At 44.9% G+C, this 57,671-nt stretch carries 56 protein-coding genes and 1 other annotated feature (2 of these 57 only partly in view); of the genes, 42 read left to right on the forward strand and 14 right to left on the reverse strand.

Annotation, left to right across the window (positions count from 1 at the left end; genetic code table 11):
* The 16 genes from ACX9NY_RS05565 to ACX9NY_RS05640 all read left to right on the forward strand — a co-directional run.
* Nucleotides 1-376 carry the final stretch of a P-loop NTPase gene (locus ACX9NY_RS05565; protein WP_472477470.1) on the forward strand. It extends 386 nt beyond the left edge of the window, so 376 of the gene's 762 nt are visible here — the last part of the coding sequence; its start codon lies beyond the left edge, outside the window; the stop codon is at nt 374-376.
* Nucleotides 377-407: 31 nt separating this feature from the next.
* Nucleotides 408-1,487, forward strand: a complete 1,080-nt coding sequence (locus ACX9NY_RS05570; RefSeq protein WP_472477473.1) for a phosphotransferase enzyme family protein — start codon at nt 408-410, stop codon at nt 1,485-1,487.
* A 25-nt stretch (nt 1,488-1,512) separates the two neighbouring features.
* The gene (locus ACX9NY_RS05575; protein ID WP_472477475.1) at nt 1,513-2,469 is read left to right on the forward strand and encodes an aldo/keto reductase; all 957 of its coding nucleotides are present in this window, start codon (nt 1,513-1,515) and stop codon (nt 2,467-2,469) included.
* A 30-nt stretch (nt 2,470-2,499) separates the two neighbouring features.
* Entirely contained in the window at nt 2,500-3,345 is an 846-nt protein-coding gene (locus ACX9NY_RS05580) for a phytanoyl-CoA dioxygenase family protein (RefSeq protein WP_472477477.1), read from the forward strand.
* Between the two features lie 41 nt (nt 3,346-3,386).
* Nucleotides 3,387-4,520 (forward strand): amino acid--tRNA ligase-related protein, encoded by a 1,134-nt coding sequence (locus ACX9NY_RS05585; protein WP_472477479.1) that lies wholly within the window; start codon nt 3,387-3,389, stop codon nt 4,518-4,520.
* A 15-nt stretch (nt 4,521-4,535) separates the two neighbouring features.
* Nucleotides 4,536-5,753, forward strand: a complete 1,218-nt coding sequence (locus tag ACX9NY_RS05590) for a phenylacetate--CoA ligase family protein (RefSeq protein ID WP_472477481.1) — start codon at nt 4,536-4,538, stop codon at nt 5,751-5,753.
* Nucleotides 5,754-5,797: 44 nt separating this feature from the next.
* Nucleotides 5,798-6,046 carry a phosphopantetheine-binding protein gene (locus ACX9NY_RS05595; protein WP_253438113.1) on the forward strand — a complete coding sequence of 83 codons (249 nt, stop codon included), beginning with the start codon at nt 5,798-5,800 and terminating at the stop codon, nt 6,044-6,046.
* Between the two features lie 13 nt (nt 6,047-6,059).
* Nucleotides 6,060-6,791, forward strand: coding sequence for an SDR family oxidoreductase (locus tag ACX9NY_RS05600; protein ID WP_472477484.1), 732 nt, complete (start codon nt 6,060-6,062; stop codon nt 6,789-6,791).
* Nucleotides 6,792-6,819: 28 nt separating this feature from the next.
* Nucleotides 6,820-8,286 carry a class I adenylate-forming enzyme family protein gene (locus ACX9NY_RS05605; protein ID WP_472477486.1) on the forward strand — a complete coding sequence of 489 codons (1,467 nt, stop codon included), beginning with the start codon at nt 6,820-6,822 and terminating at the stop codon, nt 8,284-8,286.
* A gap of 46 nt (nt 8,287-8,332) precedes the next feature.
* Nucleotides 8,333-9,202: a hypothetical protein gene (locus tag ACX9NY_RS05610; protein WP_472477488.1), complete on the forward strand. Its 870-nt coding sequence runs from the start codon at nt 8,333-8,335 to the stop codon at nt 9,200-9,202.
* Nucleotides 9,192-9,704, forward strand: a complete 513-nt coding sequence (locus ACX9NY_RS05615; protein ID WP_472477490.1) for an NUDIX hydrolase — start codon at nt 9,192-9,194, stop codon at nt 9,702-9,704. The genes ACX9NY_RS05610 and ACX9NY_RS05615 overlap by 11 nt, the downstream gene beginning before the upstream one ends.
* Nucleotides 9,701-10,534, forward strand: coding sequence for a class I SAM-dependent methyltransferase (locus ACX9NY_RS05620; protein WP_472477492.1), 834 nt, complete (start codon nt 9,701-9,703; stop codon nt 10,532-10,534). The genes ACX9NY_RS05615 and ACX9NY_RS05620 overlap by 4 nt, the downstream gene beginning before the upstream one ends.
* A 31-nt stretch (nt 10,535-10,565) precedes the next feature.
* On the forward strand, nt 10,566-11,720 hold the full coding sequence (locus tag ACX9NY_RS05625; protein ID WP_472477494.1) for a nucleotidyltransferase domain-containing protein: 1,155 nt from the start codon (nt 10,566-10,568) through the stop codon (nt 11,718-11,720).
* Nucleotides 11,721-11,762: 42 nt separating this feature from the next.
* Nucleotides 11,763-12,956 (forward strand): acyl-CoA dehydrogenase family protein, encoded by a 1,194-nt coding sequence (locus ACX9NY_RS05630; RefSeq protein ID WP_472477496.1) that lies wholly within the window; start codon nt 11,763-11,765, stop codon nt 12,954-12,956.
* A 119-nt stretch (nt 12,957-13,075) separates the two neighbouring features.
* Entirely contained in the window at nt 13,076-14,764 is a 1,689-nt protein-coding gene (locus ACX9NY_RS05635; RefSeq protein ID WP_472477498.1) for an ABC transporter ATP-binding protein, read from the forward strand.
* Nucleotides 14,765-14,766: 2 nt separating this feature from the next.
* Nucleotides 14,767-16,557 carry an ABC transporter ATP-binding protein gene (locus tag ACX9NY_RS05640; RefSeq protein WP_339234769.1) on the forward strand — a complete coding sequence of 597 codons (1,791 nt, stop codon included), beginning with the start codon at nt 14,767-14,769 and terminating at the stop codon, nt 16,555-16,557.
* Here ACX9NY_RS05640 and ACX9NY_RS05645 read toward each other — a convergent pair.
* Entirely contained in the window at nt 16,543-17,604 is a 1,062-nt protein-coding gene (locus ACX9NY_RS05645) for a cysteine peptidase family C39 domain-containing protein (protein WP_472477501.1), read from the reverse strand. The two genes, ACX9NY_RS05640 and ACX9NY_RS05645, sit on opposite strands and share 15 nt — an antisense overlap.
* A gap of 358 nt (nt 17,605-17,962) precedes the next feature.
* On the opposite strand from ACX9NY_RS05645, the gene ACX9NY_RS05650 reads away from it, so the two are divergent.
* The 6 genes from ACX9NY_RS05650 to ACX9NY_RS05675 all read left to right on the forward strand — a co-directional run bounded on the left by ACX9NY_RS05650 (nt 17,963) and on the right by ACX9NY_RS05675 (nt 26,409).
* Nucleotides 17,963-18,940 carry a hypothetical protein gene (locus ACX9NY_RS05650; protein ID WP_339255930.1) on the forward strand — a complete coding sequence of 326 codons (978 nt, stop codon included), beginning with the start codon at nt 17,963-17,965 and terminating at the stop codon, nt 18,938-18,940.
* Between the two features lie 94 nt (nt 18,941-19,034).
* Nucleotides 19,035-19,340, forward strand: a complete 306-nt coding sequence (locus ACX9NY_RS05655; protein ID WP_339255928.1) for a hypothetical protein — start codon at nt 19,035-19,037, stop codon at nt 19,338-19,340.
* A gap of 224 nt (nt 19,341-19,564) precedes the next feature.
* Nucleotides 19,565-20,407, forward strand: a complete 843-nt coding sequence (gene licT / locus ACX9NY_RS05660) for a BglG family transcription antiterminator LicT (RefSeq protein WP_253438078.1) — start codon at nt 19,565-19,567, stop codon at nt 20,405-20,407.
* A 168-nt stretch (nt 20,408-20,575) separates the two neighbouring features.
* Nucleotides 20,576-22,516 carry a beta-glucoside-specific PTS transporter subunit IIABC gene (locus ACX9NY_RS05665; protein ID WP_472477503.1) on the forward strand — a complete coding sequence of 647 codons (1,941 nt, stop codon included), beginning with the start codon at nt 20,576-20,578 and terminating at the stop codon, nt 22,514-22,516.
* Nucleotides 22,517-23,018: 502 nt separating this feature from the next.
* Complete coding sequence (locus ACX9NY_RS05670; protein WP_339255925.1) at nt 23,019-24,932, forward strand: beta-glucoside-specific PTS transporter subunit IIABC; 1,914 nt, start codon at nt 23,019-23,021, stop codon at nt 24,930-24,932.
* A 34-nt stretch (nt 24,933-24,966) separates the two neighbouring features.
* The gene (locus ACX9NY_RS05675; protein ID WP_472477505.1) at nt 24,967-26,409 is read left to right on the forward strand and encodes a 6-phospho-beta-glucosidase; all 1,443 of its coding nucleotides are present in this window, start codon (nt 24,967-24,969) and stop codon (nt 26,407-26,409) included.
* Nucleotides 26,410-26,636: 227 nt separating this feature from the next.
* Here ACX9NY_RS05675 and ACX9NY_RS05680 read toward each other — a convergent pair whose 3' ends face one another.
* On the reverse strand, nt 26,637-27,797 hold the full coding sequence (locus ACX9NY_RS05680; RefSeq protein WP_091020575.1) for a S8 family peptidase: 1,161 nt from the start codon (nt 27,795-27,797) through the stop codon (nt 26,637-26,639).
* 216 nt (nt 27,798-28,013) lie between these two features.
* Here ACX9NY_RS05680 and ACX9NY_RS05685 point away from each other — a divergent pair, with 216 nt between their 5' ends.
* The 4 genes from ACX9NY_RS05685 to ACX9NY_RS05700 all read left to right on the forward strand — a co-directional run bounded on the left by ACX9NY_RS05685 (nt 28,014) and on the right by ACX9NY_RS05700 (nt 30,365).
* Complete coding sequence (locus ACX9NY_RS05685) at nt 28,014-28,538, forward strand: GNAT family N-acetyltransferase (RefSeq protein WP_472477507.1); 525 nt, start codon at nt 28,014-28,016, stop codon at nt 28,536-28,538.
* 50 nt (nt 28,539-28,588) lie between these two features.
* A complete protein-coding gene (locus tag ACX9NY_RS05690) occupies nt 28,589-29,047 on the forward strand; it encodes an SMI1/KNR4 family protein (protein ID WP_249912364.1) in 459 nt (152 codons plus the stop codon).
* A 76-nt stretch (nt 29,048-29,123) separates the two neighbouring features.
* Nucleotides 29,124-29,984 carry a Cof-type HAD-IIB family hydrolase gene (locus ACX9NY_RS05695; protein WP_339234745.1) on the forward strand — a complete coding sequence of 287 codons (861 nt, stop codon included), beginning with the start codon at nt 29,124-29,126 and terminating at the stop codon, nt 29,982-29,984.
* Nucleotides 29,985-30,182: 198 nt separating this feature from the next.
* A complete protein-coding gene (locus ACX9NY_RS05700) occupies nt 30,183-30,365 on the forward strand; it encodes a YjfB family protein (RefSeq protein WP_105599263.1) in 183 nt (60 codons plus the stop codon).
* A 141-nt stretch (nt 30,366-30,506) separates the two neighbouring features.
* On the opposite strand, the gene ACX9NY_RS05705 is transcribed toward ACX9NY_RS05700, so the two are convergent.
* The 5 genes from ACX9NY_RS05705 to ACX9NY_RS05725 all read right to left on the reverse strand — a co-directional run bounded on the left by ACX9NY_RS05705 (nt 30,507) and on the right by ACX9NY_RS05725 (nt 36,112).
* Nucleotides 30,507-31,244: an HAD family hydrolase gene (locus tag ACX9NY_RS05705; protein ID WP_472477510.1), complete on the reverse strand. Its 738-nt coding sequence runs from the start codon at nt 31,242-31,244 to the stop codon at nt 30,507-30,509.
* Between the two features lie 75 nt (nt 31,245-31,319).
* Nucleotides 31,320-32,369 carry a zinc-dependent alcohol dehydrogenase gene (locus ACX9NY_RS05710; RefSeq protein WP_253438041.1) on the reverse strand — a complete coding sequence of 350 codons (1,050 nt, stop codon included), beginning with the start codon at nt 32,367-32,369 and terminating at the stop codon, nt 31,320-31,322.
* Between the two features lie 238 nt (nt 32,370-32,607).
* Entirely contained in the window at nt 32,608-33,846 is a 1,239-nt protein-coding gene (locus tag ACX9NY_RS05715) for an aspartate aminotransferase family protein (RefSeq protein WP_339234737.1), read from the reverse strand.
* Nucleotides 33,847-33,939: 93 nt separating this feature from the next.
* The gene (locus ACX9NY_RS05720) at nt 33,940-35,148 is read right to left on the reverse strand and encodes an MFS transporter (RefSeq protein ID WP_339234734.1); all 1,209 of its coding nucleotides are present in this window, start codon (nt 35,146-35,148) and stop codon (nt 33,940-33,942) included.
* A 331-nt stretch (nt 35,149-35,479) separates the two neighbouring features.
* Entirely contained in the window at nt 35,480-36,112 is a 633-nt protein-coding gene (locus tag ACX9NY_RS05725) for a DUF1963 domain-containing protein (RefSeq protein WP_339234731.1), read from the reverse strand.
* A gap of 202 nt (nt 36,113-36,314) precedes the next feature.
* On the opposite strand from ACX9NY_RS05725, the gene ACX9NY_RS05730 reads away from it, so the two are divergent.
* Nucleotides 36,315-37,016, forward strand: coding sequence for a pseudouridine synthase (locus ACX9NY_RS05730; protein ID WP_472477513.1), 702 nt, complete (start codon nt 36,315-36,317; stop codon nt 37,014-37,016).
* A gap of 70 nt (nt 37,017-37,086) precedes the next feature.
* Here the strand turns inward: ACX9NY_RS05730 and ACX9NY_RS05735 are convergent, their stop codons facing one another.
* The 3 genes from ACX9NY_RS05735 to ACX9NY_RS05745 form a co-directional block, all read right to left on the reverse strand.
* Nucleotides 37,087-38,016: a DMT family transporter gene (locus tag ACX9NY_RS05735; RefSeq protein WP_472477515.1), complete on the reverse strand. Its 930-nt coding sequence runs from the start codon at nt 38,014-38,016 to the stop codon at nt 37,087-37,089.
* Nucleotides 38,013-38,864 carry an AraC family ligand binding domain-containing protein gene (locus tag ACX9NY_RS05740; protein ID WP_472477517.1) on the reverse strand — a complete coding sequence of 284 codons (852 nt, stop codon included), beginning with the start codon at nt 38,862-38,864 and terminating at the stop codon, nt 38,013-38,015. The genes ACX9NY_RS05735 and ACX9NY_RS05740 overlap by 4 nt, the downstream gene beginning before the upstream one ends.
* Before the next feature lie 240 nt (nt 38,865-39,104).
* The gene (locus ACX9NY_RS05745) at nt 39,105-40,223 is read right to left on the reverse strand and encodes an NADH:flavin oxidoreductase (protein WP_472477519.1); all 1,119 of its coding nucleotides are present in this window, start codon (nt 40,221-40,223) and stop codon (nt 39,105-39,107) included.
* A 193-nt stretch (nt 40,224-40,416) separates the two neighbouring features.
* Here ACX9NY_RS05745 and ACX9NY_RS05750 point away from each other — a divergent pair, with 193 nt between their 5' ends.
* From ACX9NY_RS05750 to tyrS, 8 genes are all read left to right on the forward strand, one after another.
* Entirely contained in the window at nt 40,417-41,025 is a 609-nt protein-coding gene (locus ACX9NY_RS05750; protein WP_472477521.1) for a TetR/AcrR family transcriptional regulator, read from the forward strand.
* Nucleotides 41,026-41,077: 52 nt separating this feature from the next.
* Nucleotides 41,078-41,377, forward strand: coding sequence for a Dabb family protein (locus tag ACX9NY_RS05755; RefSeq protein WP_339255904.1), 300 nt, complete (start codon nt 41,078-41,080; stop codon nt 41,375-41,377).
* A gap of 46 nt (nt 41,378-41,423) precedes the next feature.
* Entirely contained in the window at nt 41,424-42,200 is a 777-nt protein-coding gene (locus ACX9NY_RS05760; RefSeq protein ID WP_339255902.1) for an NRDE family protein, read from the forward strand.
* A gap of 322 nt (nt 42,201-42,522) precedes the next feature.
* A complete protein-coding gene (locus tag ACX9NY_RS05765; RefSeq protein ID WP_472477523.1) occupies nt 42,523-43,836 on the forward strand; it encodes a nucleobase:cation symporter-2 family protein in 1,314 nt (437 codons plus the stop codon).
* Nucleotides 43,837-44,174: 338 nt separating this feature from the next.
* Nucleotides 44,175-45,644 carry a protein adenylyltransferase SelO gene (locus tag ACX9NY_RS05770; protein ID WP_472477525.1) on the forward strand — a complete coding sequence of 490 codons (1,470 nt, stop codon included), beginning with the start codon at nt 44,175-44,177 and terminating at the stop codon, nt 45,642-45,644.
* A gap of 73 nt (nt 45,645-45,717) precedes the next feature.
* Nucleotides 45,718-46,161 carry a hypothetical protein gene (locus ACX9NY_RS05775; protein WP_472477527.1) on the forward strand — a complete coding sequence of 148 codons (444 nt, stop codon included), beginning with the start codon at nt 45,718-45,720 and terminating at the stop codon, nt 46,159-46,161.
* Between the two features lie 20 nt (nt 46,162-46,181).
* The gene (locus ACX9NY_RS05780; protein WP_472477529.1) at nt 46,182-46,646 is read left to right on the forward strand and encodes a DMP19 family protein; all 465 of its coding nucleotides are present in this window, start codon (nt 46,182-46,184) and stop codon (nt 46,644-46,646) included.
* An 84-nt stretch (nt 46,647-46,730) separates the two neighbouring features.
* Nucleotides 46,731-46,958, forward strand: a binding site (T-box leader).
* Between the two features lie 116 nt (nt 46,959-47,074).
* On the forward strand, nt 47,075-48,337 hold the full coding sequence (tyrS, locus tag ACX9NY_RS05785) for a tyrosine--tRNA ligase (protein WP_091011938.1): 1,263 nt from the start codon (nt 47,075-47,077) through the stop codon (nt 48,335-48,337).
* Between the two features lie 93 nt (nt 48,338-48,430).
* Here the strand turns inward: tyrS and ACX9NY_RS05790 are convergent, their stop codons facing one another.
* The 4 genes from ACX9NY_RS05790 to ACX9NY_RS05805 all read right to left on the reverse strand — a co-directional run bounded on the left by ACX9NY_RS05790 (nt 48,431) and on the right by ACX9NY_RS05805 (nt 50,632).
* Entirely contained in the window at nt 48,431-48,709 is a 279-nt protein-coding gene (locus tag ACX9NY_RS05790) for a YxcD family protein (protein WP_017687903.1), read from the reverse strand.
* 5 nt (nt 48,710-48,714) lie between these two features.
* Nucleotides 48,715-49,218, reverse strand: a complete 504-nt coding sequence (locus ACX9NY_RS05795; protein ID WP_339234702.1) for a hypothetical protein — start codon at nt 49,216-49,218, stop codon at nt 48,715-48,717.
* A gap of 99 nt (nt 49,219-49,317) precedes the next feature.
* Complete coding sequence (locus tag ACX9NY_RS05800) at nt 49,318-49,884, reverse strand: PadR family transcriptional regulator (RefSeq protein WP_253437997.1); 567 nt, start codon at nt 49,882-49,884, stop codon at nt 49,318-49,320.
* A gap of 172 nt (nt 49,885-50,056) precedes the next feature.
* Nucleotides 50,057-50,632 (reverse strand): beta-class carbonic anhydrase, encoded by a 576-nt coding sequence (locus ACX9NY_RS05805; protein WP_339234698.1) that lies wholly within the window; start codon nt 50,630-50,632, stop codon nt 50,057-50,059.
* Nucleotides 50,633-50,984: 352 nt separating this feature from the next.
* Between ACX9NY_RS05805 and ACX9NY_RS05810 the strand changes: the two genes are divergently transcribed.
* From ACX9NY_RS05810 to ACX9NY_RS05840, 7 genes are all read left to right on the forward strand, one after another.
* Nucleotides 50,985-52,499 (forward strand): carboxypeptidase M32, encoded by a 1,515-nt coding sequence (locus ACX9NY_RS05810; protein WP_339234696.1) that lies wholly within the window; start codon nt 50,985-50,987, stop codon nt 52,497-52,499.
* A gap of 160 nt (nt 52,500-52,659) precedes the next feature.
* Nucleotides 52,660-53,664 (forward strand): ABC transporter substrate-binding protein, encoded by a 1,005-nt coding sequence (locus tag ACX9NY_RS05815; RefSeq protein WP_339255888.1) that lies wholly within the window; start codon nt 52,660-52,662, stop codon nt 53,662-53,664.
* A 28-nt stretch (nt 53,665-53,692) separates the two neighbouring features.
* On the forward strand, nt 53,693-54,487 hold the full coding sequence (locus ACX9NY_RS05820) for an ABC transporter ATP-binding protein (RefSeq protein ID WP_472477533.1): 795 nt from the start codon (nt 53,693-53,695) through the stop codon (nt 54,485-54,487).
* A 38-nt stretch (nt 54,488-54,525) separates the two neighbouring features.
* Nucleotides 54,526-55,317, forward strand: a complete 792-nt coding sequence (locus tag ACX9NY_RS05825) for an ABC transporter permease (protein ID WP_278299201.1) — start codon at nt 54,526-54,528, stop codon at nt 55,315-55,317.
* A gap of 347 nt (nt 55,318-55,664) precedes the next feature.
* Nucleotides 55,665-56,642, forward strand: a complete 978-nt coding sequence (locus ACX9NY_RS05830) for an aromatic acid exporter family protein (RefSeq protein ID WP_124116373.1) — start codon at nt 55,665-55,667, stop codon at nt 56,640-56,642.
* Nucleotides 56,643-56,717: 75 nt separating this feature from the next.
* Nucleotides 56,718-57,278 (forward strand): outer spore coat protein CotE, encoded by a 561-nt coding sequence (locus ACX9NY_RS05835; protein ID WP_339234691.1) that lies wholly within the window; start codon nt 56,718-56,720, stop codon nt 57,276-57,278.
* A gap of 201 nt (nt 57,279-57,479) precedes the next feature.
* Nucleotides 57,480-57,671 carry the start of a putative amidoligase domain-containing protein gene (locus ACX9NY_RS05840; RefSeq protein WP_472477536.1) on the forward strand. It continues 1,059 nt past the right edge of the window, so the window shows 192 of its 1,251 coding nt (coding positions 1-192); the start codon lies at nt 57,480-57,482; the stop codon falls past the right edge of the window.

Here is a 57,671-nt window from a genome sequence, read left to right on the forward strand (position 1 = left end):
GAAAGGGCGATGTCTTCTGATTACAACGCCTCAGACGGTAAGTTTTGCAGATACTCAGAAAGGGATCGACTTGATGCGACGGATGGAGGTTCCGCTGCTTGGTATCGTCGAAAATATGTCTCAATTCCAATGCGAATGCTGCGGGCATTCCACTGCAATCTTTTCGGGGGATACCCAAGGCATGTTAGCTGTTCCGAACGGTCTGCAAGTGCTCGACACGTTTCCTATAATACCTGAACTTAGTGCAAAGGGGAACGCTGGCATTCCATTTGTACTTGCGAATCCGGAACATCCTGTTAGTGTGCGAATGGCCGGACTTGGACGTCAACTAGTTATTTTACTCACACAAAAGTTCAACACATGGAGTGTACATTAAGGGTCTTACTTTGGTAAAGGGGAGGATGCCGTTGCTAAAACCGTTAGAGCTGAGCAGAGGACTTATCCCGGAAGATATGCTATCGCAAGCGTTAGAGCAGTACGGCATCATTGAATACACAACGTACCCGTATCTCAATATGAATGGTACTGTCGTTCCGATCAACCGGGTTTCGGAGACATCCAGAAAAGCCCTTGTTGAAGACCGGGAGGGAAACCTCTACTTTTTGAAAGAAATTCCTTGGTATATCCGATCCATTGAGCACGCCGTGAGCATAATTAAGCTCCAGCATGAGCTGGCTCTGAAAGGGGTTCGTGTCCCTGCCGTTCAGTTAACTACATCCAGGGAGCTGATTGTACATGCAGGTAATCAAAGTACATTGTACCTACAATCGTATATACCAAACGGCTCGATGTATAATGCCCAGCCTCAACAGATACGTGCTGCCGGGGCGCTATTGGGTGAATTTCGGACTAAGGCTGCGTCCGCATATCCACTACAGAGACTGAGGTTGCCTGAGCAATCTCCTTATGTTTCTACAAAGGATGTACTTGTTCTTTTGCTTAAAAAGTACATGCAGAAACGCAATGAAATGAGCAAAGAGGATCAGGAGCATGTGCAACGTTTTGTCCAGGTTTGCAAGAAACTGGTAGACGAGTGGTGTGTTCAGCATGCTGACAGAGCAGAAGCGGTGACATCGATTGCGCACGGAGACTTGAATCCGATGAATTTCATTTTCTCATCCGACGGTTCGGTGTCGGCGCTGATTGATTTTGACAATGCATGTTTCACCGATTCCCTTGTGGATCTGGCTGAAGGATTGCTTACTTTTTCCGGCATAACCTACCGGTACGGCAGCTCGCGTTTTGAAGCCGTTCATGAATTGGAACCTCAGCCGTTCCAGCAGTTTCTTGAAGGCTATCAAGAACATCATACCCTGCTGGCCGATGAAATTACGGTACTTCCGCTGTTAATGGGCACAACGTGCATCAGGCTGGCAAGTCTTGGTCTCATTCGAGGGGATTGGCCTGTTTCCTCGGCGAGTATGCACATCGATAACATTCGGAATGTCGTGAAGAACTCTCAAGCGTATTTGAGTGAAAATTACTGAACCCACAAGGGGAGGGAGGTTGGACATGGAAAAGAGAACGCTGGGAAAGACAGATATGCATGTAGGCGTCATGGGGTTCGGCAGCTCCCAGATCGGTTATGAACAAACCAGTCAGGAAACAGTGAACCACCTACTGAATCTTGCACTGGATCATGGACTTAATGCTATCGATACTGCTGAGTGTTACCCGAACAGCGAGGAACGAATTGGTCAGGCCGTTTCGGGAAGGCGTGCAGACTTCTATCTATTCACCAAATGCGGCCACTCGGACGAGGACAAGTATCACGATTGGGACCCTGACTGGCTGGAACTGAGTGTAGACCGGAGCCTGAAGCGACTGGGAACAGATTATATTGATGTTTTGCAACTGCATGGCTGCTCTGAAGAGATTTTACAACGTGGTGAAGTCATTCAGACGCTAAAAAAGATTCAGGCAGCGGGAAAAGCGAGATATTTGGGTTACAGCGGGGACGGGGAACAAGCGAAATATGCGATCAAGATGCAATGTTTTGATACGCTGCAGGTGACCGTTAATATTGCTGATCAAATCGCCTTAGACGAGATCATTCCCTTAGCACAGCAGCAGCAGCTTGGGGTCATTGTAAAGCGTCCGCTTGCCAACGCCGCTTGGGTTAATTCAGGGGAGCATAAGAAACGTTATGAACGCCAGCTTGCTATGTGGAAAAGAATGGGCAAGACGCCGGAATCTATGGTCAAGCCAGCAAAAGTAACCTATGAGGAGCGTTTGCTCAAGCTGGGATATTCCTTTCAAGAGGATCCTTTGCTTACGACAGAACTGGCACTGAGGTTTGCGCTGTCGATTCCCGGTGTGCACACAGTCATGATTGGCACGACGAAACCAGATCGTTGGCGGGACAATTATGCATTGGCAAGCAAAGGAAACCTTGCTGAGGAACAATATAAGGCCATTCGAGAGCGCTGGAAGGAACGGATGGACAAGGAATGGTTCGCGGTTCCATAACACCAATAGCAAGAAAGGAGTTGCTTGATCATGGGTCTGAAATCGCGTTTTCTAGATGATGGTTATGCTGTCGTTACAGGAATTTTTGTATCGGATGAGGTGAATCAGCTAAAGATTGCGATGGAAAAATTGATCACCAAGGTGAAGCAGGAACCACTCCGGTATACGACGCGTTACACCTTGAAACAGGAGCCTGATTACGACACTTGGGGTGTAAATAATATTTTCAAATTGGACTTGTACGAGCCCGCCTTCGGAGACGTTTTTGGGAACGAACGTCTGATGGAAGTACTTCAAGAGATATTGGGCGAAGAATTGCGATTTTGGGGAGCCCATGCGCTGTGGTCGCCGGAGAAGATCAATTATCGATTGCGTTGGCACCGGGATTACGGGGATAACGAGTTATATCACCCAGAAGGTATTCCCAACCATGTGCAGTTCAATATTCCCTTGTACCCAGACTCTTGTTTTATCGCGATTCCCGGTTCGCACCGACGTTCACTTTCCGATCAGGAGAGATGGGAAGTGAACAATAACGGGGCTAATCCGTTACCTAACGAGGTTCGAATCACATGTCAACCCGGAGACGTTCTATTTATGAATGCGCATACACTTCATCGCGGAGCATGTACGTCTCATGACTACAGGAGAACGTTGCATTACAGCGTTCAAGGTAAAGAGGAAGCGTATGGAGGACATACTTCCTATCCGGAGATGAAGGAAAAGGCATATCTGGATCAGATGCACCCCACGGTTCAGCAACTGATGATTAATTCTGTCCTATGGGATGAATCTCACCCCCTGTCTCCATCGGAGTTGTTACGCAAGGTAAGAAGCAAGCACGAACGGGAAAAGTATATCGCCGGCCAGGTTTGATTTTAACTCAAAATAATATCCATATGAGGAGAGATGAGCTTATGTTAGGACCTTATTATACAAAAAAAGACAAGAAATTGGGATATCGCGGGAACAACATATACGATGCCTTGGATAACGTACTTGCAGGGCAATATACGCTGGCAGAAGCTGAAAATCGGGTCAAGAGCTTCAGCGAACAGAAGTATTGGGGCGCTATCGCCAGAATTAATCATCAGGTCAATATGTCAAGCAATCTGTTTTTTGGAGAAATGAATGCCCTGTTTACACTGCTGCCCTTGACTACTCGAATGATTTCTTCCCCAGGTGCCGTATACGGTCGCGAGGCCATCAGTTATACAACGGATGTATGCCCTATTTCATTGGAGTGGTTTGATCTGCCCAACAAGGCATTTTTATCAGAGTCCTCACAAATTTATTTGGAATTGTCGGTGCTCCAGCACCAGGTAGATCATGTATACTCCGTGTATAACTCATTCCGCAAGGAAAATGTGGATGCATCCCATCTGTCCGAGTTTCACCATATCGAATATGAAGGCGCGGTTGATCAAGTAGCAAATAAGGAGATAATCCGTCAATTGTTGTTTAGAGTCATTCAGGATTTGCTCAAACATAATGAAGCGGATCTGAGTGTGTTCCTTTCCCAAGATCGTCTGAATCAACTTGACGAAGTCAGTCGCAGTCAAAAAATAACGGAATTAACTTTTGAAGAAGCTTTAGCCGCACTTTACGAAGATACAAAAGATGAAATCTACAACAAATTCACACTTGAACACTTCGGTTCTTGGGAAGAAGTCCGACTCACCGAGATTTATGGCGGATTCCTGGCAATTAGTGAGTTTCCTTTGCTTGAAGTACCGTTCTACCACGCCGAAATGAAGGGTCGGGACAGACGCGTTGCAAACAACACGGATTATATCTGGCCAGGGTATCGGGAAACGATCGGGAGCGGTCAGCGTGTGGGTACCCTTGAGCAATTGAAAGAAAAAGCAGAAGTGTTTAACCTGCCTGAAGAAGATTACGCATGTTATCTCCAGTCCAGAACGCTCGATAACTACAGGGAGACATCGGGTTTTGGCGTCGGATGGGAGCGATTGATCCATGGTTTGCTGGAGATGCCATATATATGGAGTGCCGTTCAGTTCCCAAGAACCAATGTGACTTTGAAACCATAAGGTGGGAAACCATTGATGATAACCAAGTGGGACCATGTTCAGGACAAGCTACTAGGTTTAATCGAACACGCAACAGCAAAGTCTTCATTCTACAAACAAAGGTTACAAGGCGTTACCGATGCCGGCTGGAGCCAAGCCCGTTTTGAGCAGATACCCATATTGGAGAAATCTGAGCTGACCGGCAGAGAAGAATCGCTGCTGACGGACAATGAGGCCAAACTCTATGTCGAATATACCAGTGGTTCCACGGGACAACCGCTCAAATGTTATAAATCAGCTGAGGAAAAATGGAAAAAAGCACGCCTCTTATGGGGCCTTCGAAACACTAATGGAGGTATTGGACCTAAAGATCCGTATGCCATGTTTTATGCCTTCAATGAAGATGATCTGTCAACGGATCCCATATCCATCTACCATGAGGTCATGTATCTCTCCATGCTTGATCTGTCCCCGGAACGACTGGATGACTATTATGAAGCGTTGCTGAAGTATCGTCCGCAGTGGATGCTGTCCGTATCTACCGCACTCTATCTATTCGCGAACCATCTGCTGGAGCGAAAGCTGGATCGGAGCAAACTTCCGTTTAAATATATCGAAATTAACGGAGAGATGTTATTTGACTATCAGCGTAAGACGATTGAAGAGGCCTTTGGTCCCATTGTTTATAACCATTATGGTTCCCGCGAATTTTGGTGCATTGGCATGAGCTGCAGAAGCGGTAATCTGCACTTATCTAGTGATCAATTATATGTGGAAATTGCGAATTCGGACAAAGATGGCTATGGAAACGTAGTAATTACTGACTTGACCAATCGAATCTGGCCTTTGATCCGGTATGACACAGGAGATATTGGCAGGCTGTCTGAACAGAAATGTGACTGCGGATCGCGATATCCCGTTATCGAAGTGACCGGTGGGCGGGCAACCCAATATATTCGATCAGGTGATTGGATCGCCAATCCGATTCTGTTTCATTATGCTGTAACCAAGGTCAACCGGAATTTCCCGGATGCCGTTCGACAATTTCGTGTAATGCAGGTGCAGGAAAAACAATTTATGTTTTACCTTGTGCCTGGCAAGGGATTTCAGGAAGCATCCGAGTTCCTATTGCAGCAAGAACTGCTGCACAAACTGCCTGACGATGTTAACCTGACGATTGTTCATCAGGACAGACTGAGTATGGATGGTCCCAAGTTCGATTATTTTATTCCTTATCGCCAGGCGAATACATGATGTCAGCAATATTACCAAATCATTCTATATCTGAGGGTGAGCATATGTCGCATTATGAAACGGTGTGCAGGCTCGTAAAAGAAGAGCTTGAGGATCGAATTGAAGAGAATTATGTCTTTTCGGGAAAAGAAAATCTAGTTTCTGATCTGCAACTGGACTCCATCATGATTCTTCAGTTGATCATCAAGATGGAGGATGAGTTTCAAATCACGATTGAGGATGATGAACTTACACCGCAACTATTTGAGAATGTTGAAGTGTTAACGGCCTTCGTTGATACCAAGACAGCGTAAAGGATGAATATTCGTGCACATTTCTCTTCAAGGACTTCGATTGCTTCTTGTTGGGGGTTCGGGAACGCTTGGAGGGTGTCTTCTTGAAAAAATGCTGCAAGAAGGGGCGATTGTTGCTGCCACCTATAACCAAACCCCTATTCATAGTAATGATTATCATATGGGTATACAGGATCGTCTGCATGTCGGTCATCTGGATGTCACGAATACGGAACTACTGGATGAATCATTGCAAGTACTGATGGATCGACTGGAATGGGTGGATGGGCTGGTATATAATGCCGGAATTATCAACGATGCGTCTTTAGACGAGATGAGTTATGCTCAATGGCGCGATGTTATGCAGGTTAACCTGGATGGCGCATTTCTCGTCTCTCAGAAGGTCAGCAAGGTGATGAAGGAACGGGGCAGGGGTAAAATCATTCACGTGTCCTCTTACCGCGGTATTGTAGGAAGCGCACAGCAAAGTAATTATGCAGCTTCCAAGGCCGGACTTAATGCTCTGACCAAATCAATGGCACGTGAGTTGGGTTCATTCGGCATTGCCGTTAATGCAATCTGTCCGGGATTTATGCGAACCAATCTGAACCGGCATCATGCTGGAAAATATCAAAAGGCTCTCGATGAGAGTCTTTTGTCCCGCATTTCCACACCGGAGGAGACAGCGAATTTTATTCTCTACCTGTTGTCCGAACACGTTGCCAACGTCAGCGGGCAAATCTTTCAAATGGACAGCAGGGGCTAGACAAAATATACGCGAAGGAGGCGAGTGGATGAAGGATATGGAACCTCGGTGTATCGGTGAAATACTGTTACATCAGACAGAGCGGAGTCCGGATCGGATTGCCGTAACATTCGGCGAGGAGAAGTGCACGTATAAGCAGCTTTTGTCCACAACCGCGGCCTTGCAGTTAAAGATTGAGGACCGTGTTAGGGAAGGCGAAGTGGTGGTGATCTGCTTGCCCAACTCTCCTGCCTATATCCATGCTTACTTCGCGGTTACCTTACTGGGAGCGGTAATCATGCCGCTCTATTCCGGCAGTTCCGAGGCAGAAATCAGGCTGGCGTGCCGCACGGTAGACGCTGCTCTCTGTATCACTACTCACGAGATGAAATCCAAGCTACGTATTCAGAACTTGTCCGTCCTGAGCCAGGAAGATTGGCAGGCACCGGATGAGGAGACCAAGCCCATATACAGGCCTCGTCTTGCAGACGAGGTTGCCTTAATGCTGCAAACGTCGGGAACAACCGGGAATCCCAAAATCGTGCAGCACACTCACCATAGCTTAATTACCAATGTGAAGGCTCATTGCGAATCTCTGTCACTGACGGAGAAAGATACCGTGTTGATTACCCTTCCTATGCCTTTTGGCTATTGCAATACCTCCCAGTTCTTGAGCCACCTGTACCTGGGTGGAGAATTGGTCATTATGACTGGTCTATTTCTACCGTCTTCATTCATGAAAACGATGCAAGAGCAAGACATTACCGTAGTTACTGCAGTACCCACCATGCTGCAAGCGTTGAGCCTGCTGAAATCCGATTATAAAGCGCTGCCCCATCTGCGTTATATCTGCTTTGGGGGAGGACAAGTCACGCCTAACATACTGGAATCTGTTCGCAAGAAACTGCCTTCCCATGTGAAAATGGTGCAAACGTACGGCCAAACGGAGGCTGGTCCGCGTATTACAACCAGGATCATTTCGGGAGTATACGAACCATCTAATGTAGGGCAAGCCATACGCGGGGTTGAAATCTCCATAAGAGATGAAGAAGGGAATCGCTTAGGCGTTCATGAACCTGGTGATATATGGATTCACAGTCCCAGCATCATGAAGGGATATTACCTCAATGCAGCAGAGACGGATAAAGTTCTGCAAAACGGATGGCTTCGTACAGGAGATCGAGGTTACTTGGACGAACAAAATAATTTGTGGCTACTGGGAAGAACCAAACTGTTGATCAAAACAGGAGGAAAACAAGTACATCCTGAGGAAATTGAGCGACTGATCATGGAGCACTTTCCACTGGAGCAAGCCATTGTCAAAGGAGAGGCCGACCCCTGGCTCGGCGAAGCACTGGTGGCTTACATCATTCCTCGCAAGTCGGATACACTTGTTGAAGCTACAGACATTTTGCGTTTTTGCCGTTCCAAGTTATCCGCTTACAAGGTACCTAAAAGGGTGGAAATTGTGCAAACCCTTCCGAGAACCGCTACCGGAAAGATCCGAAGAGATTAAGGAAGGAGGAACTCTTCTGTATATTTATCGTTACGGTCCCTTTCATGTGCAGGTAGATTTTGCATCTCGTCTTCATGCGCTTGAGGAACGAACCAGACAATGGTACTCACACGTCTTGATAGATGATCAGCCGGAAAAGATGGATCATCACTGCAGGATCGAAGCTTGGGACACAAGCCCTTGGATTAACAACCCGGAACGAGACGAAGTAATTTGGGGCGAAGACCGGGTAGAAATTCGTTCCAGCCTTCAGTTCAATTATAACATCGACTGGGATTCTGCTTGGAACAGCAGACTGCATTTCGTTCAGCGGACGGGGTATGACGAATATGAAGATCGGTCATGGGAATTCTCTCAACGGATTTCTCTTTTTCCCAAATTGATGGACATGAACGCATTTCTCTTGCACTCGGTATGTGTTGTAGGTCAAGACGGAAAAGCGATTATTTTCCTAGGAACAAGCGGAGCCGGTAAATCGACGATTGCCCAGAAAGCAATCGATTCAGGGTACTCCGTCATTACTGATGACACGGCGTTGCTGATGTTTGTCGAGCATGAATTGAGAGTATATGCCACGCCGTATATTTCCCGATCTGGTCTTATTGGACAGCCTGGATTCTGGACGGTCGGTGCGTTTGTTCTGTTGGGGAAGGATGCTGTTAATACTGTCATACCGGCCAGCAGACAACCGTTTGTACAATCTCTGCAGGAACGAATTTTTGAAACACAGTATCTCACTCATATCTTCTCATTCTCCAGCGGCGGACTAGGTGGCGACATTGCCAAACGATTGCTGGGGTATACACGTAAAATTACGAGGCAGTACAAGGCTTATCATCTCCAATTCAATCTGCAGTTGAAGCTGGATGACGTGATGGGCGAATTCCTATCTGGGGAGGGGCAACATGTACGTTAACGTACGCGCTATGATCGAAAGAGTGGTGAACGGTGAGCTTCAACTTTATTTACAGATTCGGGACAAGCCCAATCAACCCAAAGCATGGGAATTGCCTGGAGGGCAACTCGAAGAGTATGAGTCCATGATCGATGGACTGAAACGGGAGGTCAGGGAAGAAACAGGCCTTGAACTGACTCGCATTGCAGGTAAGGATACGTATTTGCAGGTAAGAACCAACACAGGTTTACTGGAGGGCATTCAACCTTTTGCTGTCTACCAGACACTGGAGGGACCTATCGATTCAATGGGCGTGTATTTTCGCTGCGAAGCTGAAGGCATAGCCTTGCAGTCTGGCGATCAGGCTCGTGACGGACGTTGGATACCTGTCAAAGAATTAAGGCAAATGGCAGAGCAGGATTTGGAAGCCTTCAGCTGGATTGATTCTGTGGGTATCCAGTTGTATCTGCAATCGGAAGATAATAAATCATTTCAACCATTGGAGAAGGGGGATTTAAGATGAGCAAAACAACACACGACACCATTGCGTATTTCAAAAATAAAGCGGACAAGTACGACTTGGTAGAGGAACAGGCATATTGGCAGCTCTCCGACCAGCTGTTATGGAACGTTTTCAAAAAAGAGGTCTTGGATCGATTACCCGCCGGGTTCACGTTTTTTGACGCGGGTGGAGGGACTGGTCGCTGGTCGCTTAAAGTCCTTCAAGAATACCCGGAGAGCACCGGATATACGTATGATCTGTCGGAAGACATGCTGAGACAAGCGAAGGCCAAACGCGAAGCGAATGATCTTCAGGATAGATGGACGATCCGGCAAGGTGACCTTCATGCTATTGAAGGCGTACAGCCGGCATCCGTGGATGTCTGTTTTAACTTTCATAACGTATTGGGATTTGTGGAAGAGCCGCTTAAAATGCTGCATGAAGTCGTAAAGTTGCTTAAACCCAAGGGATACTTAGTATCGTTTACACCTAATCTGTACCATGCCCTGTACTTTAATATTTCCCTGGGCAGAATTGAAGAGGCACGGAAGTTAACGGGCGGCAAAGGGCGCTTCACGCTAGAAATGCCTGATATTTATATGTTTACTCCCAAGCAGCTTCAAGAATATTACCTTGAATGCGGGCTGAAGGTATTAAATCTTAAAGGCTTCCCTGCCTTCATTTATCCTGGATTTCTAGAGACACAGATTGAGGGTAACACCCAAACCTTGAGTGAGATTTTGTCTGATCCGGCTGTGTTCGAGAGCATTTTGGAGATTGAATCCCAGTATCTTGACGTAGAAGAACTTGTATCGCGTGGAAACAATATTTTTATTGTCGGGCAGAAGTAATTCTCTTCCAAGGCGAAAGGAGCTGTTTGCCATGTCATCAGATTCTACCCTAACCGATGAAGAAAGAGTGGTTTTATTGTGTTCAAAACCTGCTCTTCGGAATGCGGAGGTTGAAGATTTTCGTCAATTAATGGCTGCTCACATGGACTGGAGCCGAGTATTCGGCATGCTGCATACCCATGGTGTGATGGGAACCGCATGGCAGAATATCGAGCGTTACTTTTTGGTGAAAGGCACGGAGAAGGCAGTCTACGGGAAATTCGTTAGTTCGGTCAAGCAAATGTATCATATGCAAAAAATGCGGGGCGAACAACAGTGCAGATTCACCCTTGATATTTGCCATGAGTTGGACAAGCGAAGTATTCAATACAGTTTGCTGAAAGGGATCGTACTTTCCCAAGTCGCCTATGGGGATCTAGGAAGCCGGGATTTCAAAGATAATGATATGCTAATACATTCAAGTCAGATTGATGAAGCGATAGCGATTATGAAGGAAATGGGATACGTGCAGGGGATGATTAACTATAAAACGAATTCGGTTACCCCGCTACCTCGCAGGGAAATTATGATCCGATCGATGGTGTCCCATGAAGTCATCCCTTTGATCAAATATATCGAAAATAGTCCGTTTCTCGAATATCATGCGCTGGATTTGCAATTTTCGCTTGATCTCATGACCAGCCGCCGAACAGATACGGCAGTGCAGCAAATGCTGGAGAGAAGCCAGATTATTGATGTTGCAGGACATCCTGTTCGCACTTTGGAATGGGAAGATCTGCTGTTATTCATGCTTATCCATCTTACCCGCGAAGCAACAAGTGAATTGGATGTTATGGCCTACAAGGATATCCTGCTCTATAAATTCATGGACATTCACCGATTCCTGGACAGCCCTCAAGTGAATGTGGATTGGGATAAGGTACTGCAGCGGGCTCAGGATTTGAATTTCCAAAAGGAAGTATTCTATGCCCTGCATTATACGCAGATCCTTTATGGCGAGGCCGGACCGGAAGGATTCCTGGACAAGCTGAATATTGAAGATCGGGAATTCCTCGATCAGGTGTATCGGTACAACAGTGAAGATATTGCTATCCGTTGGCAGAATTCCTTTGAGGAACGTTTATTTGATACGAATCGACCGTTCAAACTTCAGAAGAGCAATCCAATCGTTCCAGGGAAAAGATGAAGCATTTCTGACCAAATCCATTTGAGTGAAAGGGATTTTGATATGCGATATTCGTATGAAGTATCCGAAGTCACGGACACATTGTCCGAGGTAAGAATGGCGGCAAAGCGATTTGCTGAAAGGGCCGGTGACCTTGACCGGGATGGGTCCTTCCCCAAAGAAAATATAGCTGACTTGAAGTCTGCAAGCCTGATGTCAGCATCAATCCCTAGCCGGTCAGGCGGTGAACGGCCTTCACTCCGTTCCTTGTCCTCTATGGCAGAACTTTTGGCAAGCGGGTGCTTATCCACGGGAATGATATGGGCCATGCACATACAGCAGGTGGAGGTATTAATCCGTCAAGAACAGAATGATTTTTCAGATCATCTTCTGTCCAGACTGCAGGAGGAACAGCCCTTAATCGCCTCAGTCACAACTGAAAAAGAAAAAGGGGGGCACTTGCTCTCGTCCCAAAGTCCGATGGTTACCAATGGAAGCTCGCTCTATATTGACCGAGATGCTCCAGTCGTAACCGGAGGTGAGTACGCTGATTGGTTTCTCATCACAATGAAACCTTCTGATGAAAGTCCCGACAGTGACGTTCAACTGGTTTTTGCCGAACGACATCAACTGGAACTGGAAAGTGTCTCCGATTGGCATGCCATGGGGATGAGAGGGACCGGCAGTGTGGGCATGCACATTCGTGGCTCAATTGAAGAAGAACAGCTGATCGGTGCAGCAATAGACTTCAAACCGTTAGCTGTACAGACGATGATTCCCATGGGACATATTTTATGGTCTGCCTGTTGGCTTGGAGCCGCTAAGGGAGTATACGAAGGGTTAATACAACTCATCCGTAATCCGCAAAATCGTTCCCGCTTCAATTTGCAGTCCGAGTTGCTCTATGCAAGGCTTGCAAGGATTCGACTGCAGTTGGACACAGTTAACATATACCTGAACGAGATGATCAAACAGTATGAAGATCATTCCAATCAGGGGAATATGAAGCTGCTTGAAGCGCCGCGGTTCAATATTCACATCAATAATCTTAAAATTTTGGCATCAGAGACTCTTTTTCAGGCAACGGATCAAATGATAGACATTGCAGGACTATCCTACGGATATACCGCTAATGACCAGCTTCCCTTGGAAAGGGCTTTCCGGGATTTGCGTTCTGCAAGTCTGATGTATCACAATGATCGGCTGTTACTGGCGAACGGAAAGCTGAATTTAATAGATCACAGGTTGCTGCCTTGAAAGGGCGCAAAGTTTGAGGGTGACATATGAAGGATAATGTCTCAGCAGCAATACAATCTAAACGATCGGTACCTCCCCAAGACTCACTATTTAAAACTTATCGATGGGTCCTGTCTTATGTGCAAAAATATTATGGCATGTTTTGGCTGCTGGTGTGTTGCGGTATTGGAGTCACGTTCATTCAGGTTTCCATTCCCAAGGGTGTTCAGTACTTCATCGATATCATCGTTCCATCCGCAGACGTGATCCGATTCCGATGGCTCATTATACTGTTGGTTGCCGGCATGTTTCTGATGTTTGGTCTGATGGCATGGCAAAATCTGTTGCAGAGGTCCATTCAGGAGAAGGCGGCACGAGATCTGCAATACGATATTTTTAGTCATATGAGGAAGCTGGGGTATTCTTATTTTCAACAACGCCCTGTTGGTGAAAGCTTGTCGTTTATGAACACGGAAGTGAGTATTCTGCAGGACTTCTATCGGTTTCTTCTTCCGCATACGATTCAAAACATTGTAGTCTCTATTGTATCTGTCACAGTGATGTGTGCCATTAGCATTCCTTTAACACTGATCATGGTGCCGTGCCTGCTTCTCTATTATCTGGTCGGACCATCCATCGAAAGAAAGGCTACCATCTTGGCCAAGCAGAATACGGAACAGCGCATAGCCTATAATCAAAAAGTATACGAGAGTGTGTCAGCTCTGACCGAAATGCGTGCTCACGGAGCCGAGGACTGGGATTGGAAACGGTTCAAGGGACACATGCAGCCTTTTTTGGATGGAAGGGTTCGCATGTTATGGATGGCTTTTTGGAGGGGAACGATACGCCGATTATCCTATTACGTCGGTGGGGTGGCAGTCATCCTGTACGGCATTCACTTGGTCAAGGAACAGGCGTTGAGCGTAGGAGAGATGTCTGCATATTTGCTTTACTATTTTCAGGTCATGCAAACGGTAACTCTGGTCATTACGGTTATTACGGAGCAGAAAGTTCTGATGCATCAAGCTTCCAAAATCCATCGCTTCATGCAAACAGAACCTCAGGTTGTCGAAGAGGCCGCACCTATCTGCTTGAAGGAAATCAGAGGAGAGATTCGGTTCGAACACGTCACATATCGATACAACAAGGGTCCGGAAGTGCTCGCGGATTTTAATCTGGTGATTAAGACCGGTCAACGAGTGGCCATCGTAGGTCCGAGTGGACACGGAAAATCTACCCTGCTTCAGCTTCTGGTTCGTTTTTATGATCCACAGCAGGGCGAAATTCTGTTGGACGGAGTACCTATACGAAAACTTTCATTTGCACAATTACGAGAAAGTATAGGATATGTGTCTCAGGAAACGTATCTTTTTGGCGATACCATTCGCAATAATATTCTTTTTGGTCATCCGGATGCGACAGAGGAAGACATGATCCAGGCGGCCAAGGCCGCATATGCTCATGATTTCATCTCTGCTCAGCCGGATGGATATGACACGCTGCTTGGGGAAAGAGGCGTTAACTTGTCCGGAGGTCAAAAGCAGCGTATATCCATTGCACGTATGTTTATCAAGAAACCTTCTATTCTATTGCTTGATGAGGCAACGTCCGCGCTTGATACAGCGAGTGAACAAGAAGTACAGCAAGCCCTGGAACGTCTCCTGCTAGGCCGGACGACCATTGCCGTTGCTCATCGGTTATCTACCATTAAGGATTATGATGTAATTGTTGTACTCGAACATGGACAAATTCGGGAAATGGGAAGCCACGAGGAATTGATGAGAAGACAGGGAGCGTATTATCAGCTGAATTCGGGAGAGGAGGGGTGAGCATGTCGCTGAAACAGCATATTCACTTTCTGAAAAAATATATCATGTCGCGTCCCTCATTGCTGCTCATCTCCATCATTCTGATGTCCCTGGAGTCATTGTCTTTCCTGAGTATCATCGGCCTCCAGCAGCGTCTCATTGACAATATTTTATTACAAGGCCAATATGAGCTTGTGCCAGAGATCGTCTGTCTTTTTGTGCTGGCTTTCCTTCTTTATGCCGTGCTGTTTACCTATGCTCCGCACATGATGCATCGAAATCAATCCGTTATTCAATCCCATATGGCCGATGATTTTATGTCCTATGTATACAGAATTCCAATACGTCAATTGCAAAAAGAACGCATAGCCACATATGTGCATTACATTACCCAGGATCTGGACAAGGTTGCCGATATGATCGGAAATCAGATTCCTCGCGGTATTCAGCAGCTATTTGTTGTTCTGTTTGTAGCTGTCATGATTGGCATGGTCAGTCCAGTCATGCTGATTGCCTGTTTTGTACTGGGTACGGCATACGTGATTCTTGGCAGATTCTTCGCAGTTAAACTGAAGAAGGCAGCCGGCCATGTTCAGAAGGCGAAATCCGATGTGCTCGTTCATATTGAGCAAGGGATCTCGTCCACCCGAGAAGTGCTGGCTTATCACAGACTGGACTGGGAGAAAGAGAGATATGACAAGCTGTACAATACGTATTATGAGAAAGTAATGCAGGAAGGCAAACAAGTGAATCTCAAAATGATTACTAGCGAACCCCTGAATTGGGGAGTAAGAGTGCTCATTCTTGGATATGGAGGTTTGCTCGTCCTACAAGGCGAACTATCCATTGGCATGTTCGTTGTGCTTTTCCAGCTTGGATTCCAGTTTATCCAATACTTACAGGATTTGTTCAATTCATTCATGGACTGGTCCGCAGGCGGTGCCAGCGTGGAAAGACTGCTCAACGTGATGGAAGGGGAGCAAATGGAGGAAGGCAACTCTCCTGTACCTTTGCCGTTGCAAAGCATATCTTTTAACCATGTTGACTTTAGCTACGAGCCAGGGCGAAATGTTATATTGAATAATCTGACCTTCGACATTCCTATGGGACTTAAAATTGCCATTGTTGGTACCAGCGGTTCCGGAAAGTCAACCATTGCCCAACTCCTCATCCGTTATTTCGATCCGGATGCAGGTTGTATACTGGTGAATGGTAAGCCGCTCAACCAATTGTACCGTTCAGACTGGACAGAGCGTATAGGCATTGTATTTCAGGAACCTTATCTTTTTCCGGATACCATTCAAAACAATCTTTTAATGGGAACAGAAGATGAGCAGTCTGCCAATTTGATGAGATCCGCTTGCGAGGCAGCACAAATCAATGATTATATCGTGAGTCTGCCGGAGGGATACGATACTTTTATTGGTGATCGGGGGATCACCTTGTCTGGAGGCCAGCGTCAGCGTCTTGCCATCGCCAGAGCCTTAATTCAAAACAGAGACATTCTGATATTGGATGAAGCAACCTCGGCGCTGGACTTGACAACAGAAAGACGCCTGCAGCAAGCTATTGACTGTTACCGTAAAGGGAAAACAACCATCGTTATTGCTCATCGTCTATCAACGATTCAAAATGCGGATCTGATTTTTGTCATGCATAAAGGGGAGATGGTTGAATCAGGGACGCATGATCAACTGTTGAATCGAGAGGGATTGTACCGGGATATGGTCAGTCTACAGGACTTGAATGGAGAAGGACAACAAACGGACCTTCTCCAGAGTTTGAACCAAAGTGGGCCGTCAGCTTTGGCTTAATATCGGTTTGCCACTGCGAATACCCCGACTGTTGAAATCATTTAATAACAGCTCAAGTGATTCTTTCTCCAGTTGGTAGAGAGCACCTAATCTGCCCATCAAGCTGATGATATGATCCTCACGTTGGGTCATGCCGTATTTTAAAAACTGATTCAGGATAATCGTTGCTTCTTGTTCAACTCGAATATAGTTATCTTTAAACTTTACGGGAAAAACATAGTGGCCTTCCTGTTCTATATATTTAATTTTGAGATTCATAAATTTTTTGTGTTCTTTCAACGTATACAACAAACGTGTATCAATGGTTCGCTGCTTGGAAAGCATCATTTCAAAAAACATGATTAGTTTATGATAGATATCCAGACCGAAGGTTCGATCCGAATAAAGCGCTGGCGTATAAAAGCTCTTGAAGTTTTCCGTTTCATTACGAGAGGTATAGTAGTTTTCCATACACTCGGCAAAGTAGGAGAGAGAAAACTTATAAATTTTTCCATTGTGGTACTCCGGGTTAATCTTTAACAGATGGGTGAAGTTAAGATAATCATCATAGATATCACAGTGCTCGAACGCCGTCTTCAGATCATCATAAGAGACGGTTGTTCGAGAATAAATCCGATACTTGAAGAATCCAGCAAGCTGGAACTCCCGTGCGGTGTCATCATATCCATAGATCATAACCGCATGTGCAAAACGATAATTGCGAAACGAAGGCGTATCAGGAATATAATATTCATCCACGTGAGTCCATACGTAATACCCGGAATCGATCTGATCCTTAATAAACGAGATGAAATCGGGAATTGACCCCAGGATTAGATCGCGGTGCAGTCGCTGTGAGTCTTTGAACCAGGGATTAAAGTGATGTTCCGGTGTCTGTACGTAGAAGTCCAGGAAAATCTCGTCATTTTTCCAATCGGATAGAAATAGATTCGTATAATTCGAGTAAATCCAAGGTTGGCACTCCTGATGGTCAGAAATAATGGAAAGATAAAAGGCATGTTGAGGATAGTTTGAAATGAGAGGATCACAAAGAGGCAAAGTTTTCATCAATGGTGCTCCCTTCACTAGATAAATTTTTTACTCATATACCTTAATTATGGGAGATTATTGCTTGTTTATTTGTATTTTAGTATATATTTGTTAAAAATTCAAATATTTAAATGATCAAAGGTGAGTGAAAATTGTAAAAATAGCGATATTTCATTAGATTTCTACTTTTTTTGAAATTAAAATTAGTATTCTGGCTATTTTTGCCGGAGAGGGTTGCGTGGAAAGGAACACTAAATTCAATGCAAATGATCGGGAGTGTTTACCCGTTCTTATATATTAACATGTGAACTTTTGCTTTATAATCTGGCTTAAAAGAATGCTTAAGGTTTAACAACAATGTCTAGGGAGAGACGTTATGATGGTGAAAATTGAATTACCCATTCAAGATACTATTATCAACACATTTAATGTTTATGGTAGTATTTCATCTATTATATCTAACAATAAAAAGTGCTTCCCCTGGTTTTATAATAATTTTATTCAAATTCGATATGTGTATGATTGGGATACGTTTTTTTTTGATAACCATCATTTATTATTGGATAATTGTCCTTGGTTAAATCATCATATAGTTCCTCGTTTCGTTATCGAAAGTAAGTGGGATTCAATAGTAGATTTCATAGTGGACTCAATAAAATTGGGTCATTATGTTTACTTGTATGTTGATCGATATTTCATATCTACTTCTAAGGCCTATCTAAAATGGTCTCATGTACATGAGATCTTTATTTATGGGTTCAATTCAGAAAGTAAGAAGTTTTTGATAGCCGACAATTTATCTGATGGGAAATATGTACAGACTGAATGTACATTTGAAGAAATTGCACAGGGACATAACGCAATCGAAGTAAGTAATCATTTTTTTCTCAACATTCACTTATTAAGTAAGAAAGAGGAGGAGGAATATACTTTAAATCTTCCCCAAATTATATTGTCCATTGAAAATTATCTCAATTCAGTTATTACACTGGATGTTTCTTTCAAAGAAAAAACTCTGTTTGGTCAAAATGCAATATTATTTTCAGTAGATAAAATGATAAAGGATGAAAACAAACTACTAGACAAAAGAGCGTTTCATTTATTCTTGGAGCACAAGAAACTAATGTTGAGTCGAATTAATTACTTAATCCATGTAAACGAACTAAAATATGAACATGTCTCAGAAAGTTACAAAGACATCCTAAGAAGATTCGAAATTATAAAAAACTTGTCCTTAAGATATAACATAACCAAGGACCGGGATGTTTTATTTAGGATCAGAGATCAAATATTAGATGGCCTGTATGAAGAAAAGCTTATTTTGGATGAAATGATAAAGCTAATATCCAAGTGAAAAGTGGCAAAGTTTATTTAGACACGATTCAATTTGTAAGCTGAGACCCAGCTACCTTAGCAGAAAAGATAGTTTATAGAGAGGGGCATTACACATGTATTTTGTTATATTTTTGCTCATAGGACTTGTTTTATGTTACTTGTTCCCATTTGGTCCAATAGTGGCAGGTGGCATTATTTTTGCACTTGTTGTGGACCAATATCGCCAGACGATGCATATGCGTGATGATATCCGAGACATCAAGAATCATCTGGGGTTAATGAATAAAGGCGAGGCGCAGGAGTACGAGATGAATAAAGAATACAAGCAAGTCGATCGTTTGGATTCAGAACAGATGGATATCATTAATCGAAGAATTGAAGCGGAACTGGAGAAAGAAAGCAAAAACAATAAATCGTAAATTATTGTAAAATGATTCTTGTTTTGCTTACGCTTGTGAGTATATTTACCTAGATCGGGAGTCATTTTAATAAGATATTATCTTTTTGTTGCACTGTGTAGAACTTTGTAATATTATGAGGGAAGCGCGTACAACATATCGGGTTGTAACTGTTGAATCAGGCAAAGCCGTTTACCTTGAGAAAAGGGACTGGTTTGTCTTTTTCTGTATATTGGAGTGATAAAGTGAAAATCGAGAAGGTGCTGAACAATAATGCTGTAGTTGCCATGAATGACGAACAACAGGAAGTTATTATCATTGGCCGGGGGATTGCTTATCAGAAGCGGGCGGGTGATATGGTTTCCGAGCAGCATATCGATAAGATATTTACTTTACAGAATGAAGATATTCAGGAAAACTTCAAGGCATTAATCTCAAGCATTCCTCTGGAATACATGAAAGTGTCCGAGGAAATCATCGCTTATGCCAAATTAAAACTTGGCAAGAAACTGAATGAGAGCATTTACTTGCACCTCACAGACCATATTCACTTTGCCATTGAGCGGTATCGCAAGAATCTGCCTATACGCAACGGGTTGATCTGGGAGACGAAGCAGTTATACAAAGAGGAATACGAAGTAGGAATGGAAGCGCTCAACATGATCTGTGATCAGTTTGGCGTAATTCTGCCCGAGGACGAAGCCGGTTTTATGGCACTTCACTTTGTCAATGCAGCTTTGAACGAGGAAATGCCCAACATCAAGAGTATGACGCAGGTCATGCAGGAAATCTTGACGATCATCAAGTATCATTTCAAGATTGATTTTGATGAGAACTCACTGACATTCTATCGCTTTGTGACGCATTTGAAGTTTTTCGCTCAACGTTTGGTGAAGGGAAAACATTACAAGAGCAACAACGACGATGAACTGTTCCTGATGATTCAGAAAAAGTATCCAGCAGCGCACAAGTGCTCGGAGAAAATCAAGAAGTTCATTGAAAGCAACTACACCTATCAACTAACTGACGAAGAAATCATGTACTTAACGATTCATATTGAGAGAGTTGTGAATGCAACTTCTGAATAATCCCATAGATCAGCTTGCAGGGTTGCAACCACTAGGGCAAAACCTGAACGATTGAATGATAGAACATACCGTTAACCGGATGTTCCGTACATTCAGATGTTCAGGTTTTTTTATTCTCTCCAATAGGTTTCGAATCCGTCTCTAACCAGAAAGGAAGAAAGTAACTTCATGAAACATGAGCAATTAGCCAAAGACATTCTGTCTGGCGTTGGTGGTAAACAGAACATTAACAGCGTGGTGCACTGCGCAACCAGACTTCGTTTCAAATTAAAAAATGACAATAATGCCAAAACAGATGAACTCAAAAATCTGCCCGGAGTCATAACAGTCATGCAAAGCGGTGGGCAATATCAGGTTGTTGTGGGTAACGAAGTGTCTGATGTGTATAAAGCCTTGCTACAGGTTGGCAATATGAGTACTGATGGACCAGTCTCTAGTAATGATGCGTCTGAATCTTCCGGCAAAAAAGAAAGTCTTCTGGGTCGGTTTATCGACTTGATCTCAGGTGTATTTACACCGATTCTCGGTTTGCTTGCTGCAACAGGGATGATCAAAGGTTTCTTGTCCATGTTTACTTCTCTCGAGTGGCTGGACCCGGCTTCGGGAACATATCAATTGTTGAATGCTGCAGGAGACTGCCTATTCTATTTCTTCCCTATCTTCTTGGGTTACACGGCAATGAAAAAATTCGGTGGATCTCCATTCCTCGGGATGGCCATCGGAGCATCACTTGTATATCCGGCCTTAACCGGTCTAAGTGGCGGGGAACCGTTATATACGTTGTTTGCAGGCACATTGTTTGAATCACCGATTCATATCACGTTCCTGGGTATTCCTGTTATCCTGATGAGTTATTCCTCATCCGTAATTCCGATTATTATAGCTGCCTATTTTGGAGCAAAAGTAGAAACGTTCTTCAAAAAGATTATTCCCTCTGTTGTGAGAACGTTCCTCACGCCATTCTTTACCATTCTGATTGTTGTACCTGTAACATTCCTCTTGATTGGTCCAATTGCGACATGGGCTAGTCAACTGATTGGTGCTGGAGTATCAGGCATCTATGGATTGAGTCCATTGGTAACCGGTATTGTTGTTGGTGGATTGTGGCAAGTATTGGTCATCTTTGGGCTACACTGGGGAATTGTACCAATCATGTTGCTGAATCTGTCTACACTGAAAGCAGATCCGATTCTGGCCATGATGTTTGCTGCTTCCTTTGCTCAGATTGGTGCCGTTCTTGGCGTTATGCTTAAAACGAAAAATACCAAACTGAAATCACTGGGTGTTCCTGCCTTTGTATCTGGTATCTTTGGTGTAACGGAACCTGCAATTTATGGCCTAACTTTGCCGTTGAAGAAACCATTTATTATGAGCTGCATTGCTTCTGCAACGGCTGGAGGTATTATTGGATTCGCTGGTTCCAAAATGTTTGTATTTGCTTCAGGCATCTTCGGTGTTCCAGCGCTCATTAGTCCCACAGAAGGGATCAACTATGAATTCTGGATGGCCATGATGGCTACGATTATTGCTTTTGTATTAGGCTTTGTTCTCGTTTATTTTGTAGGATTCAAAGATCCTGCTAATCCAGAGGCTGCAAAACAGGCTCCTGAGCCAGTAAAAGAAGAGAAGGCTGCACTTGAACCTAATCCAAACAATCGTTATGAAATTGCCAGCCCGATGACGGGTGAGGTGGTTCCTTTGCAAGAAATTGATGATGCTACTTTTGCTGGTGAACATATGGGTAAAGGTATTGCGATTCGTCCAACCAGTGGAAGAGTCGTATCCCCGATTAATGGTGTGGTACAGACGATTTACCGTACCAAACATGCGATTGGACTTGTAGATGATCAAGGTATAGAGATTCTAATCCACATCGGTCAGGATACGGTACAGCTCAAGGGTCAGCATTTTACAGCACATGTAAAAGACGGGGATCGTGTGAGTGTTGGCGATTTGATCGTTGAATTCGATCTTCAAGCTATTATTGAGGCGGGATATGAGACCGTCACACCGATTATTGTAACCAATACGGCTGATTATTTGGACGTGGTTGCGACAACAAATCGTGAAGTGCAAGAAAAGGATAAATTGATTACGATTATTGGTTAATTCTGTCCGTATCTTATAAAGACCTGCAAGCTGCACACATTGAAAAAAAGTGATCTCTTGCGGGTCATTTCTATGTTATTCCGATCAGAAACAATGCATGGAACGTCATGAATTGACCGGTAAATATGTTCATGTGGTTAGAACGACAGGTCATTGATGATTATTCAATAATTTATTAAAATAAGTGTTGCAAACGTAGTTCAGATGTACTATGATGAGTTCAAGAAGTAAGCGCATACATCAATCGGGTTGTAACTGTTTAATCAGGCAATTCCGACCATCCTCAGTTCAGAGGATATGGCATGCAAATTACTTTCACTAGTAAAATAATTAAATACCAATGTGTACAGCCTTACAGGGTTGCAACCGTTAAGGGCAAAACCTGAATTGCTGAATAACACGACTGATTTCCGGAAGATCCGGTATGTTGTGTATGTTCAGTGGTTCAGGTTTTATTTGTTTCAAAAGTAATGGGGAGTTCACTTAGAGAGGGAGAATTACAATGAGCAACTACGATCAATTAGCTAAGGACATTCTGTCACGTGTAGGTGGTCGCGAGAATGTAAACAGTGTATTCCATTGCGTAACAAGGCTGCGGTTTAAACTAAAAAATGAAAGCGTAGCCAAAACGGAAGAACTTAAAAATCTGCCAGGTGTTATTACCGTCATGCAGAGTGGTGGACAGTATCAAGTTGTTATCGGCAACGAAGTGCCGGATGTATATAAAGCAGTTGTTAAAGCGGGAAATTTGTCTGCTGAAGGTCAGATTGATGAAAATGAAGTAGACTCTGCTCCTAAAGGAAATCTCTTTAACCGTTTTGTAGACATGATCTCCGGCGTGTTCACGCCAGTTCTTGGTTTACTAGCAGCCACAGGGATGATCAAAGGTTTCACGGCGATGTTCGTGTCGCTGGGTTGGATCGACAATACTGCTGGTACGTATGCCTTATTGAATGCCATAGGAGATTGCTTATTCTACTTCTTCCCGATCTTCCTTGGATACACAGCTATTAAAAAATTCGGTGGAAGTCCATTCCTAGGTATGGCTATTGGTGCATCGTTAGTCTACCCAACACTTGCGGGAATTCGTGCTGGAGAACCGTTATACACTTTGTTTGCAGGCACTTTGTTCGAATCACCGATTCGGATCGAGTTTCTAGGTATCCCGGTTATTTTAATGGATTATGCTTCATCCGTTATTCCGATTATCGTAGCAACGTTCTTCGCGGTTAAAATCGAACGTTTCTTCAAAAAGGTTATGCCTAAAGTAGTCAGCAATTTCCTAGTTCCATTTTGTACTTTGCTAGTTATTGTACCCGTAACATTCCTGGTAATTGGACCGGTTGCGACATGGGCGGGCCAACTGTTAGGTGCATTCACATCTTCGATTTATGGACTGAGCCCTTTACTTACAGGACTTGTAATCGGCGGTTTGTGGCAAGTATTCGTATTGTTCGGACTCCACTGGGGACTCGTTCCATTGGTATTCGTTAACCTTGCAACGCTTGGCTACGATTCGATTCTGGCATTGTCTTTTGCAGCTTCCTTTGCTCAAATTGGTGCAGTGCTTGCGGTTACACTGAAAACGAAAAGTCAAAAAATTAAAACGCTTGGTGCACCTGCGTTTATATCCGGTATTTTCGGTGTCACTGAGCCAGCGATTTACGGTGTAACATTGCCATTGAAAAAACCATTTATCATGAGCTGTATTGCTGGTGGTATTGGTGGAGGTATCCTTGGTTTTGTCGGAACTAAAGGTTATATCATTGGTGGTCTTGGAATCTTCGGTTATCCGAGCTATGTAAGCCCTACGGAAGGAATGAATTCCGTATTCTTCTGGACTGTTGCAGCAACCATTATTGCATTCATCCTTGGTTTCATCTTGACATATGTTGTTGGTTTCAAAGATCCGGTTGACAAAGCGTCTAAACCAGCACCAGTACTTGATCCAAATCCGAACAGCAGATACGAAATCGTAAGCCCAATGGCTGGTGAAGTCGTTGCACTGAAAGATATTAATGACGTAACGTTTGCAGGAGAGCACATGGGTAAAGGGATTGCGATTCGTCCAACCAGCGGTAGAGTCGTATCTCCAATTACGGGTATTGTTCAAACCGTATATCGTACCAAACACGCCATTGGTCTTGTAAGCGATGATGGTGTAGAGATGCTGATCCACATTGGACAGGATACGGTTAAACTGAAAGGCGAGCATTTTACAACCCATGTGAAAGATGGAGACCGTGTTAACGCAGGTGACCTGATTGTTGAGTTTGATCTGCAAGCGATTAAGGATGCTGGATATGAGACGGTAACACCGATCATTGTCACGAATACTTCGAATTATCTGGACATTGTGGGAACGAAAGATGCATCTGTTCATGAGAAAGACAAATTGATCACGGTATTAAGCTAATTGAAATCACAGATGGTTTAGGAGGAATTCCTCAATGAATGATAAATTTACAGCCTTCCCGGAGAATTTTCTCTGGGGAGGAGCAACCGCAGCGAATCAATTGGAAGGTGCCTATCTGGAAGGTGGCAAAGGGTTAACAACGGTAGATCTGATTCCGATTGGTGCTAATCGATGGAACATTGCTCTGGGTAACCTTGATTCGTATGAGCCAAAAGCAGGTGAATTCTATCCTTCACATGAAGCTATAGACTTCTATCATCGGTATAAAGAAGATATTGCGCTATTTGCAGAAATGGGATTCAAGTGCCTGAGACTCTCCGTAGCCTGGGCACGGATTTTCCCTAATGGGGATGAAGCGGAGCCAAATGAAGCAGGCTTGCAATTTTATGATGATGTCTTTGATGAGTTATTGAAATACAACATTGAACCTGTTGTGACGATCTGTCATTTCGATGTACCTGTACATCTCGTCGAGACTTACGGCGGGTGGAAGAATCGCAAGATGATCGGTTTCTTTGAGAAATATGCGACGACGCTATTCAATCGATACAGGAATAAAGTGAAGTATTGGATGACGTTTAATGAGATCAATATGCTACTGCATCTTCCTTATATCGGAGCAGGCATTGTTCTTCAGGAAGGTGAAGACAAAGAGAAGGTCCTGTACCAGGCAGCGCATCATGAATTGGTAGCCAGTGCCCTTGCTGTGAAGGCTTGTCATGAGATCATTCCTGACGCACAGATCGGCTGTATGTTAGCCGCTGGCATGGTCTATCCATACAGCTCTAATCCGGATGACGTGTGGAAGGCTATGGAGAAAGATCGGGAGTCATTTTTCTTCATTGACGTGCAGTCGAAGGGAGCATATCCGGGTTATACCAAAAGATTTTTCAGAGAAAATGATATTCAGATTGAAATGCAACCAGAAGATGCAGATATCTTGATGCAGAATACGGTTGATTATATCGGTTTTAGCTACTATGCAAGCCGTTGTACAAGTACGGACCCTGAAATTTTGAAAGATTCGACTGAGGGTAATGTGTTTGGTTCAGTGAAGAACCCGTATCTGAAAGCATCCGAATGGGGATGGACGATTGATCCTAAGGGGCTTCGAATTACATGTAATCAGCTGTATGACCGCTATGGGAAACCTTTGTTTATCGTGGAAAATGGACTTGGGGCGACCGATGTGTTGTTAGACAATGACATCGTTGAAGATGACTATCGCATCGAATATCTGAATAGTCATTTTGCCGAGATGGCCGAAGCGATTCAAGACGGTGTAGAGCTCATAGGTTACACAAGCTGGGGACCGATAGACCTGGTCAGTGCGGGTACCGGAGAAATGAAGAAGCGGTATGGCTACATCTATGTAGACAGAAATAATGATGGCACGGGCACACTTCGCAGAGTGAAAAAGAAAAGTTTTCATTGGTACAAAGATGTCATTGCGAGTAATGGCGCACAATATTTCTGATAGGTGTTCGACGCTATAGAATTGACAAAGGGCAGTCTCGTTATTACGAGATTGCTCTTTGACTGGCAACCGAGAAAATCGATTGGGATCATTTATATGCCAAATGGGAACAAAAGACGAATACTTTTAAAGCAAAAGAAGTAGCATCTTACATGCAGATGCCCTTCTTTTTTTATTCGTGAAAAGCGGAAAGGATATGCCCGGCAATCGTGAGGATAGTTAGTGTATCATGGCACCTGTAAGCTCCTATAGGCATTCAATCGTCCATAAGTCCAGTAGACACCGGAGCCGGATACTGGATCAGAAGCGAAGCATAGTGCATCCCGAATCTGGGCATTGGTTTTACCTTGTGCAGCGAGAAGTGCGGCTACTCCAGCCACATGTGGTGCTGCCATGGATGTTCCACTTAGGTAGGCATAGGAACCACCCAGATAGGTGGATAGGATGGTATCTCCTGGTGCAGCCATATCGACCCACGAACCATAGTTGGAGAAATTGGATTTGAGATCGGAAGGATTGGTTGAAGCGACAGCAATGACGTTGGGATACGATGCGGGTACGATCGGGAATGTAGTGTTGTCGTTGCCGGCTGCAGCAATAATTACGGCTCCACGATCCCAGGCATACTGCACAGCAGCTTGGAGGAATGCGTCTCCCATCGGACCACCAAGGCTCAGGTTAACCACCTGTACACCGTTATTGGCAGCATAGACAAGACCGTTACCGACATTACCGACCGTTCCTTGCCCGTTGTTATCCAGGACCCTGAGGGGAACGATGGATGCAAGTGGTGCAGCGCCTGCGATTCCCACACCATTGTTGGTAACAGAAGCAGCGATCCCTGCTACATGGGTACCATGTCCGTTCCCGTCTTCAGGGATATTATCATAATCAACATAATCGTAACCGGGGATGAGCTTGGAAGCCAATTCTGGGTGGTTTAGCTGTACACCAGTGTCGATAATGGCGATTTTAACAGAGCTGTTACTTTGAGTGATATCCCATGCAGCGGGTGCATTGATTTTGGACAGGTTATACTGGTAAGGGAAGAACGGGTCGTTAGGGGTGAAGGAAGCCTCAACAAGGTAATTTGGCTCTGCATGTTCAATCAACTCATGATCTTTGTAATGTTTCAGGATCCGGTGCATTTTTTTGCGGGATTCCACACGGTACCAACCCAAATCCTCGTATGTTTCCGCGACTTTACATCTCCCTTTTTTGTGAAGGGTGTGCATCTCATCTGGTGTTGTACCTTCCTTGAATTTGACTAAGAGCTGCTTGGGAGCATGGGGGTGAAACTTGCTCTCGGCACGTTGGTCCAGAAAACGATACACGAACACGATTATTGCTAGCGAAATGAAACCAAAAACACCTAACCATAACCACATGAGCGTTTCTCCCTCCAACATGGATTGTGACACGCCTTATCGTATGCGAACTCTATCAGACTGTGAGGGCATGTTTTTAATTTGGTTAGTAGTGTAGATAGATTGATAGGGAGGGACAAATTCGGTAAGATGAGATGAAGAGAGTCGATCTGACATTGCATGAAGAAGGATCAAGGAAATGCCTAGAGATCGCTCCCAATATAGAGGAGAAGGAATGTGGATCTTTTGACACAACTTCAGAGTATACCGACAGTAACACCAGTTCAGGCACACCAGATTCATGATGCCATTGATTTTGCCATGCGTGTACGTAGAGAAGTGTTTCCCATGATGGATCACACGAGGTTACCTGTGGATTTCGAGCAGTTCACTGAACATTATTTGGTATCCAATGAATCGATTTTTCTTGTTGCAATGATGGGGGATGCGGGCATCGTCGGAACGATTGGAATATTACCGTATGATGGACGTATTCAGGCCGTAGACGGTCGATATGCAGCCCAATCTGCAGCCGAAATTGTGAAATGTTATGTAGATCCTGCGTATCGCAGATATGGCATTGGGTCCATGCTGGTAAAAGAACTGGAGAATGTGGTGAAGGATATGCACTATACTACGCTCTACTTGCATACACATCGCTTCTTGCCAGGAGCCGTAGATTTCTGGAAGCGTCAAGGGTTTACGGTTATTGCTGAGGAAAATGATGACTGGCAAACTGTACATATGGACAAGTTGGGATGAAGGTAATCATAACTCAATGACATTACAATGGTATTGGAGGAGATCTATCCATGTATTCAAGTCTGATTGAGAAACTGGAACATACCGAGGCTATACGCTGGTTCCCGAACCATCAAGTTCAAGAGAGCTGGATTGTTGAAGTTGAACAAGAGTTGGGCTTTTCGTTACCCCCATCCTATCGCTGGTGGCTTCTGAATTATGGTCAAGCGCTGTTAAGCGGAACAGAAATTCTGACGATTACGTCTTCGGAACACCGAGAGTATACCGATGCTGACATTTTGTATAGATACCGACTTGCCGATGAAGACGCCAAGAAGGAAGGGAAGCTGGAGCTGTTTGTGCCGGACGAGGATGAATATTACTACTTTGATACGCAGACTGCTGATCACCTTGGGGAGTATAAAGTGATGCGTTTGGATTACTTTAATGGGGAACCTGAGGTATACGCGGATTCTTTTGCCGGATTTTTGGAGAAGTTGATCGATCAGCGAACACCACGAAATAGGTAATTTTATATCAGGAAAATGCCTGTCGGTACTCGCTAGGTTAGACATAGACAACATTACATGACAGGGGCATAAGCAGATGCAAGAAATGAAGCGGAAAATTGTATTTATTGATATTGATGGCACATTGGTAGATGATGACGGAAACATTCCGTTGTCAGCGCAGAAGGCTTGCAAACAGGCCAGAGAAAATGGACATCTGCTCTATTTATGTACAGGCCGGTCCAAGGCGGAAATCTATGATTCCATCTGGGATGTAGGGTTCGATGGCCTGATTGGTGCAGGTGGAGGTTATGTGGAGTTTGGCAAGGATGTGTTGTATCACAAAAGGGTTACAGCGGAAGATGTTCGTCATATGGTCGATTTCTTCAATGAACACGGCATTGACTTCTACCTTGAATCTAATTCGGCATTGTATGCGAGTAGTAATCTGCAACCTCACTTAGAACGCCGTATCTATGGTGATGTGGAGAATGATCCTGTAGCCAGAGAGAAGAAGGAATTGAAGCCACACCCGTTTATTGCCGGATTGACGTATGGAGAGAGCGACCTGTACAAGGATGACGTGAACAAAGTATGTTTCCTGGAGAGCGCAGTGATCCCGTTTGAGCGAATCAAGCAGGAGTTCGAAGGTAAATTTGAAGTCATTCAGTGCACGGTGCCGATCTTTGGTGAAGGAAGTGGTGAGCTGATGATCCCTGGCATTCACAAAGCTATTGCAATCGCCGATCTGCTGAAGCATCTGGACATGTCGCAGGAGGATACATTCGCCATCGGTGATGGCATGAATGATGCCGAGATGCTGGAGTTTTGTAACGTCGGCATTGCCATGGGCAATGCTAAGCCAGGTCTGAAAGCCATTGCAGACGATATTACTGGCACAGTTGAGGAAGATGGCTTGTATCATAGTTTTGTGAAGTATGGATTGATTGAGGGGTAAGTAGACTTGTTATGTATGTAAATTGAAATGAGACAGGCAACATGATCATCGCTCCCGAATGAGTTTAACATACCAACTAAAACGAATGAAGTCTGCTTACATATAAGTAGAGTGGTGTGGCTTACTCAACATTTGAATCCTACTGACCGATATAAAGTAAGTACGCCCATATATAAGATAGAGAAAGGAGTGAAGATCATGGATATTGCAGCATTATCAATGGCAATGAGCCAAGCTTCAGTCGTACAGTCGGCAAGCTTGCAAGTGATGTCAATTACAAAAGACATGGCACAGCAGCAAGGCCAGCAGATGACGGAGATGTTGAAGTCTGTGCCTGCTCCTCATCCCAATCTGGGTGGAAGTCTCGATCTTTCGGTTTAATTGATATTACAGCATGTGTTTTAATGTAACACCCATTGCAGCAAGCAAAACCCGACCCGCTCCAATTCGAAAGAATGGAAGCGGGTCGGGTTGTTTTTTCCATAGATATGTTTAGGCGTTTACTTCCAGACTTACTTCTGCTCAGCGTAGCTTCGCCAGGCTTGGCAATCTGCCTTCAAAGGGCAGTGCATCCTTCAAGGTCCATAACTCATCGTAACTGGAAATCTGAAGATCGGCTTTGGATAAGTCTTGGTTGCCTGATCCCGGATTGTGATAACCGATGCAGCGCATGCCTGCACTTTTGGCCGCCTGAACACCATTGCGAGAGTCCTCAATCACCAGACAATTGGACGGGGATGCGCCAATCATTTCAGCTGTGGTTAGGAAAATATCCGGTGCCGGCTTGCCGTTCTCGACTTCCTCTCCGGTCATTCGTACCTCAAAGTACCGCCCAAGTCCGGTCTTGTTCATGATCAAATCAATCAGTGCACGTGGAGAGGAAGAAGCAACGGCTATGGGAACGTGTTGCTCGTGCAGCCAGCTTAACCAACGTTCCACGGAAGGCATTGCCGTCAAGTTGGAATGAGCCAGCATGGTTTGCATCACATTATGCTGATGATAAGCCAATACTTCATCTAACGTAGCTGTCAGTTGATGTTTGTCCAATACTTGCTGCCACATGGACTCCAACGTAACTCCAACATAAGTATGGTGTTCTTCTTCGGTCATGACTGCGCCAAAATGGGCAAAAGAGCTGCGCTCAATCTCGAAATATATCGGTTCGCTGTCAATCAATACACCATCCATATCAAAAATGACTGCTTGAATGATGTTATCATCGGCCGCACCCAGTCCGCCAGATTCTTGGTTTGCTACCATGTTGTATTCCTCCTCCAGGATTGTGTAAACATATATCTCTAATCTACTTTATTTTATCATGGTTAGCTTTGCGTTTTAGAAACGGGAACCGCTGGATTGCAGTACAACTTTGATTGCATGTGAAGAGGCTTGAAGTGTGCGCCCCTGGATATCGCAGCCAAGTGTGCGGAATGCTTCTTCGTAATCCTCCAACGGGAAGGAGTGGGTAATGATTTTTTTAGCCGGAATGATCTCTTGTTCAATCATATAATGTGCTGTTGCGAATGTGCCCAGAGAATCGATGGAGCCAATAATTTTCAGACTGCGGTCCACGACTTCTTTTGGATTAAAGGACGTATTTCCATCTCTCAGACCTACCAGCATCAGATAACCGCCACTGGCGAGCTGGGAGAGTACTTGTGTACCTACGACACCTGTAGTATCCACAATCATATCAACCTGATGGGTTGCAGGTGACAGCGATTCTATTGCATTTTCGAAGGATGAATGAACCTGCCAGCGATCTGGTGCAATGGAACCGGCAATCGCCAAGCGTTCCTCCGAGATGTCGACCAGACAGCCAGTAACACCTTTGGAAGCGAGCGCGTAGCTGTACAGAATGCCAATCGGGCCTGCGCCGAGGATGATCGTTCTGAAATTCGGCAGTAGATGGATCTGATTAATCCCCGTTAGCATACAACTGAGCGGTTCCGTCAACGTCGCTTCCTCATAGCTCACATGATCCTTTAATTTGTACAAAAAGCGATCTTCGGTCACATAATAATCCGTAAATGTCCCGTCAGCACTTACACCTGTCTCTGTAACAGACTTATGTGTACAATGATTTTGTCTGCCTGTTCTGCACATGTCACATTGTCCGCAATAGTAGGTAGGATCAATCACAACACGGTCGCCCGGTTGTAATGTCGTTACCGCAGAGCCAACATCGATGACTTCCCCGGCAGACTCATGACCGAGTATGACGGAAGGGACCGCATGATATTTGCCACTGACAATACCGAGATCGGTACCGCACACGCCTGTCGCCCGAATACGAACCAACACCTGATTATCTCTTGTAATTTCCGGGACAGGTCGTTCCTCAAGTGCAACATCCCATGCCGATTTGTATACCAATGCAAGCATGATATAACCTCCTTGTAATTATATAAAATATAAATATAGCGTTTGATCTTAAAGCAGTTTCTGACAAGATACGAAAGTAGTGAAGGGGACGAAATCGATTCTGGAGAAGCGAAGCGTTCGCCTTTATCACCGGATTTTTCCCTTGGGAAAGGAAAATCAAGAAAATCCGTGGATAACAGCGATCATAAGAACGATTCGTAACCGAAACGACCACTTCGAACAGTTGCATTGAAATGTTTTAATGAACGCTGGCAAGCACCGAATCCAGCCGCTCCACAATCTCTACCAGTTCGTCCTCGGTTGTGGTAAGAGAAGGCCGGACCTTAACCACGTTACCGAAGCCATATCTTGAACTTCTTAAGATCAGATGCTCATCTGTAAAAGCACGGTCAACAATGGCATTTGTTTTTAACGTATCCGGTTCATTACCGTCACCTACGATCTCCAACCCCCACATTAACCCGACACCACGAGCTTCCCCGATACTTGGGTATTTCATAGCCAATTCATGCAGTAATTCACCCAGAATTTCACCTTTGCGTTTCACGGCATCGAGAAATCCGGGTTCAGATACCACCTCCAGGGTGGATTTGGCAGCGGTTACGGAAATCAGATTGCTTCCAGAGGTGAAGGAGTGTTCGTGCTTTTCGAGCACATTTAATCGGGATTGCATTAATACAGCAGCAACAGGTACGCCGATTCCGCCAAGACCTTTAGCAAGGGTAATCATATCAGGCTGGATATCAAACAGCTCGCTGGCAAACATGGTTCCCGTACGGCCGATGCCGGTCTGTACTTCGTCGGCAATGAGAAGCATGTTGTACTCATCACACAGTTTACGCAGTCGTTTGAAATATCCGGCAGGAGGAATGATATTGCCACCATTCCCAAGAATGGGTTCGATAATCATGCAGGCGACTGAGCCGGAACTTGCATATTCTATTGCATCAGAGATAGCTTCAACGCATTGATAGCCGCAGTCTCCGTTTGAGGATTTGAATGGGCAGCGATAACAGTATGGGGCAGGTACATGAACAGCGTTAGCCGCTGCTGAATTGGGGAACCGTTTCCGTCTAAAGGCATTTCCCGAGATTCCGGTGGCAAATTGGGTCTGTCCATGATGGGATAGATACAGGCTGATGATGTCTGTCGACTCGGTATACTTCTGTGCAATTTTTGTTGCACATTCGTTTGCAGTTGAACCGGTAATATCCCGCATCCATCCGGCATTAATGTCGTTTGGAGCATATTCGATTAAGTGATCAAGTACTTCATTTACGTATGGTTCAGTGAAGGAGGAAGACATATGCGTCAGATTGCCGACTTGTTCCTGAATTTTGCTGACTACATGTGGGTGATTATAGCCCAGTGACAGATTGAACGTACCTGATACGCCATCGAGGTATTCAACACCTGAATCGTCAATCAACTTAATCCCTTTTCCGGCTACGAAGCGGTTGTTGGTCAAAGTTTGCATACGATTTCCTCCAATATTATGGTGTACTAGCTCGAACGAAGCTCAACAATTCCGGATGATGCGGGCATCACCTCCCTTAAGAAATGAAGGAGTTTACATTTCCTTACTATGTTGTGCGAGAGCGGCACTTACGGCATTATTCTTAACAGTCCATAGATGAGAAACCATCAATGTGAGAAGAAGGATCAGACAGAATCCGGCCAAGATCCAGATTGTATTCACAACAGGCCAGGCACTCATACTCCATCCAGTCACATACTGCAAGACTGCACCTCCAATACCACCCGATGCGATCAGGATACTGGTTGTGCGTTCGGTCATGCCGGGAATCAGAACATTAGCATAGACGAGTGCGATACAGAACAGCCCTGACATGAACAAACCGGTACCGAAGATCAGCACGTACGTTGCCCACTGTCCAGTTACAAATACCATAGCCACTGCGAACATAAGCGTGCCGATCGTACTCCAGATCAGGAAAGGCATATAGTTGACCGCTTCCGCTATTTTTCCCGAGAAAAGACGGCCGATGATCATCGCAATCCACAGGATGGAGACACTCAGTGATGCGACAGATTCCTGAAGCTGCAATCGTTCTACGAGAATGGAGGGCAGGAAGTTCATCAGTCCCAGTTCCAGTCCCATGTAGATGAAAAAGAAGATGACGAAGATCGTCAGCAGACCTAGATGTTTTTTTGAATATCTGGCTTTACCTGCGGCATGCGCCACTGTATTCTCACCAGCTTGTTCCAGATATAGTGCGGCTGGCCGGGGCATAGTGATCCACAGCAACATGAGAACCAGTGACAACACGGCCACCGCATAAAAAGTGAGATGCCACATGTCTATCCAGATAAATAAAGCAGCGACAGCGGGGATGAGAAGTGCTCCAAGAGCAAAAAAGACATCCAGCTTGGACATGGCGACTGCCTTCTGATTCTCAGTGAATTCGATCGTGAATGCACCTACAGAGGGTTCGATGATACCTGAACCGAAACCTACGATCATTGTGAGAAAGAGAACTACAGCCCAGGATGGCAAAAAACCGAGTAATGTATAGGCGGCTACAATACAGATCAAGGCAAGGGTAAGCATCGCTTTTCTTCCAATCCGGGCTGTCAGGGCAGGAGCTACAAGTACACCGACAAGAAATCCAAGAAACTGCAGAAACAACAAAAATCCGCCATCACTGTAACCGCGCTCATAATATGACAATAAAACAGGGAGAAGTGCACCGAGCACAACGCTGGTTATGCCGATTAACAGATAAAAACCGCAGCTTAGAGCGAATATTCTTTTCAAAAGCCCGCCTCCTAATTGGATGAAAATTTTATATTATGTAATTAATGTTTATTTCATATATAACTTATACCATAATTGCCCAAATGTACATGCTTTTTATTGTAAAATAATGTTAAGTTTTGAACATTCGTGTTACATTTTTTTCTAAAACGATTTCGTGTCGAAAGGATAGATACGATCCAATCAATATGAACTTTTAACAGTGTTGGCATTTGAATTGAACGAGGATTGTAAACTGGGCATATATCAAAAAACGTTCCCTGTCTGAGTAGACGGGAAACGTTCTGATTAGCCGTTCTATATGATGGTATTTGACCTCAACATATCGCCATTAAGCAGTCTGTACAAAGAAAATTGCATCGAATGGTGCGTGAGAAGACGCGAGACCCTTTCGCAAAAATAAATAACCGTTAGCATCCGAAAGACCCAATATATCCCGATAAGGATCAGGAAAATCTCCGGAATATATTTGGCACACCAGTTGATATTCCTCTAGCAGGTGGTCAATTCCCTTCACACCGTTTGGTAAAGTCGGAGAGAAAAACGAACATGCAGGGAACTCCTGATCGTCCAACTCCATTTCAATCAAACGTACGCCGCTTAACGGAATGGGTGGAATGGGACATACGGAAGTTAGCGGATGCGAAGACACCGAGACATAAGTGTATCCTGCGAGAATATTTTCGTTCCATTCCAGTTCATCTCCCGCATAGGTTACCTGGTCCAGAAAGTATTCGGAGGCGGAGTAGGTGGAGAAGACCGAGATATATTTATCTTGTGGTAAATAAGGGATATCGACATGCTGTGAAAGTGTATTGCAATGGATGGAGAACAGATGCATTAAAGGCTGCCCCTCAGGGTTGACCGGCCAGTCTGCAACGTATGCGATTTCTCCACCAATCCATATGCCAGAGTCTAGGTTTGGATCATCGGGAACAATTGTAAGTCGAGTAACTTTGTTCATGGATACTCCTTCCAGAGTGTATTTTGGCTTTCCTATGAACCGTGGTATGTGTTTTCATACAACCATTCATTGCTTCGTATCAGTATAAATGAGATGATGGGGAATGAGAATCAGTACAAGGTACTAACTCTTGCATGAAGAAAGAACGCACCATTTAATTCAATGAACCATCAGATATATTACAGATGAGAAGCGGTGACACATGTTAATTAACAAATACATAAGTGAAACGGGATTCTGCTCCCGCAGGGAAACGAACCGATTAATTGCAGCCGGACGCATAACGATCAATGGCAGGGTATGTGAAAAAGGGGCGAATGTTGAACCTGACGATGTGGTACTCATTGATGGCAAGCAGATTCCTCGTAACGACAGTGAACCTGTCTACATTGCTCTGAATAAACCGATCGGTATTGTCTGCACAGCAGCAGAACATGTGGAGGGTAATATCATTCAATTTATGAATTATCCCTCTCGCATATTTGCGATAGGCAGGCTGGATAAGGCATCTGAGGGGTTGATACTGCTTACGAATGATGGAGGCATTGTGAACAAGATGATGCGTTCGGAGCATAATCATGATAAAGAATATGTAGTGACTGTAGATAAACCTATAACCGATGAATTTGTAAAGTCCATGTCCGAAGGGGTCGAGATTCTGAACGTGGTGACCAAGCCCTGCGAAGTGAATAGACAAAGTGAACATGTGTTTCGTATTATTCTGACACAGGGGCTCAACCTGCAGATCCGCAGAATGTGCAAAGCTTTGGGGTACCGAGTATTGAAGCTGGAGCGCATCCGAATTATGAATATTACGCTGGATCAACTGGAGCGGGGGCAATGGCGTCATCTGGAGCAAGAGGAACTGGAGATTCTGCTGTCTCAATTGAATGAGATCACATGAATGAATTCTGCTGCATGTCAACGGTGGGCAACCAAGCGTTCCAGTTATATCCGTAAAACTGAAGCAAACACTAACCCATCCGTGGATTAGTGTTTTTGTTGTTAAGATTGTGTGCCTTGCGCTCTGAAATGTAAGAGCCGAATAGTGTTAAGAACGCACCAATTACAATCACCCAGGTGATCTGTTCCCGAAGAATGAGTGCAGATGACACGACAGTAATGACAGGCACCAGATAGATATATACACTTGTTTTCATAGCTCCGAGAAGATTCACAGCCCGGTTCCAGGTCACGAAACACAACGCGGAGGCACCCAGACCGAGGTACAGAAAATTAGAGAGATTGGTCATACTTGTGAAGCGCCCGAGTTCCCAATGGAATTCAAACAGGAAAAGAGCTGGCAGCATGAAGATCAGGCCATAGAAAAATACTTTGCGAGTCGCACCAATCGTGTGAAAGCGAAGCTGGCCAATTTTACGCATTAATACAGAATAAATCGCCCATACCGCAGGTGCTATAAAAGCAAGCAGATCACCTAGCGGATTCAGTTGCAGAACGAAACTGCCGTTCAGTGCGATGAGTAGGATGCCGCTCAAGGCAATCCCAAATCCGATAAGAAAGCGGCGTGTTAACTTCTCACCATCCAGGAAGAAATGTGCGAGTACGGCAGTGAAGAACGGGGCAATGGAGACAATAACTCCCACGTTGGAAGCGGTTGTGTACAGCAGCGCAATATTTTCAATGAGAAAATATAGAGTCACTCCACATATTCCTGCTCCGATAAACAAGCATTCTTCTCTGAATGAGGCGGTCCGCAGTGAACGCGGATAGATCAGTACGAGTACCACATACCCGAACAGGAAGCGAAAAAACAAAATTTCCACTGGAGTGAAGTCAATCAGCAGAACCTTCGTCGAGACAAAGGTAGTGCCCCAGATCAATATGGTAAACAAAGCGAGTAAATGCCCAGTAGAGACCGTGGTGTTCTGATGACTCGTCATACGATGTGCTGGGTGGTTCGTTTCGGCTCGGTATCATGATTGAAGATACGTCGGTATTGCTTGGGCGTCAGGCCAATCAGTTTTTTGAAAAAATTCGTGAAGTGGCTCTGGTCGCTAAATCCTGTCTGTGCAGCAACTTCAATCGGAAGCTGGCCCTGTTCCAAGAACCGTTTGGCATGGTTAATACGAATTGTTTCCAGGTAGCGGTAGGGTGATATGCCTTTCTGACGAGTGAATAAACGCAACAGGTGATATTTGCTCATCTCCGTCAAGTCGGCTAACTCGTTTAATGAGATGCTCTCCATGTAATGAGTTTCGATGTACTCACATATGCGTCTGATCTCCATAGTAACATCCTGAGTGGAAACAGGCGGTTCAGCATCTGAATATTCTCGCATCAATTGATCCAGCAGAAAGAGTAACAATTCTTCTTTGCAGAAATCCGATTGCTCCTCCAAAATCATCTGATGCAGCTCGTGCAGGGAACCCACAAGTTCACTTTGGTAGAGAACGGGGGTTGTAAACCGTGGCAAGTAAGCTTGTCCGGTAATCTCTCTCGCATACTCTCGCATCACCTCAGGCTGGACGTTGATACAGCGATAATCGAGTGTTCTGCCATCGACCTGTTCGCAGGCATGAGGATCATGTGGATTAAAGACAATCATGTCTCCGCTATTCAAAATGTATTCTTCATTGTTGCAGACGAGGTGACGCTTGCCTTGCTCAATAAAACCAATGACGTAATAGTCATGAAAGTGATTGGGAAACTTCTGCATAATGCCTTCAAATTGATAAGCTTCTAGCTGTAAGTCGGTATCAAATACCACAGTCCGGACTTCCCGAGTCATGATGCACCTTCTTTCTGTATGTTAAGGTCATTATAGTTTGCAAAGAAGGAATTTTCTTGAACGATATTGCTATGTGCTCCAAGTGTTTGATTGTACAGTTATCTCCAATAACAAAACACCCGCAATCCCGGAGGGAAAGCGAGCCCTTTGCATATTATAGTGGATACATGAGATCAAACCTACATATATGGGAGAAAAAATGATGTGAGAAAAAATGTCTGGAACAATAAGTCATTGTTCTTAGTGTAGCGTAGCCAGTGCTTCAGGTGTAAAAGTCTGAATCTCAGAGACGCGGCCTTCGCGTATTTTGGCAGCCCATGCCGGATCACCAAGAAGTGCGCGTCCCACAGCTACCAGATCAAATTCCTTTTGCTCATATCGCTTCATAAGTTCGCTCATCCCGGGATGTTTGACTTCATCGCCTTCTGCTTCAGGTTCATCTGCCATACCTACAGAACCGACCGTTATCGTGGTTTGACCACTTAGCTTCCGCACCCACCCTGCAAATCCAAGATCCGATCCTTCAAACTCGGGTTCCCAGAAGCGTCGTGTGGAGCAGTGGAAGATATCTACACCTGCGTCAACCAGCAAACGAAGGAATTGTTCCAGTTGTTCCGGTGTGTCGAACAGTCTGGCTTGATAATCATTCATTTTCCATTGGGAAATCCGCATTGCAATAGGAAAATCAGGACCTACCGCAGCACGAACTGCCATGACAAGTTCAATTGCAAATTGAGTTCGTTTCCGAAGGTCACCACCGTAGCGGTCTGTCCTTCTATTTGTCGTTTTCCAGAAAAACTGATCGATCAAAAATCCGTGTGCACCGTGAAGCTCAATTCCGTCAAAACCGATGCGTTGCGCATTAACGGCTGCATCAGCATAAGCTTGAATCACCATTGCAATCTCTGCTTCCGTCATGGGCGCACCTACTTGATTACCCTCCATATCCATTCCCGATGGACTGAGTGATGCAGCTTCCGGGTGTGGGTCAGATCCTGAAGGACGAACGATTCCCATGTGTAAAATCTGAGGGAAGATTTTGCTGCCATCTTCATGAACTTGTTTGACCACTTCAGACCAGCCTTGAAGAGCTGCTGCTCCGTACATATGAGGGATTCTAGGCTCACTTGATGCAGACGGATGATCAATGGTCGCACCTTCGGTAATAATGAGTCCAACACCATGCTCGGCACGGCGACGATAATATGCGGCTACATCGGGGCCCGGGACACCATTCGGGGAGAAGGCTCGAGCCATGGGAGACATGACGATGCGCGAGGACAGGGTTAGCTTGGCAACGGTGTATGGTTGAAACAAACGCTCTGTAGAAATAATGTTATATTGTGGATTACTCAACATATGCACCTCCATAATGTTGTACCTCTCAGTGGGTACGAGTGCAATGTTAGCAATCCCTACAAGCTTACTCAACCAACAGTTTGATTGTTTTGTTGCTTAAGCGAAAGACACGGATTATTGTATGGCGTCTTTGCACTTGCTTTCACTTGTTGAACCAATAGCACTTATCTATAATAAAGGAGTCTCGCCAAATATGTTATGCACAAAGGAGGATTGGGACTTGTCTGGTGTATTGTCTCCAAACTCGAACGATCCGCGTGTAGTTCGCACTCGGCAATTAATTCTTGATGCGTTTCTGCACCAGTTGAACCTTAAAAATTTCAACAGCATTACGATTCAGAATATTACGGAACAAGCCACAATTAACAGAGCCACTTTTTACGCTCATTTTCAGGATAAATATGCATTGCTTGAAGCCTTGTTATCGGATGCTTTTATGGAATATGTAACGAAAAGGGTGGACCCGGATGTCCGGTTATCAGCGGAAACCATAGAGCAACTTATCTTTTCATTATGTGATTATCACGTCTCAAGCAATGACTGCATCAAGAAATATGAGACGGTTGCACCGATAATTGAAGAAAACATTAAGACACAGCTGGAGCAATTCTTGCTTGAATTAATGAGCAGAACGGCGAAGGATGTAGATTTCAAAACGCTGAATATAACTGCAACGATGCTAAGCTGGTCGATCTACGGAATGACGTATCGATGGAATATGGATGGAAGAGAGGAATCTCCTACTGACTTGGCCCAGCGAGTTGTCCCTTATATGATGGGCGGATTGGAATTGTTGAATTAACTTCATTTAACGAAATCGCTTTACTATTCGAATGGACGAAGGAGAAATGACAATGATTGAACATTTGGTTGTTTTCAAATTTAACGATAAAACTACGCTAGCCAAACAGCAGGAATGGGTGGAGCAATTGCTCGCGTTACAGGAACAAATCCCGGGAATTGCCGCGCTGACCGCAGGAACTAATGCAACGGAAGAAACGGACCGTATTCAAGGTTATACGATTGGGTTGAGAGTGACGTTTGAAGATCAGGACGCACTGCGTGCCTATGGTCCACATCCTGCTCATCAGGCATTTGTAGCCTCTCTCGATGGTTGGGTAGAAGATGTCATTGTAGTTGATTATGAGATATAAAGGCGCGAAATTAGAGGTTTAACGAATATAGGAGTTGAAGATTCCCATGTGTTTAATTTTATTTGCTTACAACATGCATCCAAAGTATCCACTTATACTGGGATCAAATAGAGATGAATTCTATCACAGACCTACGGCTCAGGCACACTATTGGGAAGACCATCCTCATATATTGGCTGGCCGGGATTTGTCCAAAATGGGAACCTGGATGGGCGTAACAACAACTGGGCGTCTGGCTGCTGTTACGAATTATCGTGATCCGAATGAAGAGGTACATGCCAAGGGCTCAAGAGGAGATCTGGTTGCTGACTTTTTAAAGGGAACGTCCACACCTGAGCAATATATACAACAAGCAGAGCACAGTCGCAATGATTATCCTGGCTACAACTTGTTAGTGGGTGATCCGGAGAACCTCTATTATTATTCGAATGTGGGTAATGTCGTGATGAAGTTGCAACCGGGAATATACGGGATTAGTAATCACTTGATCAATACAGATTGGCCCAAGGTGAAACGTGGGAAAGAAGGGCTGGAGAGAATCATTCAAGGGGAGAACCTGGACGAGGATACTCTCACTGAACAAATATTAAATCTGCTACAGAATGCAGATCCTTCAGTGGATGAACTTCTGCCTCATACCGGTGTTCCATTGGAGTGGGAACGTTTGCTTTCTCCCATCTTCGTCAGAAGTGAGAAATTTGACTATGGGACGAGAGCATCATCCGTTGTTCTGATGAACAGAGAAGAAGTGTTTTTTACAGAGAGGGTTCACCAGAACGGTGAGATAATGGAGCAACGTTTTGACATCAAGCTTCTCAACTGACAAGCTGAGAATATGAAACAAGTGATGTTGAGAAATACGCATTAACATGCAACACTGAAGTTAAATTCCACATTTATGTCTCTTTTTTTCGAGTGTCAAAGAGGGCTATCCAACCTTATGTGTCAATTAATATAACGCGACGTAATCGGTATGAGAGTACCTTTTGTATAACACGCCCAATTTTAGTTGGACTCTTTATCTCTGATCACAATTCTATGTTATGAATCATGGAACTTCCCTGAATAGTTTATATAATGTGAATCAACATAACATGATTTTTGCAGCGGTTCGGTTGATTCTAATTTCAGGGGGGCAACGTGGGATGAAAGAAACCAAAAAGATGAGAGTTTTTTCACTGGGGATTCAGCACGTACTCGCAATGTATGCGGGAGCAATTCTGGTACCTTTGCTTGTGGGCAGAGCGCTAAATCTGACAGCAGAGCAGTTGGCGTATCTGGTATCCATTGACCTGTTAACGTGTGGGATTGCAACATGGCTTCAGGCTCGGAAAGGTAAGTACTTGGGGATCGGTTTGCCAGCAGTGCTCGGCAGTTCCTTTGTCGCGGTGACACCGATGATTGCGATTGGATCGCAATACGGCATTCCTGCCATATATGGGTCGATCATTGCAGCGGGTTTATTTATCGTCATCTTCGCCGTGTTTTTCAGTAAAATCGTCAAATTGTTTCCACCAGTTGTGATCGGTACAGTGGTAACCATCATCGGTCTTGCGTTAATCCCAACCGGTATTAAAAACATGGCGGGTGGAGCAAACAGCGAGAATTTTGGAAGTTTGGACAATTTGGCTCTTTCATTTGGTGTTTTACTTTTCATTCTGATTCTGAATCGATATGCTCGCGGTTTTGTTAAATCCCTGGCTGTTCTCCTTGGTATTATCGCGGGGACCCTCATCGCAGCTTTCATGGGAAAAGTGAATTTTGCCGCTGTACAGGAAGCCTCCTGGTTCCATTTACCTCAACCCTTTTACTTCGGATGGCCTACCTTCGAAATTGGTCCCATTATTACAATGATCATTGTAGGTACGGTTGTCATCATTGAATCAACAGGTGTTTTTATGGCTTTGAGCAAAATCTGTGATCAACCTATTAACGAGAAAGATCTGGCACGGGGATATCGCGCAGAAGGTTTCGCGTTTGTCCTGGGCGGCATATTTAATGCTTTTCCATACAATACCTTTGCACAGAATGTTGGTTTGGTTCAGCTCTCGAAGGTGAAAACGACCAATGTCGTTGTTGCAGCCGGAGGCATTCTGGTCTTTCTGGGACTGATTCCGAAGGTAGCTGCTTTTGCAACCATTATTCCAAGTGCTGTCCTCGGAGGAGCGACGGTGGTTCTGTTCGGAATGGTCGTCTCATCCGGGATCAAAATGCTGCAAAACGTCGACTTTGGCAAACAGTCCAATCTATTGATCGTGGCTTGCTCCGTTTCACTTGGGCTTGGTGTTACTGCTGTACCTGATCTGTTTGCCCAGCTTCCTCAAAGTATTCGCATCATTGTTAGCGATGGTATTATCACAGGAAGCCTGTCAGCGATCCTGCTCAATATCTTCTTTAACCTCGGTTTCAAAAAAGAAAGCTTGCCTGTACAGGTACAGGCTCAGGAAGCACACACGTAATCCTTGCCATAACAGACTTGTCATCGGGTATACGTAATAGATCCAAGAAGGATCTTCCGGGAAGTGGAATGAAAGGGAATGACTCCACTTAGCCAAGGAACTTCTTGGATTTTTTTGTGCGAAACCAACGATGTGGTAGTTCCCTTATCCAAGTGACTAGTGATGAAGAATGCAAAAGGAATGCAAATATGCTAAAGTTTCATCAAGAACATTTTAGATGTTCGTTTAAGTCAACATCCTCTTGAATTTCCATGCGACTACATAAATGAGCATTGGTTCACAAGGCAAGAATATAACCTGGGATGATCCCTTGGTACAGAAAAGGAGTTGTGATCACCATGCAAGAAGAAACGTTGAACAAAGGATGGAATTTGGACAACAGTTATGCGCAGTTACCACAACCTTTTTTTACAAGTCAGAGCGCAGTGCCTGTTGAATCACCAAAGCTAATCATATTCAATAGACTGCTTGCCTCCAGTTTGGGACTGGATGTGGAGTCACTAGACAGTGATGAAGGAGCGCAAATTTTTGCAGGTAACCTGGTTCCGGAAGGAGCTGAACCTTTAGCGCAGGCGTACGCAGGACATCAATTCGGCAATTTTAACATGCTTGGTGATGGAAGGGCTTTGCTGCTGGGAGAACAGATTACGCCACAGGGCGAGCGAGTGGATATCCAGTTGAAAGGTTCAGGAAGAACCCCCTACTCCCGTGGAGGGGATGGACGAGCTGCTGTTGGACCCATGTTGCGTGAATATATCATTAGCGAAGCGATGCATGCACTGGGTATTCCAACGACTCGCAGTTTGGCCGTGGTGGCAACAGGAGAAAACATTATTCGCGAAACAGAGCGGCCTGGGGCTATTTTGACTCGTGTGGCTTCCAGTCACATCCGAGTAGCAACCTTCCAGTACGCAGCCAGATGGGGTTCTATTGAAGATCTTCGGGCATTGGCTGATTACACGTTGCATCGACATTTTCCTGAGGTTGCTCAAGCCGAAAATCGTTATCTTCTGCTCCTTCAGGAAGTGATTAAGAGGCAGGCGGCTCTCATTGCCCAGTGGCAGCGAGTTGGTTTTATTCATGGCGTGATGAATACGGATAACATGGCTATTAGTGGTGAGACCATTGATTATGGTCCATGTGCCTTTATGGATGATTACAATCCTTCAACCGTATTTAGCTCCATTGACAGACAAGGTCGCTATGCTTATGGCAATCAACCGTATATTGCCGGGTGGAATTTGGCTCGATTTGCCGAGACGCTTCTGCCGCTGTTGCACGAAGATGAAGAGCAGGCGGTGCAACTCGCGCAAGATGCCATCGCACAATTTTCAGAATTGTATCATCATCATTGGCTCACGGGGATGCGTTCCAAACTGGGCTTGTTGGATGAAGAGGCAGAAGATGAAGCCTTGGTCAAGGATTTTCTTGAACTTATGGAGAAGCATAGTGCAGATTACACGAATACGTTCCTGGCTTTGACTTTTGATACTTTGGAAGGAACAGCCTGGTTTGGAACGTCAGAATTTGCTGAATGGCATGAGCGTTGGCAAGCCAGATTGGACAGACAGCAAGGTGGGAAGGAAGTCTCTACGCAGTTGATGAGAACGAGCAATCCAGCGGTCATTCCCCGTAATCATCGGGTCGAGGAAGCCCTTGAGCGAGCAGAGAATCATGGGGATCTTAGCGTGATGGAGAAGCTTTTGGCTGTCCTTTCAGATCCGTTCGCACATTCACCTGAACAGGCTGAGTATGCTGAGCTACCTGCACAATGCGATACTTCGTACCAGACTTTTTGTGGGACCTGATTGAACAGTAAGGAAGAAGAGGCTGCCTTTGGCAGCTTTTTCATTTTTTTTATTAAAATAGGGAGGTGCATTCATGTCCAACATGTTAAACAAACAACAATTGGCAGACATCCTTATACAGCTTTTAGAGCGAACTTCTTTCCGCAGGGAACAGATGCAGAACTATGTTAACCGCCTGTATGAGACCTTTAAATGGGACGGTGTACCTTATGTGGAGTGTGGAAAAGATACGTATATCGTTCGAATATACGAACGTGGTCTCGTCTCGTTAGAGAAACGAGTAAAACAGCCGGAGGAAGTCATCTATTGGCTGCTGGAGGATATTATTTTCACCGCGACGCATGTAGGGTTGTTGGAAAAACATGGTGTCAATAATAAACAGACGCATTTGAACTATACAGATGAAGTGATGAAGGAACTGAACAGGGGTGTTCAGGAAGCTTTCCAGCAGATCGGTGATCCGTATTTACATTGGTATCAGACGGGTAAACGTCAGGAATTAGAGCGTTTGGAATAAAGAAAAGTGAGGTGTGTTACGTGAGCGAGCAAGATATCCATGATATTTGGTATGAGTATGCTGTATTATTTGTCGAAAAAAAGAATGAATCTGAACAGGGCTGGGCTTCGTTGAATTCGAACGAGCAGGACATTGCTGCCTTATGGCTGTTAGAGGCGGATGTCTTTAATGGCGGTTTTATACAGTTTTTCTGCAACTGGGGGGAAGAAGTATACCGTTACGCGTTACGGGCATTACATAACATTGGTGCGACTCAAGTAGTGGAGATTATAACCTCGGCATACGGCTGCATTGAGCATCTGAAAGAGGATGAAAGGCTTACTGGACTATGGGACATTCCTAAATTACTGACAAAGGAACAAGAGCACCAGTTAGATGCGCTGGATCAGCAATTTTGGAACAATGAGGATCAGATCGCGGAGAAAGCCTATGGTTATTATCAAGGAAAATTGAACATGATGATTATATCATCTGGTTTTAACTAAGCGTCCGTTGTTCTGTTTAAGGTTTGCATACTTGGTCTTGCAATGACCGAAACGTTCGGCTATACTTGCTATAAATTGAATACATGAATCACGTTGATAGAGCGCAGTAGCGGCTTTGTCCCTGTTACAGAAAGTCAGGGGTTGATGGAACCTGATACATACAAGGGCTGCGAATTACACTCTGGAGTACTTGGGTAATGCCAAGCGGATGGGCAAACGATATATTGCCAAAAGTGGTATGGATAGCGTGTTAAGGTTATGTGTTATCCATGCAATTTGGGTGGTACCACGGTTATGATAATCGTCCCTGTGTCTAATGAAGACAAGGAGGCGATTTTTTTGTGTCCAAAAAAGCCGTTCCAGCGTGTTATTTCGTAAATTAACGTAGATCATGACTGAATTTTGAGGATAGAAAAGGGGTTATACGAATGAATATTATTGATGAACTACAGTGGCGTGACGCCATTAATCAGCAGACGGATGCTGAGGGATTACGTGAATTGACTGAAACGAAGTCCGTTTCTTTGTACTGCGGTGTTGATCCAACGGGGGATAGCATGCATATTGGACATCTAATTCCCTTCATGATGCTGAAACGTTTTCAACTGGCAGGACATCGTCCAGTCATTTTGATTGGTGGAGCAACAGGTACGATTGGTGATCCGAGTGGTCGTCAGGCAGAGCGGTCATTGCAAACGATGGAGCAAGTGCAGGAGAATGTGGATGCACTGACAGCGCAGATGAAGAAGTTGTTTGTAACAGATGGGGATAATCAGGTTCGCATGGTGAACAACTACGATTGGACGCACAAAATCAATGTCATTGAATTTTTGCGTGACTACGGCAAAAACTTTAACCTTAACACAATGCTGGCTAAGGATGTAGTGGCGAGCAGACTGGAAGGCGGCATCTCGTTCACTGAGTTTTCCTACCAGATCCTTCAGTCACTCGACTACCTGCACCTGTTCCAGAACGAAGATGTACAGCTGCAAATCGGCGGTTCCGACCAATGGGGGAATATCACGAGTGGTCTTGATCTGATTCGTAAAAAGGAAGGATCTGAAGCGAAGGCGTACGGTCTGACCATTCCACTTATGCTCAAATCCGATGGAACCAAGTTTGGTAAAACAGCTGGCGGCGCAATCTGGCTTGATCCGAACAAAACGACACCGTTTGAATTCTACCAGTTCTGGGCGAATACAGATGACCGTGATGTGATCAAATACTTGAAATACTTTACCTTCCTGAGCAAAGAAGAAATTGAAGCTTTGGCTGAAAAGGTAGAGACAGAGCCGCACAGACGCGAAGCACAGAAAGCACTTGCGGAAGAAATGACAAAATTCGTTCACGGCGAAGAAATGCTTGAACAGGCTAAACGTATTACAGCGGCGCTGTTCAGTGGTGATATCCGTTCCCTGACGGCAGACGAAATCGAGCAGGGCTTCAAGGAAATGCCTACCTTTGAAACGGACGGCGAAGCCAAAAATATTGTGGATTGGCTCGTGGATCTGGGTCTAGAGCCATCCAAGCGCCAGGCGCGTGAGGATGTCACCAAAGGTGCGATTTCCATGAATGGTGAGAAAATCACCGAACTTGAATTCACGGTGTCGGCAGAACACGCCATTGGCGGTAAATTCATCATTATCCGTAAAGGTAAAAAGAATTACAGCCTGGTTAAACTTCAATCCTAGTACAACTACAGAAACAAAAAGACCGTCTTCCATCTCTGTCAGACGACAGAGCGGAGACGGTCTTTTGTATAACAAGTCATTGCTTGACCTATTTTATTGATTAACAATCGCCGTGATTTCTTCATCCAGATCAAGTCGTACGTTCTCACGGTACGCCCGAATGTTGTATTCGCTGTGCAGGTAACGAAGAATCGCTTCAATCATATTGGACTCTACCAGATATTGACTACGGCCTTGAATCCAAACTTCAGCGGAATAACCTGTATCTTCTTCCCAGCTCAGTTCTACATTCACATCGGTTGGACGTACACCCTTACGTTCTGCCATATGAATACAGATTGCATTCACAATTTCATCCATGCTCAGAACCATAGAGATTAGTACCGTCCGTTTCTGTTACGGTCATCATCACGATCATTGCGGCGGTCATAACGGCCATCCGCTGCAGGTTTACGACGATTTGTAATGGCTCTGAAGAGTGCCATAGCCAGCATAACAATCAACATGATTGCTGCAACGTTCACGAGCAATCCAAGGATGTTACCCAGAGCGCCCATGCCACCGAACAATCCGCCGAACATCATACCCGCAAGACCACCTAGCATCATGCCTTTCATGAATCCGCCGCCACCGCCGAAGAATCCACCACCACGAGTTGCAGCTGCACCAGTACCGGAGTTATTACCGGAATTGGATTGATTCACGTTGCTGTTGGAGTCGGATTTCTTAGGTGTGTTGGTATAACTTTTTGTACCGGATTTGAATCCGCCACCACGTCTTGCATCCGCAGAATCCGGATTCGTTACTCCCACTGTTGCGAATAATAATGTAAAGGCCATAAATACCATCATTAGATGTTTAACTCCGAATTTTTTCTTCATTGTAAAGATCGTAACCCCCCGATTAATTTGTTTGATTCGCCCATAATTGGACCTTACTCAAGTAATACGGTTAACCTACAGGAACGTTTCAAATTTTTATTAAATTTCAGAAACGCTTGGACTGGGGTCTTGAATTGCAGCTTGACCATCAAGCAATTGGGTAACCCAATGACACCATTCCAGACCTGTTTGCGCATGCATTAACCCTTTTTGTACCAGGATGTAGCTTCCAAAATCTCGATTGCCTACACGAAGATTATCCAGAGGTATACGTGACTTCAGATCCTCGAAGTACCGTATACGTTCCATAAACCAGCTTTTACGCTCATTCAGAATGCGTCTCATGCTTCCGTCTTCCGCTATGCCAACACACAAAATACGCAAATTAAATTCATCGCGTGTAACCGGTGCGGTAACCGGAGTGATCATCCATTCCAATAGCTTTTCAATGCCTTTTTCCGTAACCGCGTACATTTTCTTATCCGGTTTGTCAGACTGTTGTACCCAGCGGGAGGCCAATAACTCATCGTTTTCCATCTTGGACAGGAGTGGGTAGATCTGGCTGTGTTTTGCCTGCCAATGCGGCTGGATTTTCAGCATTAGATCATAGCCCGATGACTCCTCGCGGGTAAGCAGCCCGAGTAATCCGTAGGAAAGTATGTTCATGCACATGTCTCCTTAATATTAGGGCTGGGTCAGAGAAAACAATTGATTTTGCTTTCTTTGACCGCTTTCATAAAAGTGTACACTGAAACTGTATGGTTTGACAACCTGATCGAGCAACCGCCTTAATTTAGACAAAAAAAGTGCGAACCATAAGGTCCGCACTCCAAACCATTTAGAGAGATGCCTGTTGTCCATACCCTTCAGCGACAACATCAAGCTCACCTGTGGCAGAATCGATAACCATGCCGTGAACGGGTACATTGGGAGGAAGTAATGGATGCTTCTTGATCACTTCCACAGTTCCTTTTACCCCTTCTTCAACACTGTCAAACCCACGCAGCCACTTTTGCAGACGAATGCCGGAATTTTCAAGCGTAGACATGACCTCTTCTGAAACTCCACGTTCTGTCATGTGACCAATCATCGTTTCAGCATGCAGGGAAGCCATACCACATTCTGTATGACCTACCACCAATACCTCATCAGCGCCCAATTCATAGATAGCAACCAATACAGAACGCATAACACTACCAAAAGGTTGAGAGATAATGGCACCTGCGTTTTTGATGATTTTTACATCGCCATTTTTCAGATTCATCGCTTTCGGCAGCAGCTCTACAAGACGGGTATCCATACAAGTGATGATGACCATCTTTTTGGTTGGAAACTTGCTAGCCGTATACTTCTCGTATTCTTTAGTCTCGACAAATGATTTGTTGTAAGCCAAAATCTCTTGAATGTTATTCATGTCCATTGCCTCCTGTTATCCAATACGACGAGCACGGCCACTTGCAATTGATGCAGCTTGTCCTACGCGCCTTTTTGCTTTAATAATGTATCACGGTCAGCAAATGGCATTACTCCAACCTTATAGAGGTTGTTCAAAAAGTCCACTTTTGATTACAAATCATGCCCGAAGGGCATCATCAGCATCGAAGTTGAAATTCATTTCTATCTTCTCGGTAATGAAAACCAGACTTTTGGAACACGTATCTTGAGGAGGATAATGCGATTTGCCTCTGTTAAAAGTTGATTATACGCAATAGGAAAAGTATCATCAATAGGTGAATAAACTTTTTTTGAAGAGGTGAACGATAACAATGGATAAACAAACACAGGAACATTTGGAATCCTTCCGTAATCTGGCTCGTAAAATCAAGAGCTATCATGAAGCCATTGGTTTGCTTCACTGGGATCTGCGCACAGGTGCGCCCAAAAAAGGCGTTCCGACTCGTTCAGAGACGCTGGGTATGTTGTCCACCGAAGCATTCAAGCTGCAAACCTCGGCTGACATGAAAACCTACCTGGATGCATTGACTACTCCAGCAGTATTGGAACAACTCGAAGATATAGATCGTCGTCTGGTTGAAGATTGCAAGAAAGAGTATGATCGCAGTCAATCCGTACCACCTGAGAAAGTGCAAGCCTATACCGTACTCACGGCCAAATCCGAAACTGCTTGGGAAGATGCCAAGCATAACAGTGATTTTGCAGGGTTCTCCCCATATCTGACAGATATCGTTAAGCTCAAACAAGAGTTTATTGATTATTGGGGTGTAAAGGATACGCGTTACGATACGCTGCTTGATATGTACGAACCGGATCTGACCGTTGAAAAAGTGGATGCTGTATTTGCTCGGCTCAAAGCACGTTTGGTGCCTTTGCAAGAGAAAATTAATGCTTCGGACAACCAGCCCAATACAGAGTTCCTGAATCAGTTGTTTGACACCAAACAGCAGGAGAAGTTCAGTCTGTTCATCTTGGAACAAATGGGCTATGACTTTGAAGCTGGACGCTTGGACGAGAGTGTGCATCCTTTTGCAACGGGGCTTAACCCGGGTGATGTGCGGATCACAACACATTATCTGCAGGATGATGTAGCAAGCGCAGTCTTCAGTTCACTGCATGAGGGCGGACATGCCCTGTACGAGCAAAATATTGATGACAGTCTGGCGGGTACCCTTCTGGCTGAAGGAACGTCCATGGGAATTCATGAGTCTCAGTCCCGTCTTTGGGAGAACATGATTGGTCGCAGTCTGCCATTCTGGGAACGCTATTACAAAGATTTGCAGCAGCATTTCCCGCAACTGAGCGAAGTTGAACTGGAAGATTTCTATCGTGCAATCAACCGGGTGGAGAGTTCACTCATTCGGATTGAAGCGGATGAACTGACCTATAATCTGCACATTATTATCCGATATGAGATTGAAAAAATGTTATTCAACGATGGCTTGGAAGTGAAGGATCTGCCAGAGACCTGGAATGCGAAATACAAGGAATACCTTGGTATTATGCCAACGAATGATGGAGAGGGCGTTCTGCAGGATGTTCACTGGTCTGGTGGCGACTTTGGATACTTTGCTTCGTATTCTCTGGGCAATATGTATGCAGCACAAATTCTACATACATTGCGTAAGGAAATGCCGGAGTTTGATACCCTCATTGCCGAAGGTAATCTGATTCCGATTAAGGAATGGCTTACAGACAAGATCTACCGGCATGGGAAAAGTCGGACACCTTCCGAATTGATTGTTGCCGTAACGGGTGAAGAATTGAACCCGGATTATCTTGCTGATTACCTGGAAGCTAAATACGCCGAGATCTACAAGCTGTAGGTACCACATATATAACGTATTGAATAGCATTATGAATAGCGGAAGAGTCGGGCATCATTGCCCGGCTCTTTTTTTGCATTCAAGTTCTTAACCTTTTGTTGGGCAGCAGCATATCCATAATAGAGAGAAACTGCTGAAACCAGTGAAGGAGGGAAACAACATGAAATACACGCCATGGTTCGTCCGGGGCATCGTTATTCTGCTGATTATCATTGTGGCGCTTACCAGCTGTAATAAGGAAGAGAATGAAGCCAAAATTACGATTGGCGAAGTGACTCGCTCGGTATTTTACGCACCGGAGTATGTGGCTGTGGCTCAAGGCTTTTTTGAGGAGCAGGGACTTGAGGTGGATATTCAGACGACTGCTGGCGGTGACAAAACGATGGCGGCATTACTCGCAGGTTCGGTGGATATCGCCTTGGTAGGAGCGGAAACGTCCATATACGTCTATCAGCAGGGAGCGGAAGATCCGGTCATTAACTTTGCTCAACTCACCCAGACGGATGGTACTTTTCTGTTCGCACGTAACCCCGAAGGCAGCTTCGATTGGGAGCAACTGAGGAATTCCACATTTTTAGGACAGCGCAAAGGCGGCATGCCGCAAATGGCAGGGGAGTTCGCATTGAACAAACATGGCATTAATCCGCAGAGTGATCTGGAGCTGATTCAGAATGTGGACTTTGCCAACATTGCATCTGCTTTCGCCTCAGGCACGGGAGATTATGTTCAACTGTTTGAACCCCAGGCATCGATCTTTGAACAAGAAGGTCGAGGTAAGGTTGTAGCATCGTTTGGAGCAGAAAGTGGTGATCTGCCCTACACAGTTTTCATGACGAAACAGAGCTATATTAACGACAACAAGGATATCGTGCAAAAGTTTACGTACGGTCTGCACAAAGCGCAAGCGTGGGTAGATTCACATACGGCTGAAGAGGTTGCAGAAGTCATTACTCCTTTCTTCAAAGACATTGATCCAGCCATTCTGGTCAGCAGTGTAAATCGTTATAAAGAACAGGGCAGCTACGCTACGGACCCGATCATTGATGAAGAAGAGTGGAACAATCTGCTTGATGTTATGAGTGCTGCCGGAGAGTTGAAAGAACGCGTGGATATGAATGCAATTGTGGATAATGTCTATGCGAAAGAAGCTGCAAATTCAAAATAATGGGTATTCAGGAAAGGAAGTGAGCAGAATGCCTGAATCCGAAAGTGTGATCCGACTGGAGGGGATCTCTCAAGTATACGTCAGCGAGCGGGAAGCTTCATTGGTGATTGAAGACTTGAGTCTGGAGATCCAAAAAGGAGAGTTCATCAGCCTCGTTGGACCGAGCGGATGCGGGAAAACGACATTGTTGTCGATCATCGCCGGGCTGCTCACACCCACCCGAGGAGAGGTTAAGGTTAAGGGGAAACTCGTTGGCGGTCCCTCCGCACAGATTGGTTATATGCTTCAACAGGACTATCTGTTTCCATGGCGGACCATTCTCGATAATGCATTGATTGGTCTTGAACTGACAGGCAGATTGGATGTACGGAGTCGTGAGCGTGTACGGGAACTGCTGATCAGTATGGGCTTGGCCGGAACAGAGAATCAGTACCCTTCAGAGCTTTCAGGGGGCATGAGACAGCGGGTGGCTCTGGTGCGCACGCTGGCAACCGACCCGGGAATTTTATTGTTGGATGAACCATTCTCGGCACTCGATTATCAAACCAAGTTGCAATTGGAAGATCTGGTCTCGGACACGTTAAAACAGTTTGGCAAAACCTCTGTACTCGTCACCCATGATTTGTCTGAAGCCATTGCAGTCAGTGATCGCGTCATTGTACTTGATCGCAATCCTGGGCGCATTCGTCGTGAATTTATCATTCCCGATGAAATTCGGAAGGCTCAGCCATTCCATGCCAGGGAGCAAGAAGGGTTCAATGCATTGTTTCAGGCATTATGGAGTGAACTGGATCAGCCCGGGGGAGGTGAGAAAGACGCGTGAATCAAACGAATCCGAAGCAGGAAAAGCGTGACGAATGGATGGGACAGCTGCATCGGAATCATATTCAGCAGGTGGCCAGATGGCGACATCAAGTTCTTGCCGTACAGTTATCTATGCTCGTATGTATGTTCTTGTTATGGGAAGTGGCGGGCAGGCTCCGTTGGATCGATGTACTGTTATTCAGTTATCCAAGCAAGATATTTGCACAGATTGGCAAGGATATCGCTAGTGGCGAATTATGGGCGCATGTTGGGGTAACCGTAGGGGAAACGGCCGTTGGTTTTTTACTGGGGACACTCGTTGGAACTTTGCTTGCGGTTTTAATTTGGTGGTCTCCTTTTTTGTCCAAAGTGCTGGACCCCTATATGGTTGTGTTCAATAGTATGCCAAAGGTAGCACTCGGCCCAATCTTTATCGTTATGTTCGGCGCAGGTTTTACAGCCATTGTCATGACCACGTTGTCCATCACCGTCATTATTACAACACTGGTGGTGTATAACAGCTTTAATGAAGTGGATCCCAATTATATTAAAGTGATTCGTACGTTTGGTGGAGACCGTTCCGAGATTTTTACGAAAGTTGTATTGCCAGCTTCTTTTCCGGCGATTGTATCCACCTTGAAAGTGAATGTAGGCATGGCCTGGGTGGGTGTAATTGTAGGGGAGTTTTTGGTCGCCAAACAAGGGCTTGGTTATCTCATTATCTATGGATTCCAAGTATTCAACTTCACGCTTGTGTTATCAAGTCTGTTAATTATTGCAGCAGTTGCAACGGCCATGTATCAACTTGTTGTCTATGCAGAGCGCAAATTGCTGGCTGGGCGCAGATAATGTGGCTATGTTTTGTTCGTTTGATGAACGTTTATATATGTATACAATTTCACAAGGGGTGTCACGTTGCCCGATACCGTAAAATCAAGTACCATATTTAGTATGAATATTCCGCGCTGATCCGGAATGAATGCGATGATTGGAGAAGAGGGCCTTGAGGTTCTGTCGCAACGATTTAACTTGCCAGCGTCCCTCATTCGGGGCGTATTGCTGTGACCGGCATGCATGCGCATGTCGGTTGATGTCGTCTAGTTTACACTTGGACGAGACATACTAGTCATGATAAATGAATGAGGCGACGAGCTGGCTAACAATTTTTTTACAGCTTAGAGGAGATGGAATGTTAAATGGGTTTTAGGGTAATTAAAACCGCAATCGCCGCATTAATGGCTGTGTTGATTGCGGACTGGTGCGGCTTGCCAGGACCAACCTCAGCAGGATTGCTTGCCATTCTTGGGGTGGATGTAACGAGAAAACGAAGTATTCGCACCATATCGGCGAGGTTCTTTGCTTCAGTCGTTGGACTTCTATTTGCAAGTGTACTTTTTCACTTTCTAGGATTCCATTACTGGGTACTGGCCGTATACATATTGATCGCATTCCCGGTTATTGTCCGGGTGGGCTTCAAGGAAGGTATTGTAACAGGTTCAGTCGTTGTGTTTCGCGTGTTCAGCGGCGGAGAGATGGACGTGAATGTTGTCCTCGTACAAATTGCTTTGTTACTGATTGGTCTTGGTTCCGCAATGGCGGTTAACCTGGCCTATATGCCAGCAGCAGATCCACAGATGCTGCGCATTCGTAAACGGATCGATGAACTCTTTTCGAAGATTTTCAAAGAATTCGCGGCGACGCTGCGTAATCCCAATGAAGCATGGGCGGGTAGAGAACTGATTGAAGCAGATAAAGCGATTCTGGGTGGTATTGATGCAGCCAAGCGTTCTCTGGAGAATCAGGTGATTCATCCGAATGAGGAATGGAGCGTCTACTTCTATATGCGCAAAACGCAGCTCGACTCCATCCAGCACATGATGCATCTGGTGTCCCAGATCTATCAGAAGATGCCACACGCGGAAATGGTCTCGGAACTGTTCGATCAGCTCAGTCAGGATGTACTTACTGAATCCTACACCGGACGAACTGAAAAACTTCTTGCGAATGTGCAAGAAGAATTCAAACGTATGGAGCTGCCGGATACAAGGGAAGAATTCGAGATTCGTTCCGCAATTCTCCAGTTGTGCCGTGAACTCGCGCTGTATCTGAAAGTCGCGAAGAAGGACAAAGCACCGTCCCCAATATCGGACCGGTCCCAATCTACAAACGAATAATAGAAAATAGTTGTCACCCTAGACGAATGCCCTGCATACACTTGTAGTGAATGATTGTATGGAGGAGGTTTAAAGATGTCATTGAGTCATAAACATCAATGTAGAGAGATTATCACGAAGGCGATCTGCGGCAAAGGTCGTAAGTTCTCTACCGTAACACATACCGTGACTCCGCCAAATGGTCCGACAAGTATTTTGGGGGCTTGGATTATCAACCACCAATATGAAGCCGTATCAGCGGGTGACGGAATTGAAGTTATTGGTACTTACGATATCAACATTTGGTATTCCTATGACAAGAATTCGCAGACGGATGTAGCCAAAGAAACGGTGTCGTATGTAGAACATGTGCCTTTGTCCTATCTGGACCCGAAACACCGGACTTCCACAGTGGAGGTATCTGCGGATGCAACGCAGGAACCTAGCTGTGTGGAAGCCACAGTATCGGCGGGTGGAAGCAGTGTAATTATCCGGGTAGAACGGGAATTCGCTGTAGAACTCGTTGCCGAAACCAAAGTTTGTGTGAAGGTCTGCACAGATGGTTGCGGTGATTACGAAGACAAGGATTATGAATTTGGCAGTGGTGATGGAGATTATGACGATCTCGATCCCGACCTGCTCGACGATGAGCTGTGAGATTGACTCAAGTATTTGATAACCTAAGGTATCATATGCGCCAGAAGGCGCGGTGAAGAGGGCGTAAGCCCTCTTTCTTCTTAAATATTGAAAAATGGGTGGTAACGAGCCTCGCAATGCGCATGGAATACCTTTCACGGGAAGGCTCCGCATTGCGGGGTTATTTTTATTTTGTTGCATGATCGGGTAGGGGGAGACGTTATGAATGTGATGGAACAAGCGGAGGAGGCATTACGCCGATATGAAAGGATGACCTCCGGAGAACGTACAGAACGGTTGAAACAGGCAGGCATTGAAGTATTGTCACTGCGCGATCGGCGCAAACGAGAACCAGGCTTGCGTGTACGCTATGATGTAGAGATAAGTTGTCTGCAGGCGATCCGGATCAAACGC

Source organism: Paenibacillus sp. CB74, from assembly GCF_055687625.1.

Bases quoted from the DNA above. Each gene is read 5' to 3' on its own strand.
- ACX9NY_RS05575 (WP_472477475.1), top strand. From the start codon at position 1,513: ATGGAAAAGAGAACGCTGGGAAAGACAGATATGCATGTAGGCGTCATG.
- ACX9NY_RS05580 (WP_472477477.1), top strand. From the start codon at position 2,500: ATGGGTCTGAAATCGCGTTTTCTAGATGATGGTTATGCTGTCGTTACA.
- ACX9NY_RS05585 (WP_472477479.1), top strand. From the start codon at position 3,387: ATGTTAGGACCTTATTATACAAAAAAAGACAAGAAATTGGGATATCGC.
- ACX9NY_RS05590 (WP_472477481.1), top strand. From the start codon at position 4,536: ATGATAACCAAGTGGGACCATGTTCAGGACAAGCTACTAGGTTTAATC.
- ACX9NY_RS05595 (WP_253438113.1), top strand. From the start codon at position 5,798: ATGTCGCATTATGAAACGGTGTGCAGGCTCGTAAAAGAAGAGCTTGAG.
- ACX9NY_RS05605 (WP_472477486.1), top strand. From the start codon at position 6,820: ATGAAGGATATGGAACCTCGGTGTATCGGTGAAATACTGTTACATCAG.
- ACX9NY_RS05615 (WP_472477490.1), top strand. From the start codon at position 9,192: ATGTACGTTAACGTACGCGCTATGATCGAAAGAGTGGTGAACGGTGAG.
- ACX9NY_RS05620 (WP_472477492.1), top strand. From the start codon at position 9,701: ATGAGCAAAACAACACACGACACCATTGCGTATTTCAAAAATAAAGCG.
- ACX9NY_RS05625 (WP_472477494.1), top strand. From the start codon at position 10,566: ATGTCATCAGATTCTACCCTAACCGATGAAGAAAGAGTGGTTTTATTG.
- ACX9NY_RS05630 (WP_472477496.1), top strand. From the start codon at position 11,763: ATGCGATATTCGTATGAAGTATCCGAAGTCACGGACACATTGTCCGAG.
- ACX9NY_RS05640 (WP_339234769.1), top strand. From the start codon at position 14,767: ATGTCGCTGAAACAGCATATTCACTTTCTGAAAAAATATATCATGTCG.
- ACX9NY_RS05645 (WP_472477501.1), bottom strand. From the start codon at position 17,604: ATGAAAACTTTGCCTCTTTGTGATCCTCTCATTTCAAACTATCCTCAA.
- ACX9NY_RS05650 (WP_339255930.1), top strand. From the start codon at position 17,963: ATGATGGTGAAAATTGAATTACCCATTCAAGATACTATTATCAACACA.
- ACX9NY_RS05655 (WP_339255928.1), top strand. From the start codon at position 19,035: ATGTATTTTGTTATATTTTTGCTCATAGGACTTGTTTTATGTTACTTG.
- ACX9NY_RS05665 (WP_472477503.1), top strand. From the start codon at position 20,576: ATGAAACATGAGCAATTAGCCAAAGACATTCTGTCTGGCGTTGGTGGT.
- ACX9NY_RS05670 (WP_339255925.1), top strand. From the start codon at position 23,019: ATGAGCAACTACGATCAATTAGCTAAGGACATTCTGTCACGTGTAGGT.
- ACX9NY_RS05675 (WP_472477505.1), top strand. From the start codon at position 24,967: ATGAATGATAAATTTACAGCCTTCCCGGAGAATTTTCTCTGGGGAGGA.
- ACX9NY_RS05680 (WP_091020575.1), bottom strand. From the start codon at position 27,797: ATGTGGTTATGGTTAGGTGTTTTTGGTTTCATTTCGCTAGCAATAATC.
- ACX9NY_RS05690 (WP_249912364.1), top strand. From the start codon at position 28,589: ATGTATTCAAGTCTGATTGAGAAACTGGAACATACCGAGGCTATACGC.
- ACX9NY_RS05695 (WP_339234745.1), top strand. From the start codon at position 29,124: ATGCAAGAAATGAAGCGGAAAATTGTATTTATTGATATTGATGGCACA.
- ACX9NY_RS05700 (WP_105599263.1), top strand. From the start codon at position 30,183: ATGGATATTGCAGCATTATCAATGGCAATGAGCCAAGCTTCAGTCGTA.
- ACX9NY_RS05705 (WP_472477510.1), bottom strand. From the start codon at position 31,244: ATGGTAGCAAACCAAGAATCTGGCGGACTGGGTGCGGCCGATGATAAC.
- ACX9NY_RS05710 (WP_253438041.1), bottom strand. From the start codon at position 32,369: ATGCTTGCATTGGTATACAAATCGGCATGGGATGTTGCACTTGAGGAA.
- ACX9NY_RS05715 (WP_339234737.1), bottom strand. From the start codon at position 33,846: ATGCAAACTTTGACCAACAACCGCTTCGTAGCCGGAAAAGGGATTAAG.
- ACX9NY_RS05725 (WP_339234731.1), bottom strand. From the start codon at position 36,112: ATGAACAAAGTTACTCGACTTACAATTGTTCCCGATGATCCAAACCTA.
- ACX9NY_RS05730 (WP_472477513.1), top strand. From the start codon at position 36,315: ATGTTAATTAACAAATACATAAGTGAAACGGGATTCTGCTCCCGCAGG.
- ACX9NY_RS05735 (WP_472477515.1), bottom strand. From the start codon at position 38,016: ATGACGAGTCATCAGAACACCACGGTCTCTACTGGGCATTTACTCGCT.
- ACX9NY_RS05740 (WP_472477517.1), bottom strand. From the start codon at position 38,864: ATGACTCGGGAAGTCCGGACTGTGGTATTTGATACCGACTTACAGCTA.
- ACX9NY_RS05745 (WP_472477519.1), bottom strand. From the start codon at position 40,223: ATGTTGAGTAATCCACAATATAACATTATTTCTACAGAGCGTTTGTTT.
- ACX9NY_RS05750 (WP_472477521.1), top strand. From the start codon at position 40,417: ATGTTATGCACAAAGGAGGATTGGGACTTGTCTGGTGTATTGTCTCCA.
- ACX9NY_RS05755 (WP_339255904.1), top strand. From the start codon at position 41,078: ATGATTGAACATTTGGTTGTTTTCAAATTTAACGATAAAACTACGCTA.
- ACX9NY_RS05760 (WP_339255902.1), top strand. From the start codon at position 41,424: ATGTGTTTAATTTTATTTGCTTACAACATGCATCCAAAGTATCCACTT.
- ACX9NY_RS05765 (WP_472477523.1), top strand. From the start codon at position 42,523: ATGAAAGAAACCAAAAAGATGAGAGTTTTTTCACTGGGGATTCAGCAC.
- ACX9NY_RS05770 (WP_472477525.1), top strand. From the start codon at position 44,175: ATGCAAGAAGAAACGTTGAACAAAGGATGGAATTTGGACAACAGTTAT.
- ACX9NY_RS05775 (WP_472477527.1), top strand. From the start codon at position 45,718: ATGTCCAACATGTTAAACAAACAACAATTGGCAGACATCCTTATACAG.
- tyrS (WP_091011938.1), top strand. From the start codon at position 47,075: ATGAATATTATTGATGAACTACAGTGGCGTGACGCCATTAATCAGCAG.
- ACX9NY_RS05790 (WP_017687903.1), bottom strand. From the start codon at position 48,709: ATGGTTCTGAGCATGGATGAAATTGTGAATGCAATCTGTATTCATATG.
- ACX9NY_RS05795 (WP_339234702.1), bottom strand. From the start codon at position 49,218: ATGAAGAAAAAATTCGGAGTTAAACATCTAATGATGGTATTTATGGCC.
- ACX9NY_RS05800 (WP_253437997.1), bottom strand. From the start codon at position 49,884: ATGAACATACTTTCCTACGGATTACTCGGGCTGCTTACCCGCGAGGAG.
- ACX9NY_RS05805 (WP_339234698.1), bottom strand. From the start codon at position 50,632: ATGAATAACATTCAAGAGATTTTGGCTTACAACAAATCATTTGTCGAG.
- ACX9NY_RS05810 (WP_339234696.1), top strand. From the start codon at position 50,985: ATGGATAAACAAACACAGGAACATTTGGAATCCTTCCGTAATCTGGCT.
- ACX9NY_RS05815 (WP_339255888.1), top strand. From the start codon at position 52,660: ATGAAATACACGCCATGGTTCGTCCGGGGCATCGTTATTCTGCTGATT.
- ACX9NY_RS05820 (WP_472477533.1), top strand. From the start codon at position 53,693: ATGCCTGAATCCGAAAGTGTGATCCGACTGGAGGGGATCTCTCAAGTA.
- ACX9NY_RS05825 (WP_278299201.1), top strand. From the start codon at position 54,526: ATGGGACAGCTGCATCGGAATCATATTCAGCAGGTGGCCAGATGGCGA.
- ACX9NY_RS05830 (WP_124116373.1), top strand. From the start codon at position 55,665: ATGGGTTTTAGGGTAATTAAAACCGCAATCGCCGCATTAATGGCTGTG.
- ACX9NY_RS05835 (WP_339234691.1), top strand. From the start codon at position 56,718: ATGTCATTGAGTCATAAACATCAATGTAGAGAGATTATCACGAAGGCG.